62 protein-coding genes, 4 tRNA genes and 1 rRNA gene (1 of these 67 cut by a window edge) are annotated in these 56,131 nt (G+C 54.4%); 10 read left to right on the top strand and 57 right to left on the bottom strand.

Features of this window, described 5'->3' with window-relative positions; genetic code table 11:
- From EE949_RS01725 to tnpC, 6 genes are all read left to right on the top strand, one after another.
- Positions 1 to 480, top strand: the final stretch of a protein-coding gene (locus EE949_RS01725) for a response regulator (RefSeq protein ID WP_122662298.1). Its footprint begins 3,927 nt before the window's first position; only the last 480 of its 4,407 coding nucleotides appear in the window; its start codon lies beyond the left edge, outside the window; the stop codon is at positions 478 to 480.
- A gap of 40 nt (positions 481 to 520) precedes the next feature.
- Complete coding sequence (locus EE949_RS01720; RefSeq protein ID WP_122662296.1) at positions 521 to 2,053, top strand: hybrid sensor histidine kinase/response regulator; 1,533 nt, start codon at positions 521 to 523, stop codon at positions 2,051 to 2,053.
- 555 nt (positions 2,054 to 2,608) lie between these two features.
- Positions 2,609 to 3,175, top strand: a complete 567-nt coding sequence (locus tag EE949_RS01715) for a hypothetical protein (protein WP_164666679.1) — start codon at positions 2,609 to 2,611, stop codon at positions 3,173 to 3,175.
- A gap of 514 nt (positions 3,176 to 3,689) precedes the next feature.
- On the top strand, positions 3,690 to 4,001 hold the full coding sequence (gene tnpA / locus EE949_RS01710; protein WP_240350520.1) for an IS66-like element accessory protein TnpA: 312 nt from the start codon (positions 3,690 to 3,692) through the stop codon (positions 3,999 to 4,001).
- Positions 3,998 to 4,333 carry an IS66 family insertion sequence element accessory protein TnpB gene (tnpB, locus tag EE949_RS29740; protein ID WP_162874182.1) on the top strand — a complete coding sequence of 112 codons (336 nt, stop codon included), beginning with the start codon at positions 3,998 to 4,000 and terminating at the stop codon, positions 4,331 to 4,333. Before tnpA ends, tnpB begins: the two co-directional genes overlap by 4 nt.
- Positions 4,334 to 4,396: 63 nt before the next feature.
- Positions 4,397 to 5,923, top strand: coding sequence for an IS66 family transposase (gene tnpC / locus EE949_RS01700; RefSeq protein ID WP_122662595.1), 1,527 nt, complete (start codon positions 4,397 to 4,399; stop codon positions 5,921 to 5,923).
- A 129-nt stretch (positions 5,924 to 6,052) separates the two neighbouring features.
- On the opposite strand, the gene EE949_RS01695 is transcribed toward tnpC, so the two are convergent.
- Complete coding sequence (locus EE949_RS01695; protein ID WP_122662291.1) at positions 6,053 to 6,670, bottom strand: TetR/AcrR family transcriptional regulator; 618 nt, start codon at positions 6,668 to 6,670, stop codon at positions 6,053 to 6,055.
- 115 nt (positions 6,671 to 6,785) lie between these two features.
- On the opposite strand from EE949_RS01695, the gene EE949_RS01690 reads away from it, so the two are divergent.
- From EE949_RS01690 to EE949_RS01680, 3 genes are read left to right on the top strand one after another with little or no spacing between them, the layout of a single operon-like run.
- The gene (locus EE949_RS01690; protein WP_122662289.1) at positions 6,786 to 8,000 is read left to right on the top strand and encodes an MFS transporter; all 1,215 of its coding nucleotides are present in this window, start codon (positions 6,786 to 6,788) and stop codon (positions 7,998 to 8,000) included.
- Between the two features lie 36 nt (positions 8,001 to 8,036).
- Complete coding sequence (locus EE949_RS01685) at positions 8,037 to 9,029, top strand: alpha/beta fold hydrolase (RefSeq protein WP_205504870.1); 993 nt, start codon at positions 8,037 to 8,039, stop codon at positions 9,027 to 9,029.
- Positions 9,030 to 9,042: 13 nt separating this feature from the next.
- A complete protein-coding gene (locus EE949_RS01680; protein WP_122662287.1) occupies positions 9,043 to 9,555 on the top strand; it encodes a VOC family protein in 513 nt (170 codons plus the stop codon).
- Positions 9,556 to 10,112: 557 nt separating this feature from the next.
- Here EE949_RS01680 and EE949_RS01675 read toward each other — a convergent pair.
- From EE949_RS01675 to EE949_RS01650, 6 genes are all read right to left on the bottom strand, one after another.
- Positions 10,113 to 10,526 (bottom strand): hypothetical protein, encoded by a 414-nt coding sequence (locus tag EE949_RS01675; RefSeq protein WP_122662285.1) that lies wholly within the window; start codon positions 10,524 to 10,526, stop codon positions 10,113 to 10,115.
- Between the two features lie 42 nt (positions 10,527 to 10,568).
- Positions 10,569 to 12,497, bottom strand: a complete 1,929-nt coding sequence (locus tag EE949_RS01670; protein WP_122662283.1) for an integrase — start codon at positions 12,495 to 12,497, stop codon at positions 10,569 to 10,571.
- A complete protein-coding gene (locus tag EE949_RS01665; RefSeq protein ID WP_122662281.1) occupies positions 12,490 to 14,064 on the bottom strand; it encodes a site-specific integrase in 1,575 nt (524 codons plus the stop codon). Before EE949_RS01665 ends, EE949_RS01670 begins: the two co-directional genes overlap by 8 nt.
- 5 nt (positions 14,065 to 14,069) lie before the next feature.
- On the bottom strand, positions 14,070 to 15,272 hold the full coding sequence (locus EE949_RS01660; protein WP_122662279.1) for a tyrosine-type recombinase/integrase: 1,203 nt from the start codon (positions 15,270 to 15,272) through the stop codon (positions 14,070 to 14,072).
- Positions 15,273 to 15,413: 141 nt separating this feature from the next.
- Positions 15,414 to 15,947 carry a single-stranded DNA-binding protein gene (locus tag EE949_RS01655; protein WP_122662277.1) on the bottom strand — a complete coding sequence of 178 codons (534 nt, stop codon included), beginning with the start codon at positions 15,945 to 15,947 and terminating at the stop codon, positions 15,414 to 15,416.
- A gap of 9 nt (positions 15,948 to 15,956) precedes the next feature.
- Positions 15,957 to 17,351, bottom strand: a complete 1,395-nt coding sequence (locus EE949_RS01650; protein WP_122662275.1) for an MFS transporter — start codon at positions 17,349 to 17,351, stop codon at positions 15,957 to 15,959.
- Between the two features lie 190 nt (positions 17,352 to 17,541).
- On the opposite strand from EE949_RS01650, the gene uvrA reads away from it, so the two are divergent.
- Positions 17,542 to 20,376, top strand: coding sequence for an excinuclease ABC subunit UvrA (gene uvrA / locus EE949_RS01645; protein ID WP_122662273.1), 2,835 nt, complete (start codon positions 17,542 to 17,544; stop codon positions 20,374 to 20,376).
- A gap of 77 nt (positions 20,377 to 20,453) precedes the next feature.
- Here uvrA and bfr read toward each other — a convergent pair whose 3' ends face one another.
- The 50 genes from bfr to rrf form a co-directional block, all read right to left on the bottom strand.
- The gene (gene bfr / locus EE949_RS01640) at positions 20,454 to 20,918 is read right to left on the bottom strand and encodes a bacterioferritin (protein WP_122662271.1); all 465 of its coding nucleotides are present in this window, start codon (positions 20,916 to 20,918) and stop codon (positions 20,454 to 20,456) included.
- Positions 20,919 to 21,072: 154 nt separating this feature from the next.
- Positions 21,073 to 22,521, bottom strand: a complete 1,449-nt coding sequence (locus tag EE949_RS01635) for a catalase (protein WP_122662269.1) — start codon at positions 22,519 to 22,521, stop codon at positions 21,073 to 21,075.
- A 181-nt stretch (positions 22,522 to 22,702) separates the two neighbouring features.
- Positions 22,703 to 23,089, bottom strand: coding sequence for a 50S ribosomal protein L17 (gene rplQ, locus EE949_RS01630; protein WP_008145500.1), 387 nt, complete (start codon positions 23,087 to 23,089; stop codon positions 22,703 to 22,705).
- A 42-nt stretch (positions 23,090 to 23,131) separates the two neighbouring features.
- Positions 23,132 to 24,133 (bottom strand): DNA-directed RNA polymerase subunit alpha, encoded by a 1,002-nt coding sequence (locus EE949_RS01625; RefSeq protein ID WP_003176403.1) that lies wholly within the window; start codon positions 24,131 to 24,133, stop codon positions 23,132 to 23,134.
- Positions 24,134 to 24,155: 22 nt separating this feature from the next.
- Positions 24,156 to 24,776 carry a 30S ribosomal protein S4 gene (gene rpsD / locus EE949_RS01620; RefSeq protein ID WP_025262045.1) on the bottom strand — a complete coding sequence of 207 codons (621 nt, stop codon included), beginning with the start codon at positions 24,774 to 24,776 and terminating at the stop codon, positions 24,156 to 24,158.
- Between the two features lie 18 nt (positions 24,777 to 24,794).
- On the bottom strand, positions 24,795 to 25,184 hold the full coding sequence (gene rpsK, locus EE949_RS01615; RefSeq protein ID WP_002555466.1) for a 30S ribosomal protein S11: 390 nt from the start codon (positions 25,182 to 25,184) through the stop codon (positions 24,795 to 24,797).
- Between the two features lie 30 nt (positions 25,185 to 25,214).
- Complete coding sequence (gene rpsM, locus EE949_RS01610; protein WP_004883692.1) at positions 25,215 to 25,571, bottom strand: 30S ribosomal protein S13; 357 nt, start codon at positions 25,569 to 25,571, stop codon at positions 25,215 to 25,217.
- Between the two features lie 130 nt (positions 25,572 to 25,701).
- Complete coding sequence (gene rpmJ / locus EE949_RS01605) at positions 25,702 to 25,818, bottom strand: 50S ribosomal protein L36 (RefSeq protein ID WP_002555468.1); 117 nt, start codon at positions 25,816 to 25,818, stop codon at positions 25,702 to 25,704.
- Positions 25,819 to 25,846: 28 nt separating this feature from the next.
- Positions 25,847 to 27,175 (bottom strand): preprotein translocase subunit SecY, encoded by a 1,329-nt coding sequence (secY, locus tag EE949_RS01600; protein ID WP_027898309.1) that lies wholly within the window; start codon positions 27,173 to 27,175, stop codon positions 25,847 to 25,849.
- Complete coding sequence (gene rplO, locus EE949_RS01595; RefSeq protein WP_027898308.1) at positions 27,176 to 27,610, bottom strand: 50S ribosomal protein L15; 435 nt, start codon at positions 27,608 to 27,610, stop codon at positions 27,176 to 27,178.
- Between the two features lie 3 nt (positions 27,611 to 27,613).
- Positions 27,614 to 27,790, bottom strand: a complete 177-nt coding sequence (rpmD, locus tag EE949_RS01590; protein WP_003186033.1) for a 50S ribosomal protein L30 — start codon at positions 27,788 to 27,790, stop codon at positions 27,614 to 27,616.
- Positions 27,791 to 27,792: 2 nt separating this feature from the next.
- Positions 27,793 to 28,293, bottom strand: a complete 501-nt coding sequence (gene rpsE, locus EE949_RS01585; RefSeq protein ID WP_003186035.1) for a 30S ribosomal protein S5 — start codon at positions 28,291 to 28,293, stop codon at positions 27,793 to 27,795.
- Between the two features lie 3 nt (positions 28,294 to 28,296).
- Positions 28,297 to 28,647, bottom strand: coding sequence for a 50S ribosomal protein L18 (gene rplR, locus EE949_RS01580; RefSeq protein WP_087267435.1), 351 nt, complete (start codon positions 28,645 to 28,647; stop codon positions 28,297 to 28,299).
- A 10-nt stretch (positions 28,648 to 28,657) separates the two neighbouring features.
- On the bottom strand, positions 28,658 to 29,191 hold the full coding sequence (gene rplF / locus EE949_RS01575; protein WP_020290697.1) for a 50S ribosomal protein L6: 534 nt from the start codon (positions 29,189 to 29,191) through the stop codon (positions 28,658 to 28,660).
- Between the two features lie 12 nt (positions 29,192 to 29,203).
- Complete coding sequence (gene rpsH / locus EE949_RS01570) at positions 29,204 to 29,596, bottom strand: 30S ribosomal protein S8 (RefSeq protein ID WP_020290698.1); 393 nt, start codon at positions 29,594 to 29,596, stop codon at positions 29,204 to 29,206.
- 214 nt (positions 29,597 to 29,810) lie between these two features.
- Complete coding sequence (gene rpsN, locus EE949_RS01565; protein ID WP_032626507.1) at positions 29,811 to 30,116, bottom strand: 30S ribosomal protein S14; 306 nt, start codon at positions 30,114 to 30,116, stop codon at positions 29,811 to 29,813.
- Between the two features lie 13 nt (positions 30,117 to 30,129).
- Positions 30,130 to 30,669, bottom strand: a complete 540-nt coding sequence (rplE, locus tag EE949_RS01560) for a 50S ribosomal protein L5 (protein WP_003210069.1) — start codon at positions 30,667 to 30,669, stop codon at positions 30,130 to 30,132.
- Between the two features lie 20 nt (positions 30,670 to 30,689).
- Positions 30,690 to 31,004: a 50S ribosomal protein L24 gene (gene rplX, locus EE949_RS01555; protein ID WP_002555478.1), complete on the bottom strand. Its 315-nt coding sequence runs from the start codon at positions 31,002 to 31,004 to the stop codon at positions 30,690 to 30,692.
- 11 nt (positions 31,005 to 31,015) lie between these two features.
- The gene (gene rplN / locus EE949_RS01550) at positions 31,016 to 31,384 is read right to left on the bottom strand and encodes a 50S ribosomal protein L14 (protein ID WP_002555479.1); all 369 of its coding nucleotides are present in this window, start codon (positions 31,382 to 31,384) and stop codon (positions 31,016 to 31,018) included.
- Positions 31,385 to 31,407: 23 nt separating this feature from the next.
- A complete protein-coding gene (gene rpsQ, locus EE949_RS01545) occupies positions 31,408 to 31,674 on the bottom strand; it encodes a 30S ribosomal protein S17 (RefSeq protein WP_002555480.1) in 267 nt (88 codons plus the stop codon).
- Positions 31,675 to 31,676: 2 nt separating this feature from the next.
- Entirely contained in the window at positions 31,677 to 31,868 is a 192-nt protein-coding gene (gene rpmC, locus EE949_RS01540) for a 50S ribosomal protein L29 (protein ID WP_002555481.1), read from the bottom strand.
- Positions 31,868 to 32,281 (bottom strand): 50S ribosomal protein L16, encoded by a 414-nt coding sequence (gene rplP / locus EE949_RS01535; protein ID WP_003186052.1) that lies wholly within the window; start codon positions 32,279 to 32,281, stop codon positions 31,868 to 31,870. The genes rpmC and rplP overlap by 1 nt, the downstream gene beginning before the upstream one ends.
- A 12-nt stretch (positions 32,282 to 32,293) precedes the next feature.
- Complete coding sequence (gene rpsC, locus EE949_RS01530) at positions 32,294 to 32,980, bottom strand: 30S ribosomal protein S3 (RefSeq protein WP_003176422.1); 687 nt, start codon at positions 32,978 to 32,980, stop codon at positions 32,294 to 32,296.
- Positions 32,981 to 32,993: 13 nt separating this feature from the next.
- Positions 32,994 to 33,326 carry a 50S ribosomal protein L22 gene (gene rplV, locus EE949_RS01525; protein WP_027898302.1) on the bottom strand — a complete coding sequence of 111 codons (333 nt, stop codon included), beginning with the start codon at positions 33,324 to 33,326 and terminating at the stop codon, positions 32,994 to 32,996.
- A gap of 13 nt (positions 33,327 to 33,339) precedes the next feature.
- Complete coding sequence (gene rpsS, locus EE949_RS01520) at positions 33,340 to 33,615, bottom strand: 30S ribosomal protein S19 (RefSeq protein WP_002555486.1); 276 nt, start codon at positions 33,613 to 33,615, stop codon at positions 33,340 to 33,342.
- A gap of 16 nt (positions 33,616 to 33,631) precedes the next feature.
- The gene (rplB, locus tag EE949_RS01515; protein ID WP_003317104.1) at positions 33,632 to 34,456 is read right to left on the bottom strand and encodes a 50S ribosomal protein L2; all 825 of its coding nucleotides are present in this window, start codon (positions 34,454 to 34,456) and stop codon (positions 33,632 to 33,634) included.
- 14 nt (positions 34,457 to 34,470) lie between these two features.
- Positions 34,471 to 34,770: a 50S ribosomal protein L23 gene (rplW, locus tag EE949_RS01510; protein WP_002555488.1), complete on the bottom strand. Its 300-nt coding sequence runs from the start codon at positions 34,768 to 34,770 to the stop codon at positions 34,471 to 34,473.
- Positions 34,767 to 35,369, bottom strand: a complete 603-nt coding sequence (rplD, locus tag EE949_RS01505; RefSeq protein ID WP_020290705.1) for a 50S ribosomal protein L4 — start codon at positions 35,367 to 35,369, stop codon at positions 34,767 to 34,769. The genes rplW and rplD overlap by 4 nt, the downstream gene beginning before the upstream one ends.
- Positions 35,370 to 35,381: 12 nt before the next feature.
- Positions 35,382 to 36,017, bottom strand: a complete 636-nt coding sequence (gene rplC / locus EE949_RS01500) for a 50S ribosomal protein L3 (RefSeq protein WP_027898301.1) — start codon at positions 36,015 to 36,017, stop codon at positions 35,382 to 35,384.
- An 81-nt stretch (positions 36,018 to 36,098) separates the two neighbouring features.
- Positions 36,099 to 36,410, bottom strand: a complete 312-nt coding sequence (gene rpsJ, locus EE949_RS01495; protein ID WP_003186070.1) for a 30S ribosomal protein S10 — start codon at positions 36,408 to 36,410, stop codon at positions 36,099 to 36,101.
- 139 nt (positions 36,411 to 36,549) lie between these two features.
- Positions 36,550 to 37,743: an elongation factor Tu gene (gene tuf, locus EE949_RS01490; RefSeq protein ID WP_122662267.1), complete on the bottom strand. Its 1,194-nt coding sequence runs from the start codon at positions 37,741 to 37,743 to the stop codon at positions 36,550 to 36,552.
- A 32-nt stretch (positions 37,744 to 37,775) separates the two neighbouring features.
- Positions 37,776 to 39,878, bottom strand: coding sequence for an elongation factor G (gene fusA, locus EE949_RS01485; RefSeq protein ID WP_122662265.1), 2,103 nt, complete (start codon positions 39,876 to 39,878; stop codon positions 37,776 to 37,778).
- Between the two features lie 30 nt (positions 39,879 to 39,908).
- On the bottom strand, positions 39,909 to 40,379 hold the full coding sequence (rpsG, locus tag EE949_RS01480) for a 30S ribosomal protein S7 (protein ID WP_002555493.1): 471 nt from the start codon (positions 40,377 to 40,379) through the stop codon (positions 39,909 to 39,911).
- Between the two features lie 122 nt (positions 40,380 to 40,501).
- Entirely contained in the window at positions 40,502 to 40,873 is a 372-nt protein-coding gene (gene rpsL / locus EE949_RS01475; protein ID WP_002555494.1) for a 30S ribosomal protein S12, read from the bottom strand.
- Between the two features lie 201 nt (positions 40,874 to 41,074).
- Positions 41,075 to 45,274, bottom strand: coding sequence for a DNA-directed RNA polymerase subunit beta' (rpoC, locus tag EE949_RS01470; protein ID WP_122662263.1), 4,200 nt, complete (start codon positions 45,272 to 45,274; stop codon positions 41,075 to 41,077).
- A 63-nt stretch (positions 45,275 to 45,337) separates the two neighbouring features.
- On the bottom strand, positions 45,338 to 49,411 hold the full coding sequence (gene rpoB, locus EE949_RS01465) for a DNA-directed RNA polymerase subunit beta (protein ID WP_122662261.1): 4,074 nt from the start codon (positions 49,409 to 49,411) through the stop codon (positions 45,338 to 45,340).
- A 220-nt stretch (positions 49,412 to 49,631) separates the two neighbouring features.
- On the bottom strand, positions 49,632 to 49,997 hold the full coding sequence (gene rplL / locus EE949_RS01460) for a 50S ribosomal protein L7/L12 (RefSeq protein ID WP_122662259.1): 366 nt from the start codon (positions 49,995 to 49,997) through the stop codon (positions 49,632 to 49,634).
- A 78-nt stretch (positions 49,998 to 50,075) separates the two neighbouring features.
- Positions 50,076 to 50,576, bottom strand: a complete 501-nt coding sequence (rplJ, locus tag EE949_RS01455; protein WP_122662257.1) for a 50S ribosomal protein L10 — start codon at positions 50,574 to 50,576, stop codon at positions 50,076 to 50,078.
- Between the two features lie 194 nt (positions 50,577 to 50,770).
- Complete coding sequence (gene rplA, locus EE949_RS01450) at positions 50,771 to 51,466, bottom strand: 50S ribosomal protein L1 (RefSeq protein ID WP_032626524.1); 696 nt, start codon at positions 51,464 to 51,466, stop codon at positions 50,771 to 50,773.
- Positions 51,466 to 51,897 (bottom strand): 50S ribosomal protein L11, encoded by a 432-nt coding sequence (rplK, locus tag EE949_RS01445; protein WP_020290713.1) that lies wholly within the window; start codon positions 51,895 to 51,897, stop codon positions 51,466 to 51,468. Before rplK ends, rplA begins: the two co-directional genes overlap by 1 nt.
- A gap of 118 nt (positions 51,898 to 52,015) precedes the next feature.
- Positions 52,016 to 52,549, bottom strand: coding sequence for a transcription termination/antitermination protein NusG (gene nusG / locus EE949_RS01440; protein WP_020290714.1), 534 nt, complete (start codon positions 52,547 to 52,549; stop codon positions 52,016 to 52,018).
- 9 nt (positions 52,550 to 52,558) lie between these two features.
- Entirely contained in the window at positions 52,559 to 52,927 is a 369-nt protein-coding gene (gene secE, locus EE949_RS01435; protein ID WP_032626526.1) for a preprotein translocase subunit SecE, read from the bottom strand.
- A 46-nt stretch (positions 52,928 to 52,973) separates the two neighbouring features.
- Positions 52,974 to 53,049, bottom strand: a tRNA-Trp gene (locus EE949_RS01430).
- A gap of 185 nt (positions 53,050 to 53,234) precedes the next feature.
- Positions 53,235 to 53,310, bottom strand: a tRNA-Thr gene (locus EE949_RS01425).
- A 25-nt stretch (positions 53,311 to 53,335) separates the two neighbouring features.
- A tRNA-Gly gene (locus tag EE949_RS01420) sits at positions 53,336 to 53,409 on the bottom strand.
- 25 nt (positions 53,410 to 53,434) lie between these two features.
- Positions 53,435 to 53,519 (bottom strand) — tRNA-Tyr (locus EE949_RS01415).
- 143 nt (positions 53,520 to 53,662) lie between these two features.
- Positions 53,663 to 54,100: a hypothetical protein gene (locus tag EE949_RS01410; protein WP_122662255.1), complete on the bottom strand. Its 438-nt coding sequence runs from the start codon at positions 54,098 to 54,100 to the stop codon at positions 53,663 to 53,665.
- A 7-nt stretch (positions 54,101 to 54,107) separates the two neighbouring features.
- The gene (locus tag EE949_RS01405; RefSeq protein ID WP_122662253.1) at positions 54,108 to 54,857 is read right to left on the bottom strand and encodes a pantothenate kinase; all 750 of its coding nucleotides are present in this window, start codon (positions 54,855 to 54,857) and stop codon (positions 54,108 to 54,110) included.
- On the bottom strand, positions 54,847 to 55,809 hold the full coding sequence (gene birA, locus EE949_RS01400) for a bifunctional biotin--[acetyl-CoA-carboxylase] ligase/biotin operon repressor BirA (protein WP_122662251.1): 963 nt from the start codon (positions 55,807 to 55,809) through the stop codon (positions 54,847 to 54,849). The genes EE949_RS01405 and birA overlap by 11 nt, the downstream gene beginning before the upstream one ends.
- A 242-nt stretch (positions 55,810 to 56,051) precedes the next feature.
- Positions 56,052 to 56,131, bottom strand: a 5S ribosomal RNA gene (rrf, locus tag EE949_RS30075); the annotation flags it as partial.

The following is a 56,131-nucleotide window of genomic DNA, read 5'->3' as shown; positions in this document are numbered from 1 at the left end:
GTTGAGCAGTTCCAAACTGCCTTAACCGATCCGGACGCCAGCGCTGCCGGCCGACTCGCCCATAGCCTGCGGGGCACCGCCGGTAATATCGGCGCCAAGGCTGTGGCCCAAGCTGCAGGCGCGCTTGAGGGGGCCTGCCAGTCCGGCGATCAGGAGCTGACAATCCGCAATTTAGTGGCCGAGGTGCAGCGATGCCTGGCGCCAATCCTGGCGGCCTTAACTGCTCTGGGCAATGGCCCTGCGAGCCCGGAGAACGCTGCTCGGTATAACGACGCTGAGTTGGAACGGGAACTGACCTTACTAGCGCGTTTGCTGGAGGAGAGCGACACGGCTGCCGTGACAGTCCTTGAGGAGCTGCGCCGACAGCCGCTTGATCAGCTCATTGCTAAGCGCCTTGCGCTAGTGGCTCAACAGGTTGAGCGGTTTGACTTTGACCGAGCCCTGGCGTTGCTGCAGGGCGAGTCAGCAACAGGCGCCTGACTGGCGTATCCCAATCCCCCGACCTGGAGCCCTACGCATTATGATTACCGCCGATACCGTATTCTTAGTCGTCGACGATGCCGACACCATGCGCAGGGTCAATAGTAGCCAATTGGAGCGTCTTGGGGTACGACACATCCTCACTGCTGCCAATGGTGCAGAGGCCCTCGCGGTACTAAAAGCGCGTAAGGTAGATGTGATTCTTTCTGACTGGAACATGCCGGTCATGGATGGCCTCACTTTGTTGCGTAGGCTACGCAGTGACCCCAAGTTGGCCATGCTTCCCTTCATCATGATTACCGCAGAGAGCTCTCGCTCCCAAATTACCGAGGCCATCGCTGCCGGTGTCAGCAACATACTGATCAAACCCTATACCGCCAATGACCTTTCGCAGCGCGTAACGCGTGCCATGAGTCACCGTCCTCGGCTGCATTCGCCACCAGTGAATGCTCAGCCTGCCCGAGAGCCAAAAGCTGAGGAGCGTCGTCCCACGCTGCTGGTGGTCGATGACGTACCGGACAACCTAGCACTGATTGCTGGGCTGTTTCAGGACGAGTATCGCGTATTGGCTGCGCGCGACGGGCGCAATGCATTAGCCATCTGTACTTCTGAGTCCCCGCCAGACCTAATTCTTCTGGATGTGATGATGCCGAATATGGACGGTTTCGAACTGGCCCAGCACCTTCGCAGCCATCCCAGCGCTAGCCGCATCCCGGTCATCTTCATCACGGCCATGAGCGATCCGACAGCACAGTTGCGTGGGCTTGAGCTGGGCGCAGTGGATTTTGTCAGTAAGCCTGTTGATCCCACGTCGCTACATCTTCGGGTGGTCAACCTGTTGCGCCTGGTAGAGCAACGCAAAGATCTGCAACAGGAGTACGACACCATGCTGGAGCTGGAGCGCTTGCGCGAGGAGGCCAGCAGTATTTCACGTCATGATCTGAAAGCGCCTCTGTGCAATATTCTCGGCTTGGCCCGCGGCCTGCTTGAAGGTGGCAACCTGCTGCCGCGCCAGTCGCAGATGCTGCACAGCCTAGAAGCCGACGGCCAGAACCTGCTAGGAATGATCGACATGGCTGGCGACATCTACAAGATCGAGACCGGTCGTTTCGAACTGAAGCCGGTGGCGGTCGAACTGCTTCCTCTGGTAAGGCGCCTATGCGATTCGGCCAGGCTGACTTACCAAGCAAAAAAACTAACAATTGAAGTGTTGGCGGAAAACATTAATGAATCGACACCAGTGCTAGCTAGCGGAGACGAGTTACTGTGCTTTTCGCTACTAAACAATCTGCTGAAGAATGCCTGCGAGGCGGCCCCTGAGAAAAGCCGAGTGCGGCTCATATTGACACCCACCGACCATGTTGAGTTGGTAATGGAGAACCAGCCAGCAGTACCCGTGGCATTTCGGTCAAGGTTCTTCGAAAAGTACGCGAGCCATGGCAAGTCTGGCGGTACGGGGCTGGGTACCTACTCAGCAAAATTACTAGCGGAGGCCCAGCAAGGCAGCTTGGAGTTGGAAGTGGATGACGAGGCGAACCTGACACGCTTACGGTTGCAGTTGCCGCCTAGATAATTAAGTTCTGCAGTTTTTTCTAATCAGATCTAGGCCAAGCAGGGTGAGGGCACCTTAACTACTCAATGACCGCTTCTGGCCGACTGATGCCGGTGGCGACGGGCGGCTTTCGGCCCAGAGTGTGTAAAAACGTTTTTCAGCGCGATTGGTGTCCAAAGTAGAACCGCAAATCGCGTTTCTACCCAAAATCTAGTTATGCCAACCAGCCGATAAATTTCAGATTTGGCATAGAAGCGCCAACTTCAATTTTGGCTCAGCGTTTTTACACACTCTGGGCCAGAAGCGGACATGCTATCGAGCATAAATTCGCTAGTAGGAGGCTGATTCAGGTTTAATGCTTGCATCAGTAATACGGCTGACGCAGAAGTCACATGCCATGTCGTAGTGAGTTGGGCGATTCAATTCCATAAAAGGAAGAGTCTGTTCTTGCGTGGAAAACCTAACTCGGATTCTCTCACAAGCTTTAGACGACCGCTCATGGCTGGTTTCTGCCTATTCGACAGTTGCCGATCGCAGGTCATTGAGCAGAAGATTTTTTTCAAGGATGAAGCTGCCATGAATCGTATTCGCCGGTTTCTCCGTCCTTCAATCGTGTTCCTTCTGCTGGTGCTGACCTGTGGTGCGGCGGCGTGGTGGGCAGTTGAACAGCACGAGAAAGTCTTCCGGCTGAGTTTCGTTCCAGACGCACTGGGCGTCACGGCGGTGACCTACTTCAGCGAGGAGTCATGGGGCTTTGGGCCGGGAGGCAACGAGTCAGGTATCCGCGTCTATCCGTTGCCGCCGACTACGGCTATAAAGGCTGGCGCGGGGTTACCGTTCTTCAAAAAACTGCCAGCCAATCCTCCTGACCCATCTAGGCATTGGCGCGTCAGCTATCAAAACTGGCAGGAAACCCCCGTCTCTCGTACTGAAAAACGTTGGCCATCCGAAGGGAAAAACCAGCCGATGAAAACGTACGACTATCTATGCAACTACGGTTTTTGCACTGATGTCGATCCGTCAGTCATCAGTGAGGTTGACGCCATTATCAATGCACCAGGAAGCTACTACGCCTTTGGCCGGATTGGCGTGATCATTGTGAGCCCGTCCAAACGCCTGGTCGTTTATCTGTTCAATGGCTGATCCTGGCCGACTGCTGCTTTTCGCGAGGGGCTGCTATGGGTCGATAGTGTTAAAAAAGTCGCTCCGCTTACGCGTCGCGAATCTGCTACATCATTCGCAACGACGCGATTTTTTAGAGTTTCAACTAAGCTGCGGTCATCGTTGAGTTTTCATCACAACGAAGGAAGGGACGCCTCGCCTGAGGATAGCTCGACTTTTGCGATTGCGGTTGGTTAACCTCTAGCCGAGCGGTCGAAAACTTCTTGAACCCCCTACCAACAAAATCACGAGCGGGAGAGCAACCCCGAGGCCACGATCTTCAGGACTGCGCTTTCAGAAATCTGGCGTTGTGATTATGCAGCGCTACATATCGTTCCTCGCCTGCGCGGAACGCAGATGAGACGGGATTCCTGACAGTCATACGTAACCGTCCGGCAAAGTCACCTACCCGATCCCAGCAATAAGGGCGATGTTCTCCACCTAAAAATACGTGGACACCATCACTCTTATCGTCAGGATTCCCATGCGCCGAAGAATGTCTTATCCCAAACCCCTTAAAGCCCAGATAGTCCAGGAATGCCTGCAACCCGGCGTGTCGATGGCCAGCGTTGCCCTGCGCCACGGCATCAATGCCAATCTGGTTCGCAAGTGGATACCTCTTCATCAAGATTTTCAGCCACCGGCCTTGCCCGCCTTCGTTCCAATAAAACTGGAGCCCATAGCTCTGCCCGATCAGCCATTGCTGGTGAATCTGGAAATCCCCTTCGGGCAGCAGATCATCATTGTGAAATGGCCCTCAGCTGATCCTGATGGTTGCGCTCGATTCATTCGCGGGCTGACCCGGTGATTCGTATCGACGCCATCTGGCTCGCCACCGAACCTCTGGATATGCGCGCGGGCACCGATTCCGCGCTGGCTAGGGTAATCGCGGTGTTCGGTACGGCGAAGCCGCACTGTGCTTATCTTTTCGCCAATCGCCGCGCTAACCGGATGAAGGTTCTGGTGCATGACGGTGTGGGTGTCTGGCTCGCAGCGCGGCGACTCAATCAGGGTAAGTTTCACTGGCCGGGTATCCGCCATGGCCTGGAAATTGAACTTGATAACGAACAACTTCAGGCCTTGGTTTTGGGGTTGCCTTGGCAGCGGGTTGGCATAGGTGGCACCATCACATTGCTTTAAAAAAGCAGTAAATAGCATCCGGGCTTGCTGTCGCAACCGACCTGCTTTGGTAAAATCCAATTCATGACATCCTTGCCCAACCTCGACCAAATGACCACTCACCAACTACGTGCATTAGCGGCGCAGTTGATGTCGAAGGTCGACACCATGGGCAGAAAGATCCATCGCGATCAGACCATCATTGAGCAGCTGACCCACGAGATTGCCATCCTCAAGCGGCATCGGTTTGCCAAGCGCAGCAAGCAGATCAGCCCTGACCAAGGCAACTTGCTCGACGATCTGCTCAACACGGATCTGGAGGCTATCGACGCCGAGCTGAGCGCACTCCCGCCGGAGCCGGCTCCAGGGAAGACACGTCAGCAGCCCAAACGCGCGCCCCTGCCATCGCAGTTTCCACGCACCGTGATCCGCCATGAGCCGGAAAACACTAAGTGCGCCTGCGGCTGCCAACTTCAGCGTATCGGCGAAGATGTCAGCGAAAAGCTGGATTACACACCGGGCGTGTTCACGGTCGAGCAGCATGTGCGTGGAAAGTGGGCCTGCCGCCAATGCGAAGCACTGATCCAGGCGCCGGTACCGGCCCAAGTAATCGACAAAGGCATACCTACTGCAGGCCTGCTCGCGCACGTGATGGTGGCGAAGTTCGCCGACCACTTACCGCTGTACCGGCAGGAGAAAATCTTCGGCCGCGCCGGCTTGCCTATTGCGCGCTCCACGCTGGCTCAGTGGGTCGGGCAAGCTGGCGTGCAACTTCAGCCTTTGGTTGATGCCCTGCGAGAGGTCGTCCTGGCGCAGCGGGTTGTACATGCTGATGAGACGCCGGTGCAAATGCTTGCGCCCGGCCAGAAGAAAACTCACCGCGCGTATGTCTGGGCTTACTGCACCACGCCGTTCACGGCGGTTAAAGCGGTGGTCTACGACTTCAGCCCAAGCCGCGCGGGTGAACATGCCCGCAATTTCCTCGGCTCCTGGAACGGCAAACTGGTGTGCGACGACTTCGCGGGCTACAAAGCCGGGTTCGAAAAAGGCATGACCGAAATCGGCTGCATGGCTCACGCCCGCCGCAAGTTCTTTGATCTGCACGTGGCGAATAAAAGTCAGTTGGCCGAAAAGGCACTGAACTCGATTGGCGGCTTGTACGAGGTCGAACGCCAGGCGCACGATATGAGTGATGAAGATCGCTGGCGAATACGACAAGAAAAAGCGGCGCCGTTGGCAAAAGCTTTGCGCAACTGGATGTTGACCCAGCGCGATCTTGTGCCCAAAGGATCTGCGACGGCAAAAGCCTTGGATTACAGCCTTAAACGTTGGTTAGCGCTGACGCGCTACCTCGACGATGGGGCTGTGCCCATCGATAACAACCAAGTGGAGAACCAGATCCGTCCATGGGCACTGGGGCGCTCAAACTGGTTGTTTGCAGGGTCTCTTCGTAGCGGCAAAAGGGCGGCAGCGATTATGAGTTTGATCCAGTCAGCCCGCATCAATGGGCAGGATCCCTATGCGTATCTCAAAGATGTGCTGACGCGCCTGCCGACGCAGCGGGCGAGTGAAATCGATCAGTTGCTGCCGCATACGTGGCAATCGCTTTAATCGCGCAAGACACCTACATTGGGTCGACCAGGAAGCATGCAGGTGTAGGGAGAAACCAGGCAATGGTCGGACGACGCCAGCAAGGCCGCCGTCATGATTTCAGGAGTTAAATCCTCGTGCGTGGAAGTATTAGGAAGATTCTTCAGGTATATCCCTGGCGCTGCCTATTATTTGGCCTAGGCCTACCGCGGTGGTCTCCACAACTGCAATCAGCCTCTCTTCCTCCCAACCCTCCTTCGCCGCAGCCGACAGGCCAAGCATGGTCGCGGAGACATAGTCTAAGACTTGGCTAGCAGCGGAGATGCCAGATGCTTCGAGAAACGCCATCACTTTTGCACGATTCTCGTCTGCGATTTGCTTAGCAGCTATTCCCGACTCAGTGGCTCCGGCCTTCGCATGCTCCAGAATAAAACAACCTCGGCGGTTCGGGTGGGCGGCGTATGCATGCACCGCAGCCCTAAGCATGTCCCTCAGTACGGTCTGCGGTGATTTGTCTGGGATCAAAAAGGTGTCGAGTGGCACAACAGTCGCGGAGTAATGCCTCAAAGCATCGTTGAAAAACGCGCCCTTGCTGCCGAAAGCCGTATAGAAGCTCGGCGGAGTAATCCCTATCGCTTCTGTCAGCGATGCGACGCTGACGTTCTCATAGCCGTGCTCGTGGAACAGATGCTGCCCGACCTGGATGGCGTCCTCAAGGACGAATTCACGCGGTCGCCCACGGGCTCGCTTATTTACGTTAATGACCATTACATAATCCGTTTACTCTGGGGCTTATGAATACTATAGTGGGAGATAACGTAAATATCCATGCCGTCAGGTTGCGCTCTGCACGGCAGCCACTACGCCAATCGCGAGGAAAATCATGCAGCCCTCCCCATCTCAAAGCCTGTCCAACGAGGCTACTGCCAGGAACTCCGGACTACCCATCGCGGCACTGGCTGGCCTAGCCGCCGCAGGCTTTCTATGCATCGTCACTGAGACACTACCCGCCGGTTTGTTACCCAGCATCGCCTCTGGCCTTCAGATCTCTGAAGCTATTGCAGGGCAGCTTGTCGCGATATACGCACTTGGATCGCTGTTGGCGGCAATCCCACTCACCAGTCTGACCCAAGGTTTGCGCCGTAGGCCTGTCTTGCTGGCAACGATCATCTGCTTCGTTGTCGGCAACACGTTGACCGCGATGGCTGAGTCAATCGGTGTCGTGCTGATCGCACGGTTCATAGCAGGATGTGCGGCAGGATTGGCGTGGGGAATACTTGCGGGGTACGCCCGCAGCATCGTACGTCTCGAACAGACTGGGGCGGCAATGGCGGTCGCGATGGTAGGTGTGCCCCTGGCGCTATCACTGGGTGTTCCGCTGGGGACGTTCCTGGGGAGCTTGGTAGGGTGGCGTGGATCGTTCCTCATTCTATCGGCACTTGCTGTCATGTTGATCGGTTGGATCATGGTGAAGGTTCCAGATGCTCCTGGCCGAACAGGCGACAACCGCCCCTCGCTCATAGGCGTCATCAGAACTAAGGGCATCCTGCCGATCCTTCTTGTCATTCTGGCCTGGATGACTGCCCACAACATTCTCTATACCTACATCGCGCCGTTCTCGACTGCCTCGCAATCGCGGGTCGATCTAGTCCTGCTGGCGTTCGGAATAAGTTCGCTTGCTGGCATATGGGTAGTCGGGCGTTGGGTTGACCGGATGCTCCGCATGATGGTGCTTGCATCGATCGGTTCGTTCGCATTAACCGCTGTACTCTTGAGTATCGCTGGAGAGCAGAGCATCGCGGTCTATTTGAGCGCCGTCGTCTGGGGCCTAGGTTTTGGCGGAGCGGGCGCCATGATGCAGACAGCGTCAGCTGATGCCGCCGGCGATGGCGTCGACTTAGCCCAGGCCATGGTAACCACTGCATGGAACCTGGCAATCGCGGCCGGCGGAGCTGTTGGCGGAGCTCTCCTTACGCAAGGTGGTACGTCCATGCTGCCGCCCGCTGTCGCCATTCTCGCACTGCTAGCTTTTGTGATAGCACTGGCAGCACGTCGCTATGCCTTTCCTCCCGGTAGTCGCGCTCAACAAGATCGCTGATCGCCCAATCATTTATCGTCCCACTAGGTGAAAAATATGAAGCTCCACGCAATTGCACTAGCCGTTGCTGCGCTCGCTATGGGTGTAACTCAGGCCAACGCAGCACAGATCAATCCTGCACCGCCTCCAGCTGTCAGCGCCCAACAGGCAGAGTTTCCGACACCCGAAGGTTTTACCAGCGCCTACGAGACTGTTGACGGTGTGAAGTTGCATTTCGTACGTGGCGGCAAAGGCCCCCTTGTGATGCTTGTCCACGGCTTCGGCCAGACATGGTATGAGTGGAGTAGCCTCATGCCGCAACTCGCAGAACGCTATACGGTCGTAGCAGTAGACCTGCCAGGTCTTGGCCTGTCAGCGCCGCCGAAAACTACTTACACTGGAGTGGATGTTTCGGAGTATCTGCACAAGCTTGCCAAGCGGATCAGTGCGGACAAGCCCTTCTACCTTGTTGCCCACGATATTGGTATCTGGAACAGCTACCCAATGGTTGCCCGCCATCCTGGGGACATCGTGAAGGCTGCGTTCATCGAAGCGACCATTCCTGACGACACTCTCTATTCGCTGCCAGCCTTCGTCGCGACCGGGGAGGCACCTGGATGGCATCACAGTTTCTTCGCAGCCTCCGGTCAGCTGGCCGACGCAATGGTCAAAGGAAACGAGCGATTGTTTCTGACGCATTTCATTCGTCACCATGCCAGCAACCAAGCGGTGTTCACTGACGAACTGGTAGACCGTTACGTGCGGTCATACTCTAAGCCCCAGACCTTCCACCACGCATTTGAATATTATCGTGCGCTTCCCCAATCGATTAAGCAGAACGAGAAGCTGGTGGCTACTAAGCTGACAATGCCTGTACTCGCGGTTGGCGGTGGGGGTAACGGCGGGTTCGGTGCTCAGCAGCCTGAGAACATCCGCCGCTACGCCACTAACGTTGAATCGCACGTGTTGCCAGATTGCGGCCATTGGGTTCCAGAGGAGTGCGCTCCAGCGTTGAACCCTTTGATCAACTCCTTCTTGGGTCGACCATAGGTGGGAATGCTGAATGTCTAGCAATGTACGTGGCATAGATCATATAGGCATAACGGTTCCAGACATCGAGGCAGCAACCCGGTTCTTTCACGAGGCCTTCGATGCAGCTATCGTCTACGACACAGTGGTCGATGGCCAACCGCGTCGCCCCCCCGAAGAACTTGCCGCAACGGTAGCGCTGAAAGAAGAGCAAAGAATCGTGGCGACTCGCATGATTCGTCTCGGTGAAGGTGCCAACATCGAATTGTTTGAGATCGAAGGTGCAGCACCGGGCGTCGATGGAATAGGCTCCATGGGGCTTCAGCACTTCGCCGTTTACTGTGATGATCTTGCCCAGGTGCTCCATCGTGTCTTGGCTGCAGGAGGTACTCCGCTTCGCGGGCCGAACGCACTTTTTGGTATCGAAAAAGGAACAGGCAATTCTATGCATTATGTCCGAGCGCCATGGGGCTCGTTGATAGAGTTGATCTCCATCCCCACCGCTACAGGGCCGAGCTGCGAGGTAGATCGTTGGAAACCTTCTTGAGCTAGATTTCGTCCAAACAATCAGCCTGGAAGCATTTCTTGATTCAGGCTCGTGCAACTATGGCTTTGAAGCTGTTCGCCAGCTTGTACCGAGCGACAGCATGACGGTCAGCGGGAAGCCGTTGCTGTCGCAGGCGAGCTGTATTTTGGTGATCAATCTGCCTCGGCTATGGCCGAGGCAGTGGTGTTGTAGCTGTTGTCTATGGCACTGTAAGCGATGGCCGATCTCAGAGATTATCTAAAAATCAAGTTGTGACGGCGGCGGTTGAAATACTTCTAGGAATCTAGGTTGACGCTCACGGCCCCGGCACGGCTGTCGTGAACCAAACCATTACTTCGCTTGTGTCTTGACCCTTCAGACTTCCATCTCCGCGCCTGCATGCTCCGCTTGCCATAATCACCTTACGTACGAGGCGGCGATGAGCGACCCTAGGCTTACGAGGTCTCCGAGGGGAAAATGGTGTGGTCAAGGTGTATCTACCGGACGCTTACAGTCATACTAATGTTCCGGTAGTTCAATTTGCGTTTGAAAACTAACAGCGAGCAAATTCTATAATGCTAATGGTCGTCTGTTCGCTCACGATCAATGCGAGGCAGCGGAAGAGTCAATTGCGATTCTTTGAGGCCGTGTTTATAGGCGTTGTATTGGATCATCACAAACTGCTCCAACAGAAGGCTGTTCTGCATCTTCAAATCTGTTACCTCGGCCTCAAGTCGGCGGATGCGCTGGGACGCGATGGAAAGACTGGCGGGCTTAGGGTGCCTAGGCACCGTCTGGCGCAAACTCTGCTTTCTACTCCTATAGGCGGACGAGATGTCGCCATGGGCATTAAGCGTCTGTCTGGTAAACCGCTTACCAACCAAGGGAATGACCCATTCGCAGATGTTTTCCCAAGTTAGTGGTGTCAGGTCCGTGCCATAGATAAAGTTGATGATAGTTTTAATATCCGTGGAACTCAGGTGTCTAGCCATGGCCCCTCCTCACCGGATCTGGGTACGCTGAGTGCCCAGCGCTCAAGCTATGTGACTAAAATCGTTACCGCTAATACGCACCAATGCTCCGTCAGCAAGCTGGGAACTGCTCAAAAGCTCAATCAGTTCATCCAAGTGAGCTATGGTCATTCGATGGTGTTCAATCCAGCGATCGGCAGCCACCTCCCCTTCCTCAGCCGTATCCAAGGCTAGCGAAAGGACACCCTGCAACTGTTCGCGTCGTAAACGCAGCCGGGCTAACTTTGCTTGATCCCCCTTCACGCAGATTTGCTCAGTACAATTCACACAATCACGATATTTAAGGCAAGGACTGATAACAAAGTCATGAACACAAAAGCCATATTCCGTGACATGCACTGCCGGAACCCGGTTAGAAGCGAACTCATCAGCCGTCACCGGAGTGTGATCTTTGGTCATTAACGAAACCGAGGGCGGCGGCGGTGCAGCTACTAAGGCATCACGAATATCGGCAATGATCTCGGCATTGGGCATGTGGTTGTAAACCCGGTTTTGCTTTACGTCTCTTCGTCCGGACCATTTAGCGATTTCCTCTTGAGAGAGCCCTCCGCTCTGAGCAAGGGTGTTCAACAAATGCCTAGGCTGATGGGTCGTCAATTTCATCGCTTCGCCATCTGATCGCCGGTATCCATGACGTTCAAAGATACCTTTGTAGGCTACACGGCCGTTGCGAATACCCAAGTCGTTTATTAAGGTAGAAATGCCTACCCAATGGAGCTCAATGGGAATAGTGTTTTTGATAGCATGAAGCTGGTTGTTTAACATGCAACACAACGCTTGACTGTACTTGACGCCCTTCCGCTGGTCGTACCAGGGAAAATCTTTGGGTTGTCGAGCAAGCGTGTATTGCCATAGGGATCTAAGTGTGTGGGAGCCATCTCGACTATCAAGCTGGCGGCCATACAATCGAGTTCTCGCTTCTCCTGGCTCGATCTGGTCAAACCCCAATGCTCGCGCGGCTTGCACCGGTGATAACGGCTGGTCCTCGTCAACATCCGGGCATAGGGAGTGCCGGTAGAAGCGATCCGGGTGCTGCTCGATCCAAGTCGCCAAATCCCGGCCGGGCTGACTTAGCTCTTTCATCCTTGCGAAGGCCGTCTTTGCCAATTGCTCCATCGATTTGGGGATCCATTTAATGTCCCACCCAAAACCTTTACCTGCCGGAAAACGCCAGCCGTAACGCAGTACACCCTTATTATCCCTCTCTTCAATCTCTGCATCCACGGATAGAGCGAGCACCTCAGATCCTCGCGAAGGGGCGCACATGAGCAGTGCAAAGCAGCAAGAGGTAAAACGGTCCAACGGCAGTTCAGGATCATTGGCAAAGATCTCGGCAATCGCATTAAGCTCCTCTTGCCGAGGAAGCTTGTTGGCCCTTATGCGATTTGCCTGAGGCCCAATTTGGACCTGCATGTCACCTGGATGCCTGAGCGGGGTTTTCCAATCCTTTATATTAGATTTCGCCATGCATCGGCTGGCCAGAAAACTCGCAAGCTCCATCATCACTCGCGAACAAGAATACGCGGAGCCAGGGGAGTAAGTTCGCGAGGTAATCAGGGCCGCCTCATCCAGCACGGCGGCGTTGCACAACCACACGCGAGGGGACTGATGGACCTGAAGCAGCGCACCTTCCAGAACCCGAAGCGAAGCAATGATATAACCAATATTTTTGCGAGGGTTGTGAGCAAGCACGTACCACAAATAGGCCTTGGCAAAATCCATGTATTCCGCATCGAGTACCCACTGGGGATCCACTGCACCTCGTGAGCACATGGGACTACCGATTTTCACAAACCGCGCGGAAGGCCATGCTGCTGAATTCCACTCAGCGGCCGTTCCTTGATAGTGCTCTCTGACCTGAGCGATAAAGTCAATAACATTGTTCCGTGCCAGGCCTTCGCTCTTGGGTACGAAATGGAACAATTCAACCATGAGAATTCCCCCGAGAGCTTGCGATCAAGGTTTCTCTGCGTCTATTGCAAGCTTGCACGACTTCGGCCACGGCCATCATGCTACGGTCTAACACTGCAGCCATAGCTGCATCACCGGTAACTTCCAAGATTCTTTTACGTTCCTCCACCAGTTGCTGATAAACAAGCTCGTGGGGCCCCTCCAGCCAAGGCTGAAAGTGAATACAGGTGTAGCAAGGGATCGGCACATTGGCAGTACAAGAACCGCAGTGGCCACAGGTTCCCGCCACCACGCCCGAAAAATCACGAACATCACTCCCAGGCAAATCTCCACGTAGGGCTGCTGATTTACTGTCTACCAAGACACCTGCAAACGCTTGGGCGTAGGGTGCCAAATAGTGACCAACAGCCTCATCAATGCGAGCTGCGTATTCGGGAACATTCAAGGTGTAAACATGAGCGGACTGGGTATCGCTGTGGTCAAGAAGCTCAGCAATAACTAACGTACTGCAGCCTTCTCGCGCAGCACGCGTTCCCAATGTATAGCGGAAGCGTCTTGGAGAAATCTGAAGGGGTAAACCTGTACGTTCCGAAGATACGCCAGCAACTTCCACCGCTTGGGCAATCTCTCTAGCGACGTTATTCGCTAGAGCGTGCAGATAGTCGCCTTCGAGAGCCCTATGTAGCTCGGTCACTGTTTCGATAGCATTGATATGTTTAAGATTAAGGTACAGCGGGACATATGGAATATACTCTTCCGGAAGGTCACACCAAAGGGCCGACTCGACGGTGGCAATCGCAAAGCGCTTTTGGGCCTGCATCACGTCCCAGTGCTCTCGAGTCAGTGGGACTTCACGAAACTCCGTTCTGAAGCCTCCACCTCGCTGCTTGGCACGTGGCACGTTGACGAAATATATTGTGGCTCCGTCCTTCGTCACACGCTCCCGCAAATCCATGATCTTTAACGCCATCAACTGCACACCACGGCGCCCGCTGAGCGCGCTCAGTAGAGTTAGCGACAGCTCTGTGATACTTATCATGCCTTGTTCATAAGCCTGCGGCACCCTCTCCAGCACGGCCTGCAATTCAATATCAGACAGATGCCCCTGGGTCGGATCACATCGCTTAATGATATCGCCCTTGGTATTGCATTTCAGACGCCAGCTGTTAAGTAAGGCCACCACTTCTGGATCCGCACCAGGTAAGCCTAGATCCAGCCATCTGTTTAACAAAATCCTGATTACGCCCAAGTACCATTCACAGCGAACCCCCACCTCCTTTCGATATTGAATGAGCAAGGCGGTGGTGAGGGTGCGGGGACCGGCGTAGCGCAGTAACGCCAGATAACGCTGAAAAAGATTGAACACGTGACTTGCTGAACCAGTCTCGGCAAAATTAACCAACACGCCACGTAGCCCGAAATAAGCGGGCTCAGTCATTAACAAAGCGGCCTTTCCCACCGGGACCGACACATCCTTGCTCAACTTCCACGTTAGATGAGTGCTATCAAAGCTATAGCCATTATACGAGCGCCGCTCATTTGATTCGGCATACTGAGGTTGGCGGCTCACAACGTCATCGTTATCCATGCTGGTTATGAACCCTTAGTCTGGAGGATGCTTTGAAGCCGCAACCCTACCTCGTTAGCTTTTTCAACCGTGAACCGACGATTGTAGCGAGCAGCAGTACCGGAACCCGGTTTCCAACCTTGAAGCTGAGAACGCATAGCTTCCTGCCGCGCTTCAGATACAGCCGGCTTCATTGCATCCATAAATACGCTGTAATCCTTATTCCAGGTATGCCGCAGGCGGTGACCCGTTATATCTTCCAAACTTGCCATCGACTGCTGAATAACGGCCCATAACTTGTTGTAACCTGCCACGGACAAAGGTTTTCCGACGGTCAGGCCCTGTTTGTGCGTAATAAACAAATAGGGACACCGTCTGGCGTTGGATACCTGACGACGATCTCCCATTACATAGCGGTGTATCTCGGCCGCCAACCAGTCTTGAAGCGCATACTCCCGATCCCGTGTTTTTACCAAGGGTTGTCGTGGCCGCGGATCGTCAGGCTGATCAGCCCTGCGAACTATTCGGAGCTTATTAGAGGCAAAGTCGATATCTTCGAGGCGAATATTCAGTAACTCGCCCCGGCGAATACCCACCCCGTACGTAACCAAAACGATTAAGCGGTTACGCGCCTGAACCGTTTCGCAAAAAGGGTTTTGTGGCGACCCTACCTCGAGAAGCCCGAATAGTTGCTGCAAGACCGCATCGTCAACACTGCGATCTATTAGCCCGGAGTTACGACCTTTGGCTTTGGGTCGGCGATGACGTATGCCTTTGACCATCATCACCAGACCTGCTGGCTCTGCTTGTAGATGATCGAGGTACTGGCGGCTAACCCACTTCAGATAATCCGCAGCAGCTGTGAGCCGAACGTATTGGGTGGAGTTAGTTACAGAGCCGCCTGAAGACAGTGCTCTATCGACGTCGACGTTGGCGTCGTATCGGCAGGCACAAAAATCGCGCAAAGCATCCATCTCCGCATCGTTGAAAAAATGCTGGCGATGAATACGGCTAGGGAGGTCGATTTGGTAATACTGAAGAAAGCGGTATAGCACGAGAAGGTGACCCGCCTGCGCCATGAGCGTGGCGTAGGCGCGACTGGCGTTACGAACCTGCGTAGTCAGAAACAGATTAGGCGCATACACAGGGACGCCCGACTGCCGATCCATGATCAGGCAGTAACGCTCACCGGATTGCATGACAAAGGATCGAACGCACAGATCGACCATTGCATCGCCCCCTACTTTACAGTTTCGTCAGGTAACGAATACTGAAATTAGGCGCTAAATCGGCAGGCGTCAAATGTAAGTAAAAAGCCCTGAAAATCAGGGCCTTAGGTTGAAACTTTACATTACGATCTATGGTAGGCCCTAGAACGGAATATCGTCATCAAAGCTGTCGAAATCAGCGGCCGGCTGTGGCGCTTGTTGCTGTGGAGCCGGACGGGATTCGCGCTGTGGCTGTTGCTGCGGCGCGGACTGTTGTGGACGCGACTGCTGAGGACGTGGAGCGGAGTTCTGATAACCGCCACCCTGGCCCTGAGGAGCGCCGTCGTTTTGTGGACGGCCGCCCAACAGCTGCATGGTGCCTTGCATGTCGACGACGATTTCAGTCGTGTAACGCTTGATACCGTCTTTTTCCCACTCGCGGGTCTGCAGCTTGCCTTCGATGTAAACCTGGGAGCCCTTACGCAGGTACTCGCCAGCGATTTCGGCGACTTTGCCGAACATCGACACACGGTGCCATTCAGTCTTTTCGACTTTCTGACCGGTTTGTTTGTCAGTCCACTGTTCGCTGGTTGCCAGACTCAGGTTGGTCACGGCATTACCGTTAGGCAGGTAGCGAACTTCGGGATCCTGGCCGCATGTGCCGACCAATATAACTTTGTTAACCCCACGGGCCATAACGTTCTCCTAGGCTTCGCACGCTTGAGTGGCTGGGTTGACTATCCGCTCCAGAGTCGCGCGATCCAATAGTTCTGTGTCTAATTTGATGTAAATGGCTGCTTCTTCCGCAACCACCACTGCATCCGTTACGCCTTCTACGGCCTTGAGTCTGTCTGCCAGGCCCGCATCACGCAGGGCGTCAGGCGACAAGGGCAGACGCAGGCTCGTCACGTAAGGCGGTTCACGCATGGTCACTGCAACTGCCAGCCAGATGGCGGCCATCGCAGCACCACCAAGGAACACCACGTCGAGCCCGCCATGCTGGAACAACCAGCCGCCGAGTATCCCACCTGCGGCCGAACCAAGGAACTGGCTGGTGGAATAAACCCCCATCGCCGTACCTTTTCCGCCAGCCGGTGACACTTTGCTGATCAATGACGGCAAAGACGCTTCCAGCAGGTTGAACGCGATGAAGAATACCACTGTCCCGATGACCAGTGCTCGCAACGTGTCCCCAAACTCCCAGAAGAATAGTTCAGTGAGCATCAGTACGGCGACCGCACCAATGAGCACACGCTTCATCTGACGCTTTTTCTCACCATAAATGATGAATGGAATCATTGCGAAAAATGAGATCAGCAGCGCTGTGAGGTAGACCCACCAGTGCTGCTCCTTGGGCAAACCGGCTTTCTCGACCAGCGCGAGCGGCAAGGCGACGAAGCTTGACATGAGCATCGCGTGCAACACAAAGATACCCAAATCCAGACGCAGCAGATCCGGGTGGCGCAAGGTTGGGCCCAATGCCTGACGTGCTACACCGGATTCACGATGCTGCAAGGTGCCGGTATTTTTCGGCACCACGAAAGCGACGATGCCAATGCCCAGCAAGGCCATGCCTCCGGTGGCGAGAAACAGACCGGACAAACCAAAGGCGCTGGTCAGAATCGGGCCAACAACCATAGCGATGGCAAACGACAGGCCAATGGTCATGCCGATCATGGCCATGGCCTTGGTGCGGTGTTGTTCACGGGTCAGGTCCGAGAGTAGCGCCATGACCGCCGCGGATATCGCACCTGCGCCCTGCAGGATGCGCCCTGCGATGATTCCCCAGATCGAATCGGCGCTGGCTGCCAGAACGCTGCCCAAGGCAAAAATGATCAAGCCGAAATAGATCACCGGACGACGGCCGATACGATCGGAAATGATCCCGAAAGGGATTTGCAGGAAGGCTTGGGTCAGGCCGTAGGCACCGATTGCCAGGCCGATCAACGCAGGGCTCGCCCCCGCCAGATCCATGCCATAGGTCGCCAGCACGGGCAACACCATGAACATGCCGAGCATGCGAAACGCAAAAACCAGTGCAAGACCGCCTGCCGCGCGGGTCTCGCCGCCGCTCATTCGCTCGCTGTGGGGATCGTGCATGGAAAAACCTCGTGTGAACCGGCGGCGATTCTACCAGTCCCATCGATTGACGGGGTATATCGCGACGCTATGACACGCCTAGATGACACAGTCTTCATTTAAGGCTGCAAGAGCGGACTAGATAGTGTGCATCCATCCAGTATTTGTCCGTATACTCCTACGTTTTCGACGCCCGCCGTGCGAGGCCATTTTGGACAAGATCCTGATTCGTGGGGCTCGAACCCACAACCTTAAGAACATTGACCTGACTCTGCCACGCGACAAGCTGATCGTCATTACCGGGCTTTCCGGCTCTGGCAAATCGTCGCTGGCTTTCGACACGCTGTATGCCGAAGGGCAACGGCGCTATGTCGAATCACTCTCAGCGTATGCCCGGCAATTCCTTTCGATGATGGAAAAGCCTGACGTCGACACCATTGAAGGTCTGTCGCCGGCAATTTCCATCGAGCAAAAATCGACATCGCATAACCCGCGTTCGACCGTGGGCACGATCACCGAGATCTACGACTATCTGCGTCTTCTATACGCACGTGTAGGTCAACCTCGTTGCCCGGATCACGACATCCCACTGGAAGCGCAGACCGTTAGCCAGATGGTTGACCTGGTTATGGCGCAACCTGAAGGCAGCAAACTGATGCTGTTGGCCCCGGTTGTTCGTGAACGCAAGGGCGAGCACTTGTCGGTGTTCGAAGAATTACGTGCCCAGGGTTTCGTACGCGCCCGGGTTGATGGCCGTCTCTGTGAGCTCGATGAGCTGCCAAAACTGGATAAACAGAAGAAGCACTCCATCGATGTGGTGGTCGACCGCTTCAAGGTGCGAGCTGACTTGCAGCAGCGCTTGGCAGAGTCCTTTGAGACTGCGTTGAAACTGGCTGACGGTATCGCCTGGGTCGCGTCCATGGATGACGAGCCCGGCGAAGAGATGATTTTCTCTGCGCGCTTCGCCTGCCCGATCTGCGGCCACGCGATCAGCGAGCTGGAACCCAAGCTGTTCTCCTTCAACAACCCGGCTGGCGCCTGTCCGACCTGTGACGGCTTGGGCGTGAAGCAGTTCTTCGACATCAAGCGTCTGGTGAATGCCGAATTGACGCTGGCGGAAGGCGCGATACGCGGCTGGGACCGGCGCAACGTGTATTACTTCCAGATGCTCGGCTCTTTGGCCAAGCATTACGATTTCAGCCTGGAAGTACCGTTCAAGGAACTGCCTGCCGACACTCAGAAGACTTTGCTTAACGGCAGCGGCTCGCAGAATGTCGATTTCCGCTATCTGAATGATCGTGGCGACATCGTCAAACGTGCTCACCCCTTCGAAGGCATCGTGCCCAATCTGGAGCGTCGCTACCGGGAAACCGAGTCGGCGACCGTTCGCGAAGAGCTGGCCAAGTTTCTTGGCACGCAGCCTTGCCCGGATTGCCGTGGTACTCGCCTGCGTCGCGAGGCTCGTCACGTGTGGGTGGGTGAAAAGACTTTGCCCGCCGTCACCAACATGCCCATCGGCGATGCGACCGAATACTTCGGTGTACTGAAGCTGACCGGACGTCGTGGCGAAATCGCTGACAAAATCCTTAAAGAGATTCGCGAGCGCCTGCAGTTTCTGGTCAACGTAGGCCTTGATTACCTGACGCTTGATCGTAGCGCTGACACCCTGTCGGGCGGTGAGGCTCAGCGTATTCGTCTGGCCAGCCAGATTGGTGCCGGCCTCGTCGGCGTGATGTACATCCTCGATGAACCTTCGATCGGGCTGCACCAGCGAGACAACGACCGGTTGCTGGGCACACTCAAGCATCTGCGCGATATCGGCAACACGGTGATTGTGGTGGAGCATGACGAAGATGCCATTCGCCTTGCCGACTACGTTGTCGACATCGGCCCGGGCGCTGGTGTGCACGGTGGACACATCGTTGCAGAAGGTACGCCGGATGAAGTCATGTCACACCCCGACTCACTCACCGGCAAGTACCTTTCCGGGCGGGTAAAAATTGCAGTGCCTGCCAAACGCACGCCGCGTAACAAGAAGCTGTCACTGGCCCTCAAGGGTGCCCGTGGCAACAACTTGCGCAACGTTGATCTGGAAATCCCGATTGGCCTGTTGACCTGTGTGACTGGCGTTTCCGGCTCGGGCAAATCGACGCTGATCAACAACACGCTGTTTCCGCTCAGCGCCACTGCCTTGAATGGCGCAACGACGCTGGAAGCGGCGACCCACGACAGCATCAAAGGCCTGGAACATCTGGACAAGGTAGTCGATATCGATCAAAGCCCGATCGGTCGTACACCGCGCTCCAATCCGGCGACATACACCGGGCTGTTCACACCCATCCGCGAGCTGTTCTCTGGCGTACCCGAGTCACGGTCACGGGGATATGGCCCAGGACGCTTCTCCTTCAACGTCAAAGGCGGGCGCTGCGAGGCCTGCCAGGGTGATGGCCTGATCAAGGTTGAGATGCACTTCCTGCCGGACATCTATGTGCCGTGCGATGTGTGTAAGAGCAAGCGCTACAACCGCGAAACCCTTGAGATCAAATACAAGGGCAAAAGCATCCACGAGGTTCTGGAGATGACCATTGAAGAAGCACGCGAATTCTTCGATGCCGTTCCAGCCCTGGCGCGCAAGCTTCAGACTTTGATGGATGTGGGCCTTTCCTACATCAAGCTGGGTCAGTCGGCGACTACGTTGTCTGGTGGTGAAGCTCAACGGGTCAAGCTGTCCCGCGAGCTGTCCAAGCGCGATACCGGCAAGACCTTGTATATCCTCGACGAACCGACCACAGGTTTGCACTTCGCGGATATTCAGCAATTGCTGGACGTACTGCACCGTCTGCGCGACCACGGCAATACAGTGGTCGTTATCGAGCACAACCTGGATGTGATCAAAACGGCCGACTGGCTTGTGGACTTGGGTCCGGAAGGCGGCTCGAAAGGCGGACAGATCATTGCAGTGGGTACGCCAGAGCAAGTGTCTGAAATGGAGCAGTCCTACACAGGGCACTACCTCAAGCCGTTGCTGCTTAGAGATAAAGCCTGACGCTGCTTGACCGTTGGAACGAAAAAGCCCCTGTCACGTGAAGTGCAGGGGCTTTTTTATGCAGCTTGGCGAAGGAATCAGAACTGCGATTGCAGGTAGTTTTCCAGGCCTATGGTCTTGATCAGACCCAACTGCTTTTCGAGCCAGTACGTGTGATCTTCTTCGGTGTCAGCAAGCTGAACACGCAAGATGTCACGGCTGACGTAGTCCTTGTGCAGTTCGCAGAGCTCTATACCTTTGCACAGTGCAGCACGGACTTTGTATTCCAGGCGCAGATCAGCAGCGAACATCTCGGGTACCGTAGTACCAACCTCCAGGTCATCCGGACGCATCCGCGGAGTGCCTTCGAGCATCAAGATACGACGCATCAGAGCATCGGCGTGCTGTGCCTCTTCTTCCATTTCGTGATTGATACGCTCATAGAGCTTGGTAAAGCCCCAGTCTTCGTACATACGCGAATGAACGAAATATTGGTCACGCGCTGCCAATTCGCCCACCAGCAGCGTATTGAGATAATCGATTACTTCCGGGTGGCCTAGCATCGCCCACGTCTCCTGCTTGAAAGTGCATAGTCTGAACCAACCGCCTGCGAAGGTCACGGGCCAAAGCGATAAAAAGCGACAAAAAGCAGCGAAAAACCGGCGATAAGATACGAAAAACCGCCCAAATGAGGGCGGTTCCGTTTATCACTTAGACTTACATCAACGATACGCCCAGTGCTTTTGCAATACCTTCGCCGTAAGCGGCGTCAGCCTTGTAAAAATGCTGCAGCTGACGCTGCACCACATCACTGGAAACACCTGCCATCGTGCCGGCAATATTATCGATCAACAGTGCTTTTTGTTCCGCGCTCATGAGGTTGAACAACTTCCCCGCCTGGCTGTAGTAATCGCCATCCTCACGGTGATCGTAACGGTCAGCTGCTCCGTTCAGCGCAAGAGCAGGCTCGGCATAGTGTGGTGCCTGTTTAGGCGCATCTGAATAGCTGTTTGGCTCGTAGTTGGGCGCGGAACCACCGTTGCTACCGAAAGCCATTGCACCGTCACGCTGATAGCTGTGTACCGGGTTCTTTGGTGCATTGATTGGCAATTGCTGGTGATTGGTACCCACACGGTAGCGGTGCGCATCGGCGTAGGCGAAAACGCGCCCCTGGAGCATGCGATCTGGTGACAGGCCGACACCAGGGACCATGTTACTAGGGCCGAACGCCGCCTGCTCGACCTCGGCGAAGTAGTTAAGCGGGTTGCGATTGAGTTCAATCTCACCGACCTCGATCAGCGGGTACTCTTTCTGCGACCACGTCTTGGTCACGTCGAAAGGGTTCTCGTGATGGGCTGCAGCCTGGGCTTCAGTCATCAATTGAATGCAGACGGTCCACTTCGGGAAATCGCCATTTTCGATGGCCGTGAACAGGTCACGTTGAGCGTAATCCGGGTCGGTCCCGGCGATGCGGGCGGCATCGGCCGGCGTAAGGTTCTTGATGCCTTGCTGGGTCTTATAGTGCCATTTGACCCAGTGTCGCTCGCCAGCAGCGCTGATCAGGCTGTAAGTGTGGCTACCGAAGCCGTGCATATGGCGATAGCCATCCGGAATGCCGCGATCCGAGAACAGGATCGTAACCTGGTGCAGCGCCTCAGGAGAATGAGACCAGAAGTCCCACATCATTTGGGCGTTCTTCAGGTTAGTCTGCGGCTGGCGTTTTTGGGTGTGGATGAAATCAGGAAACTTCAGCGGGTCGCGGATAAAGAACACCGGCGTGTTGTTACCCACGATGTCCCAGTTGCCTTCTTCTGTGTAGAACTTCAGAGCAAACCCACGCGGATCTCGTTCGGTATCAGCCGATCCACGTTCGCCCCCGACAGTGGAAAAACGTAGGAATATGGGGGTTTGCTTACCCACCGTATTGAACAGGTTGGCACTGGTGTATTGGGTGATGTCACGGCTAACCGTGAAAGTACCGTGAGCACCCGAACCTTTTGCATGCACACGACGCTCAGGGATGTTTTCACGGTTGAAATGAGCAAGCTTCTCGATCAGGTGAAAATCGTCGAGCAACAAAGGGCCACGCGGACCGGCCGAACGGGAGTTCTGATTATCAGCTACGGGAGCGCCGCTGGCGGTGGTAAGAGTCTTGGACTGGCTCATTAATAATTTTCCTCTGGCAAAAACGACCGGCTAATCGGTATGGCAGAGATTATTGTCCAGTTTTGTTACACGACAAAATTTATTAAATCTTGATTACCGATAGGTATATCCAATCCTTGAACCCTGAGCCGAAAAGCAAAAAACCGGGCACTGGGCCCGGTTTCTTGTTCAAACTGACATCTTACTCAGCGGATACAGCTTCACCGCCAGCAGGACGATCAACCAGCTCGACGTACGCCATAGGCGCGTTGTCGCCAGTGCGGAAACCGCACTTCAGGATGCGCAGATAGCCACCCTCGCGAGTTGCATAACGCTTGCCCAGATCGTTGAACAGCTTACCAACGATTGCTTTCGAACGAGTACGGTCGAAAGCCAGACGGCGGTTAGCCAGACTGTCTGTTTTAGCCAAAGTGATCAGCGGCTCAGCAACGCGACGCAGTTCTTTAGCTTTCGGCAATGTAGTTTTGATCAGCTCGTGCTCGAACAGCGACACCGCCATGTTTTGGAACATGGCCTTACGGTGCGAGCTAGTCCGGCTCAGGTGACGACCACTTTTACGATGACGCATGGTTCATTCCTTACCAAACACAACGTTCGGTGATTACGACGATCAGGCAGTCGCCTTGTCGTCCTTCTTAAGACTTGCCGGCGGCCAGTTGTCGAGGCGCATGCCGAGGGACAGACCACGGGAGGCCAGGACGTCCTTGATCTCAGTCAAGGACTTCTTGCCAAGGTTTGGAGTCTTCAACAATTCTACTTCGGTGCGCTGAATCAGGTCGCCGATGTAGTAAATGTTCTCCGCCTTGAGGCAGTTGGCCGAACGTACAGTCAGTTCCAGATCGTCAACCGGACGGAGCAGGATCGGATCGATCTCGTCTTCCTGTTCGATTACCACTGGTTCGCTGTCACCTTTGAGGTCGACGAACGCAGCCAACTGCTGTTGCAGAATGGTTGCAGCGCGGCGAATAGCCTCTTCAGGATCCAGAGTACCGTTGGTTTCCAGATCAATAACCAGCTTGTCCAGGTTAGTACGCTGCTCGACACGGGCGTTTTCCACCACGTATGCGATACGGCGAACCGGGCTGAACGAAGAGTCAAGCTGCAAGCGACCAATGCTGCGGCTTTCGTCTTCATCGCTCTGACGCGAGTCTGCCGGTTCATAACCACGACCACGAGCTACGGTGAGCTTCATGTTCAGGGCGCCGTTAGACGCCAGGTTAGCGATTACGTGATCGGGGTTAACGATCTCGACATCATGATCCAGCTGAATATCGGCAGCGGTAACCACCCCCGAACCCTTCTTCGACAAGGTCAGCGTAACTTCGTCTCGACCGTGCAGCTTGATAGCCAGACCTTTAAGGTTCAACAGGATTTCAATTACATCTTCCTGTACACCTTCGATGGCGCTGTACTCGTGGAGTACACCGTCAATCTCGGCCTCGACTACTGCACAGCCGGGCATGGAGGACAACAGGATGCGGCGCAGCGCGTTGCCCAGGGTATGGCCGAAACCACGCTCGAGAGGCTCGAGAGTGATCTTGGCGCGGGTTGGACTGACAACCTGCACATCAATATGGCGGGGTGTCAGGAACTCATTTACCGAAATCTGCATGGATGCACCTATTTTCTAGCCCTTACTTGGAGTAGAGCTCGACAATCAGGCTTTCGTTGATGTCGGCGGACAGATCACTGCGAGCTGGAACGTTCTTGAAAACGCCCGATTTCTTCTCAGTGTCTACTTCTACCCATTCTACGCGGCCACGTTGGGCACACAGATCGAGAGCCTGGACGATGCGCAGTTGGTTCTTGGCTTTCTCGCGGATAGCAACCACGTCACCAGCACGAACCTGATACGACGGAACGTTAACGGTTTTGCCGTTTACGCTGATCGACTTGTGCGAAACCAATTGACGGGATTCGGCACGAGTCGAGCCGAAGCCCATACGGTATACAACGTTGTCCAGACGGCATTCGAGCAATTGCAGCAGGTTCTCACCAGTAGCGCCTTTCTTGCCGGCAGCTTCTTTGTAGTAACCGCTGAATTGACGCTCGAGTACGCCGTAGATACGACGAACTTTTTGTTTCTCACGCAGCTGGGTGCCGTAGTCGGACTGACGGCCACGGCGCTGGCCGTGGATACCTGGAGCTGCTTCGATGTTGCACTTGGATTCGATCGCGCGAACGCCGCTCTTCAGAAAGAGATCGGTGCCTTCACGACGAGCAAGCTTGCATTTTGGACCAATGTAACGAGCCATTTCTTACAGTCTCCTGGATTACACGCGGCGCTTCTTCGGCGGACGGCACCCGTTGTGCGGGATTGGCGTCACGTCGGTGATGCTGGCGATCTTATAGCCACAGCCGTTCAAAGCACGGACAGCAGACTCACGACCTGGGCCTGGACCTTTGACGTTAACGTCGAGGTTCTTCAGACCATATTCCAGCGCAGCTTGACCAGCACGTTCAGCAGCTACTTGAGCAGCGAACGGGGTGGACTTGCGAGAACCGCGGAAACCCGAACCGCCGGAGGTAGCCCAGGACAGCGCGTTACCTTGACGATCGGTGATGGTGACGATTGTGTTGTTAAAAGAAGCGTGGATGTGGGCGATGCCATCAACCACCGTCTTTTTAACTTTTTTACGAGGACGAGCAGCAGGTTTTGCCATGACTAAATTCCTGTCGTTGCGCTGGTGCGATTACTTGCGGATCGGCTTACGCGGACCTTTGCGAGTACGCGCGTTAGTCTTGGTACGCTGACCGCGCACTGGAAGACCACGACGATGGCGCAGACCGCGGTAGCAGCCCAAATCCATCAAGCGCTTGATTTTCATGTTGATTTCGCGACGCAGGTCACCTTCAGTGGTGAACTTCGCCACTTCGCCACGCAGCTGTTCAATCTGCTCGTCGCTCAGATCTTTGATCTTTGCCGCTGGGTTAACCCCAGTGGTTGCACAGATTTTCTGTGCAGTGGTGCGACCAACACCATAGATGTAGGTCAGCGAGATAACAGTATGCTTGTTATCTGGAATGTTAACGCCTGCAATACGGGCCATTCAGTGGGACTCCAATTGACAGCTACCTACGCCCCGGAAGCCAAGAAATAGGGCGCGAGATAATATCGCTGTAATAACAAATAATCAACCCAGCAGCGCACTAGCTGCTGGGCTTAAGCACAGATCACACTCAGCCTTGGCGCTGTTTGTGACGTGGTTCCGCGCTGCAAATTACTCGAACAACACCTTCGCGGCGAATAATCTTGCAGTTACGGCACAGCTTTTTCACCGATGCACGAACTTTCATTACCAGCTCCTCGAACCTTATGGGTACTTCAGCGCAACATGCCGCTGCCGTAGCCCTTCAGGTTGGCTTTCTTCATCAGGGATTCGTACTGGTGCGAAACGAGGTGCGATTGTACTTGGGACATGAAGTCCATCACAACCACTACCACGATCAGCAACGAGGTCCCGCCAAGGTAGAACGGTACGTTTGCTGCAACCACCAGAAACTGAGGCAGCAGGCAGACGGCCGTCATATATAGAGCACCGAACATGGTCAAGCGGGTCAGAACGCCATCAATATAGCGCGCAGACTGCTCACCTGGACGGATGCCCGGAATAAAGGCACCGGACTTCTTCAGGTTTTCCGCTACGTCTTTCGGATTGAACATCAACGCCGTATAGAAGAAGCAGAAGAAAATAATCCCTGCACTAAACAGCAGAATATTCAACGGCTGACCAGGAGCGATCGACTGCGAGATGTCTTGCAACCAGCCCATACCTTCAGACTGACCGAACCAGGCACCCAACGACGCTGGAAACAGCAAAATGCTGCTTGCGAAAATAGCTGGAATAACACCAGCCATATTCACTTTCAGCGGCAAGTGGCTAGTCTGCGCAGCAAAAACCTTACGGCCCTGCTGACGCTTGGCGTAGTGAACAGCAATACGACGCTGACCACGCTCAATGAACACCACGAAACCGATAATCGCTACTGCCAGCAAACCGATCGCAACCAGGGCAAAAATATTGATATCACCCATACGTGCAGACTCGAAAGACTGCCCGATCGCTCTCGGAAGACCGGCCACGATACCTGCGAAGATCAACATCGAGATACCGTTACCAACACCGCGCTCGGTAATCTGCTCGCCCAGCCACATCATGAACATCGCACCAGCCACAAAGGTGGTGACAGCCACGAAGTGGAAGCCGATATCTGCAGAGAACGCAACGCCCTGACCGGCCAGGCCAACGGACATGCCGATAGCTTGAACCAAGGCCAGAACGACGGTGCCGTAGCGGGTGTACTGGCTGATCTTGCGACGGCCAGCTTCCCCTTCCTTCTTCAACTGCTCCAGCTGTGGGCTGACGGCGGTCATCAATTGCATGATGATCGATGCCGAGATGTACGGCATGATCCCCAGTGCAAAAATGCTCATCCGCTCCAGCGCACCGCCGGAAAACATGTTGAACAAGCTAAGAATGGTCCCCTCATTCTGTCGAAACAGGTCTGCGAGTCGCTCCGGGTTAATACCTGGAACCGGGATGTGTGCGCCTATTCGGTAGACGATAATCGCCAGGAACAGAAAACGCAGACGAGCCCAGAGTTCAGACATACCGCCTTTGCCGAGCGCAGAGAGAGCACCTTGCTTAGCCATTTATTCCTCGAACTTGCCGCCAGCTGCTTCGATAGCCGCACGCGCACCTTTGGTGGCTGCGATACCTTTGATGGTGACAGCGCGATTAACTTCGCCGGACAGCATGATTTTCACACGCTGTACGTTTTGGTTGATCACGTTGGCATCCTTCAGGGACTGCACAGTTACAACGTCGCCTTCCACTTTAGCCAGCTCGGACAGACGCACTTCTGCGCGGTCCATGGCCTTCAGGGAAACGAAGCCGAATTTTGGCAGACGACGATGCAACGGCTGTTGGCCGCCTTCAAAGCCCGGAGCAATAGTGCCACCGGAACGGGAGGTCTGACCTTTGTGACCACGGCCACCAGTCTTACCCAAACCGCTACCGATACCACGGCCCGGACGATGCTTTTCGCGACGGGAACCCGGCGCTGGACTCAGATCATTGAGTTTCATCGATTAACCCTCGACTCGCAGCATGTAGTAAGCCTTGTTGATCATCCCGCGATTCTCGGGAGTATCCAGCACTTCTACAGTGTGACCGATGCGACGCAGACCCAGACCTTTAACACACAGTTTGTGGTTAGGAATGCGACCGGTCATGCTTTTGATCAGCGTTACTTTAACGGTAGCCATGATCAGAAGATCTCCTTGACACTTTTGCCGCGCTTGGCAGCAATGGATTCAGGAGATTGCATAGCCTTCAAACCCTTAAATGTGGCGTGAACCACGTTTACCGGGTTAGTCGAGCCATAGCACTTGGCCAATACGTTCTGAACACCAGCAACTTCCAACACTGCACGCATAGCGCCGCCAGCGATGATACCGGTACCTTCAGAGGCAGGCTGCATGTACACCTTCGAAGCGCCATGAGCGGACTTCATTGCGTACTGCAGAGTAGTGCCATTCAGATCAACCTGGATCATGTTGCGGCGAGCAGCTTCCATCGCCTTCTGGATCGCAGCAGGCACTTCACGTGACTTGCCACGGCCAAAACCAACACGCCCCTTACCATCACCAACCACGGTCAACGCGGTGAAAGTGAAGATACGGCCGCCTTTTACAGTCTTTGCAACGCGGTTAACTTGAACCAGCTTCTCAATGTAGCCTTCGTCGCGTTTTTGGTCGTTATTTGACATAACTTAGAACTCCAGCCCGCCTTCACGAGCAGCATCAGCCAGCGCCTTGACGCGGCCGTGGTACTTGAAGCCAGAACGGTCGAAAGCCACTTGCGATACACCGGCGGCTTTCGCACGCGCAGCGACCAGCTGGCCAACCTTAGTGGCCGCGTCGATGTTGCCGGTGGCACCATCACGCAGTTCTTTGTCCAAAGTCGAGGCGCTCGCCAAGACTTTGCTGCCGTCGGCCGAAATGACCTGGGCATAAATGTGCTGCGAAGAGCGGTGCACGCAGAGACGCACGACTTCTAGCTCGTGCATTTTCAGGCGTGCTTTGCGAGCGCGACGCAGTCGGGTAACTTTTTTGACGGTCATTTGCTATGCCCTACTTCTTCTTGGCTTCTTTACGGCGGACGACTTCGTCTGCGTAACGCACACCTTTGCCTTTGTATGGCTCAGGACGGCGGAAGTCGCGGATCTCAGCGGCCACTTGACCAACCAACTGCTTGTCGATACCTCGGATGAAGATATCGGTCTGGTTGGGAGTCTCAGCGGTGATGCCTTCCGGCAGTTCGTAATCCACTGGGTGCGAGAAGCCAAGAGCCAGGTTCAGCACTGTGCCTTTTGCTTGCGCTTTGTAACCAACACCGACCAGCTGGAGCTTACGCTCGAAGCCTTGGCTTACGCCTTGGACCATGTTGTTAACCAGTGCACGAGTGGTGCCGGCCATTGCGCGAGTTTGTTGATCGCCATTGCGAGCAGCGAAACGCAGCTCACCAGCTTCTTCAACGATCTCAACGGACGAATGGATGTTCAGATCTAGAGTGCCCTTGGCACCCTTCACCGAAAGCTGCTGGCCGACGAGCTTAACTTCGACGCCTGCTGGCAACTTAACGGGGTTCTTAGCTACGCGTGACATGCTTATCCCCCCTTAGAACACTGTGCAAAGCACTTCGCCGCCGACACCGGCAGCGCGCGCAGCACGATCCGTCATCACACCTTTGTTGGTGGAGACGATAGACACACCGAGACCGCCACGTACTTTTGGCAGATCATCGACGGACTTGTACTGACGCAAGCCTGGACGGCTGACGCGCTTCACTTCTTCGATGACTGGACGGCCTTCGAAGTACTTCAGCTCGATGGACAACAGCGGTTTTGTTTCGCTGCTGATCTGATAACCCGCAATGTAACCCTCGTCCTTCAGGACTTTGGCTACAGCAACCTTCAACGTGGAAGATGGCATGCTTACGACGGGCTTTTCAGCCATCTGGGCATTACGGATACGAGTTAGCATGTCCGCTAACGGGTCCTGCATACTCATGGGCTAGACGCTCCTAATACAAAATAATTAGCCTTGCGGCTACAGCTTATCGCCGAGAAATTCCGGGCAAATGAAAAACACGGGCTCAGGCGAGCCGGCAATTCTAGGCGCACCCCGGAAATGAATCAAGCCCCAATAGGGGCTTGATTCAAATTCAGGCTTGATTCCGACCAATCACCTTCGCGACCGACCGGAATCCTGCGTGAAAGGCGTATTACCAGCTGGCTTTAACCAGACCTGGTACGTCACCACGCATTGCAGCTTCACGCAGCTTGTTACGGCCAAGGCCGAACTTGCGGTAAACGCCGTGCGGACGACCAGTGATGCGGCAGCGGTTACGCATGCGCGCAGCGCTTGCGTCACGTGGCTGCTTCTGCAGAGCTACGGTAGCTTCCCAACGCGCTTCTGGACTTGCGTTCAGATCAACGATGATTGCTTTGAGCGCTGCACGCTTGGTGGCGTACTTGGCAACGGTGAGCTGACGCTTCAGCTCACGGTTCTTCATGCTCTTCTTGGCCATTTTCCTACTCCAATCAGTTGCGGAACGGGAATTTGAAAGCACGCAGCAAAGCGCGGCCTTCATCATCGTTCTTGGCAGTGGTGGTCAGGGTAATGTCCAGACCGCGGAGAGCATCGATCTTGTCGTAGTCGATTTCCGGGAAAATGATCTGCTCTTTCACGCCCATGCTGTAGTTACCACGACCATCGAAGGACTTGGCATTCAGGCCGCGGAAGTCGCGAACCCGAGGCAGGGAGATCGACAGCAGACGATCCAGGAATTCATACATACGCTCACGGCGCAGAGTCACTTTGACACCGATCGGCCAACCTTCACGGACTTTAAAGCCAGCGATGGATTTCCGAGCGTAAGTCACAACGACTTTTTGACCGGTGATCTTTTCCAGGTCAGCAACAGCGTGCTCGATGACTTTTTTGTCACCGATCGCTTCGCCCAGACCCATGTTCAGGGTGATTTTGGTAACGCGCGGAACTTCCATCACGTTCGACAGCTTAAGTTCTTCTTTAAGCTTCGGAGCGATTTCCTTCCGGTAAATCTCTTTTAGTCGTGCCATGGTCTTCTACCTAGCAGTGTTCAAGCATCAACCGCTTTTTGGGTCGACTTGAAGACACGAATTTTCTTGCCATCTTCAACTTTGAAACCAACGCGATCAGCCTTGTTGGTTGCACCATTGAAAATAGCGACGTTAGAAGCGTGCAGTGGCGCTTCTTTCTCGACGATACCGCCCTGTACGCCCGACATCGGGTTAGGCTTGGTATGACGCTTTACCAGGTTGATCCCACCAACGACCAAACGGTCGTCAGCGAGAACCTTGAGCACCTTACCGCGCTTACCTTTGTCTTTGCCGGCGATCACGATGATCTCGTCGTCACGACGAATCTTTTGCATGTCGGATCTCCTTACAGCACTTCTGGGGCGAGCGAGACGATCTTCATGAACTTCTCAGTACGAAGTTCACGGGTCACTGGCCCAAAGATACGGGTGCCGATCGGCTCTTGCTTATTGTTCAAAAGAACAGCAGCGTTGCCATCAAAGCGGATGATGGAGCCGTCAGCACGACGGACGCCATGGCGAGTGCGGACTACAACAGCAGTCATCACTTGGCCTTTTTTCACCTTACCGCGAGGAATTGCTTCCTTGACGGTAACTTTGATGATGTCACCGATACCAGCGTAACGACGATGGGAGCCACCCAGCACCTTGATGCACATAACGCGGCGTGCGCCGCTGTTATCGGCCACATCGAGCATGGATTGAGTCTGAATCATATAATTTCTCCGACCCCTAGTCCTTAGACTTCCACAGCGCGTTCGAGAATATCAACCAGTGCCCAAGACTTGGTCTTGGCTACAGGACGAGTTTCACGAATCGTGACTTTGTCGCCGATGTGGCATTGATTGGTTTCGTCGTGCGCGTGCAGCTTAGTCGAACGCTTAACGTATTTACCGTAGATCGGGTGCTTAACGCGACGCTCGATCAGAACGGTGATGGTCTTGTCCATCTTGTCGCTGACAACACGGCCAGTCAGCGTACGGACGGTTTTTTCGGCTTCAGCCATGATTACTTACCTGCCTGCTGGTTGAGCACAGTCTTCACGCGAGCGATGTCACGCTTAACTTGCGAGAGCAGGTGAGACTGCCCCAACTGGCCAGTTGCTTTCTGCATACGCAGATTGAACTGGTCGCGCAGCAGGCCGAGCAGTTGCTCGTTCAGCTGCTGTGCTGATTTTTCACGAAGTTCATTCGCTTTCATCACATCACCGTCCGTTTAACAAAGGAGGTGGCGAGCGGCAGCTTTGCAGCAGCCAGGGCGAAAGCCTCACGCGCCAGCTCTTCAGAAACACCCTCGATTTCATACAGGACTTTGCCTGGCTGAATCTGGGCAACCCAGTACTCCACGTTACCCTTACCTTTACCCATACGAACTTCGAGGGGCTTTTTGGTTACAGGCTTGTCCGGGAATACACGGATCCAGATTTTACCGCCACGCTTAACGTGACGGGTCAGTGCACGACGCGCTGACTCAATCTGACGGGCAGTGAGACGACCACGAGCAACAGACTTCAGCGCGAACTCGCCGAAGCTGACTTTGCTACCGCGCAATGCCAGACCACGGTTGTGGCCTGTCATCTGCTTGCGGAACTTCGTACGCTTTGGTTGCAACATTTGGCGTACCCCTTACTTAGCAGCTTTTTTACGAGGCGCAGGTGCTTGTGGTTTCAGTTCTTCTTGGCGACCACCAATTACTTCGCCTTTGAAGATCCAAACCTTTACACCGATCACACCGTAAGTGGTGTGAGCTTCGTAGTTGGCATAGTCGATGTCGGCACGCAGGGTGTGCAAAGGCACACGACCTTCGCGATACCATTCAGTACGTGCGATTTCAGCACCGCCGAGACGACCGCTCACTTGGATTTTGATGCCTTTGGCACCAATGCGCATTGCGTTCTGGACAGCGCGCTTCATAGCGCGACGGAACATTACACGACGCTCCAGCTGCTGAGCTACGCTCTGCGCAACCAGCATACCGTCGAGCTCCGGCTTACGGATCTCTTCGATATTGATGTGCACAGGCACACCCATTTGCTTGGTCAGGTCCTGACGCAGTTTCTCAACATCTTCACCTTTCTTCCCGATAACGATACCTGGACGAGCGGTGTGGATGGTGATGCGTGCTGTCTGAGCCGGACGATGGATATCGATACGGCTTACGGACGCGCTTTTTAGTTTGTCTTGGAGATACTCACGCACTTTCAGATCAGCGAACAAATAGTCCGCATAAGTCCGACCGTCTGCGTACCAGACGGAGGTGTGCTCCTTGACGATTCCCAGGCGAATGCCAATGGGATGTACTTTCTGACCCATCTCTTCGACTCCGTTACTTGTCAGCAACCTTGACAGTGATATGGCAAGACCGCTTGACGATGCGATCAGCACGGCCTTTGGCACGTGGCATGATGCGCTTCAGCGAACGCCCTTCGTTGACGAAAACAGTAGAGACCCGGAGGTCATCAACGTCTGCGCCTTCGTTGTGCTCGGCGTTGGCTACAGCCGACTCCAGCACTTTCTTCAGGATCTCGGCAGCTTTCTTGTTGCTGAAAGCCAACAGGTTGAGCGCTTCGCCCACCTTCTTCCCGCGGATCTGGTCGGCGACCAAGCGGGTTTTCTGGGCGGAGATTCGAGCGCCCGACAACTTAGCGGCTACTTCCATCGTTCCTTACCCCTTAACGCTTGGCTTTCTTGTCTGCCACGTGCCCACGATAAGTGCGGGTACCGGCAAACTCGCCCAGTTTATGGCCGACCATGTCTTCGTTCACGAGAACTGGGACATGTTGGCGACCGTTATGCACAGCAATGGTCAAACCGACCATTTGTGGCAGGATCATCGAACGACGCGACCAGGTTTTCACCGGTTTGCGATCGTTCTTTTCCGCCGCCACTTCGATCTTCTTCAGTAGGTGAAGATCAATAAAAGGACCTTTTTTCAGAGAACGTGGCACTGTCGTATCCCTCTATTTACTTGCGACGACGGACGATCATTTTGTCGGTACGCTTATTACCACGAGTCTTCGCGCCCTTAGTCGGGAAGCCCCACGGCGATACCGGATGACGACCACCAGAGGTACGACCTTCACCACCACCATGTGGGTGATCAACCGGGTTCATGGCAACACCACGAACGGTTGGGCGAACGCCACGCCAGCGCTTGGCACCAGCTTTACCCAAGGAACGCAGGCTGTGCTCGGAGTTCGAGACTTCGCCCAGCGTTGCACGGCACTCGGAAAGCACTTTACGCATTTCACCCGAACGCAGACGCAGGGTCACGTAGACACCTTCACGAGCGATCAGCTGAGCAGAAGCACCAGCGGAACGAGCGATCTGTGCACCTTTACCTGGCTTCAGCTCAATACCGTGAACGGTGCTACCAACTGGAATGTTGCGCAGTTGAAGAGCGTTACCCGGCTTGATTGGAGCCAAAGCGCCTGCAATCAGCTGATCGCCAGCACTAACGCCTTTAGGGGCGATGATGTAGCGACGCTCGCCATCTGCGTACAGCAGCAATGCGATGTGAGCAGTACGGTTTGGATCGTATTCGATACGCTCGACAGTGGCAGCGATGCCATCTTTGTCGTTGCGACGGAAGTCGACCAGACGATAATGCTGCTTATGACCACCACCGATATGACGGGTAGTAATACGGCCATTGTTGTTACGACCACCAGACTTCGATTTTTTCTCGAGCAGCGGTGCGTGAGGAGCGCCTTTATGCAGCTCCTGGTTGACCACCTTGACCACAAAACGGCGGCCAGGGGAAGTCGGTTTGCATTTAACGATTGCCATGATGCACCCCTTCCTTACTCAGCACTGCTGCTGAAATCGAGATCTTGGCCTGGTTGAAGGGAGATAACTGCCTTCTTCCAGTCATTACGCTTGCCCAGACCGCGAGCAGTGCGCTTGCTCTTACCCAAAACATTCAGGGTAGTAACACGCTCTACTTTCACGCTGAACAGGCTTTCGACGGCCTTCTTGATTTCCAGCTTGGTTGCGTCAGTAGCAACCTTGAAAACGAACTGACCTTTCTTGTCTGCAAGAACCGTAGCCTTTTCGGAAACGTGCGGGCCAAGCAGAACTTTAAATACGCGTTCCTGGTTCATCCCAGCAGCTCCTCGAATTTCTTCACGGCCGACACAGTGATCAACACTTTGTCGTATGCGATCAGACTAACTGGATCGGAACCTTGAACGTCACGTACATCTACGTGCGGCAGGTTGCGAGCAGCCAGGTACAGGTTCTGGTCAACAGCATCAGATACGATCAAGACGTCAGTCAGGCCCATACCAGTCAGCTTGTTCAGCAGATCTTTGGTTTTCGGTGCTTCAACAGCGAAGTCCTGAACCACGACCAGACGATCAGTACGAACCAGTTCAGCAAGGATGGAGCGCAGAGCTGCGCGATACATCTTCTTGTTGAGCTTCTGAGAGTGATCCTGTGGACGTGCTGCGAAAGTGGTACCACCGCCACGCCAGATTGGGCTACGGATTGTACCGGCACGAGCACGGCCAGTACCCTTTTGACGCCACGGGCGCTTACCGCCACCACGGACATCAGAACGGGTCTTTTGCTGCTTGGTACCCTGACGACCGCCAGCCATGTAGGCCACGACTGCCTGGTGAACCAGTGTCTCGTTGAACTCGCCGCCAAATGTCAGTTCGGAAACTTCGATTGCCTGAGCGTCATTTACATTTAATTGCATGTCAGCTTCCCCTTAACCGCGAGCCTTGGCTGCTGGACGTACAACCAGGTTGCCGCCAGTAGCGCCAGGAACAGCGCCCTTGACCAACAACAGATTGCGTTCAGCGTCCACGCGCACTACTTCCAGGGACTGCACGGTCACGCGCTCAGCGCCCATATGACCGGACATTTTTTTGCCCTTGAATACACGACCAGGAGTCTGGCACTGGCCGATAGAGCCTGGGACGCGGTGGGATACGGAGTTACCGTGGGTGTTATCTTGCCCGCGGAAATTCCAACGCTTGATCGTACCCTGGAAGCCTTTACCTTTGGACTGACCGGTTACATCAACCAGCTGACCAGCAGCGAAGATTTCAGCGTTGATCAGGTCGCCTGCTTGGTATTCGCCTTCTTCAAGACGGAACTCCATCACGGCACGACCAGCGGCAACGTTCGCTTTAGCGAAGTGGCCAGCTTGAGCAGCTGTAACACGCGAAGCGCGACGCTCGCCGACAGTGACTTGCACTGCACGATAGCCATCGGTTTCTTCAGTTTTGAACTGGGTGACGCGATTCGGCTCGATCTCAATGACCGTAACCGGAATGGAGACACCTTCTTCGGTGAAAATACGGGTCATACCGCATTTACGACCGACTACACCAATAGTCATGTTGTAAACCTCATGAGTGTACGGGGCTTTCACCCGCTATGGCCGCCCATTTCAGAGCGTTACACGACTAAGACCCAAGTCTTAGCCGAGGCTGATCTGCACTTCCACACCGGCCGCAAGATCAAGCTTCATAAGCGCATCAACGGTTTTATCCGTTGGCTGAACAATGTCCAGAACGCGTTTATGAGTACGGATCTCGTACTGGTCGCGCGCGTCTTTGTTGACGTGCGGAGAAACCAGAACGGTGAACCGCTCTTTACGGGTCGGCAGTGGAATTGGACCACGCACCTGAGCACCAGTACGTTTCGCGGTTTCCACGATTTCCTGGGTGGATTGGTCGATCAGGCGATGGTCAAAAGCCTTCAACCTGATACGGATTTGCTGGTTTTGCATTGGATTCAGACTCCAGATTGCTGTTCCCACCGAGCGCAATACGCCCGTTAAAAGGAGGCGCAATTCTATAGATGGGCTGACAGGGTGTCAACCCAATAAAAAAGCCCCCGCAAGCGGAGGCTTTTTATCAAATCATTGCTTACGCGATGATTTTGGCTACGACGCCAGCGCCGACGGTACGACCGCCTTCACGAATTGCGAAACGCAGACCATCTTCCATTGCGATTGGCTTGATCAGGGTAACGGAAACTTTAACGTTATCACCTGGCATAACCATTTCGGTGCCTTCCGGCAGTTCGCAGCTACCAGTTACGTCGGTAGTACGGAAGTAGAACTGTGGACGATAGCCCTTGAAGAAAGGAGTGTGACGACCACCCTCTTCTTTGCTCAGCACGTAGATTTCAGCTTCGAACTGAGTGTGCGGCTTAACGGTACCCGGCTTAACCAGAACCTGACCACGCTCAACGTCGTCACGCTTGGTGCCACGCAGCAGAACGCCACAGTTCTCACCAGCACGACCTTCGTCCAACAGCTTGCGGAACATCTCAACGCCAGTGCAAGTAGTTTTGGTGGTGTCACGCAGACCCACGATCTCTACTTCTTCCTGGATCTTGATGATGCCACGCTCAACACGACCAGTCACAACAGTACCGCGACCGGAGATCGAGAATACGTCTTCGATAGGCATCAGGAACGGCTTGTCGATAGCACGAACTGGTTCTGGGATGTAGCTGTCCAGAGTCTCAACCAGTTTCTTAACGGCAGTGGTTCCCATTTCGTTGTCGTCTTGGCCGTTCAAAGCCATCAGAGCAGAACCGATGATGATCGGAGTGTCGTCACCTGGGAACTCGTAAGTGCTCAGCAGATCACGAACTTCCATTTCAACCAGTTCCAGCAGCTCTGCGTCGTCAACCATGTCAGCCTTGTTCAGGAAGACAACGATGTACGGAACGCCTACCTGACGGGACAGCAGGATGTGCTCACGAGTCTGAGGCATCGGGCCGTCAGCAGCGGAACAAACCAGGATAGCGCCGTCCATCTGAGCAGCACCGGTGATCATGTTTTTTACGTAGTCGGCGTGACCTGGGCAGTCAACGTGCGCGTAGTGGCGAACGGCCGAATCGTATTCAACGTGAGCGGTGTTGATGGTGATACCGCGAGCTTTTTCTTCTGGTGCGCTATCGATTTTATCGAAGTCGACTTTAGCCGAACCGAAAACTTCGGAGCAGACGCGAGTCAGAGCAGCAGTCAGAGTGGTTTTACCGTGGTCAACGTGACCGATGGTGCCAACGTTGACGTGCGGTTTGTTACGTTCAAATTTTTCTTTAGCCACGACAGTGAACTCCTAGCCTAAAGGGGCTGAAATCAGCCTTGTTTTTTAACGATAGCTTCGACGACATTCGACGGAGCTTCGGAGTATTTGGAGAATTCCATGGAGTAGCTCGCGCGACCCTGAGACATGGAGCGAACGTCGGTCGCATAACCGAACATCTCACCCAACGGTACTTCGGCGCGAATCACTTTGCCAGAAACCGTATCTTCCATACCCTGGATCAGACCACGACGACGGTTCAGGTCACCCATCACGTCACCCATGTAGTCCTCAGGTGTAACAACTTCAACCTTCATGATCGGCTCAAGAACAACACCACCACCTTTGGTAGCGAGTTGCTTGGTCGCCATGGAGGCTGCCACCTTAAACGCCATCTCGTTGGAGTCGACGTCGTGGTAAGAACCATCGAAAACGGTAGCCTTCAGGCCGATCAGCGGATAGCCGGCAACAACACCGTTCTTCATCTGCTCTTCGATACCCTTCTGGATAGCCGGGATGTATTCCTTAGGAACAACACCACCAACCACTTCGTTCACGAACTGCAGACCTTCCTGACCTTCGTCAGCAGGAGCAAAACGAATCCAGCAATGGCCGAACTGGCCACGACCGCCGGATTGACGAACGAACTTGCCTTCGATCTCACAAGCCTTCGTGATCTTCTCACGATAGGAAACCTGTGGCTTGCCGATGTTGGCTTCGACGTTGAACTCACGGCGCATCCGGTCAACCAGGATGTCCAGGTGCAATTCGCCCATGCCAGAGATGATCGTTTGACCAGTCTCTTCATCAGTCTTGACGCGGAAAGACGGGTCTTCCTGAGCAAGTTTGCCCAGAGCGATACCCATTTTTTCCTGGTCATCCTTGGTTTTTGGCTCAACGGCAACCGAAATAACCGGCTCCGGGAAGTCCATGCGAACCAGGATGATTGGCTTGTCAGCCGAGCAGAGGGTGTCACCAGTAGTGACGTCCTTCATGCCGATCAGAGCCGCGATGTCACCAGCGCGAACTTCTTTGATCTCTTCACGGGTGTTCGCATGCATTTGCACCATACGACCAACACGCTCTTTCTTGCCTTTTACCGAGTTGATCACGCCGTCGCCGGAGCTCAACACACCCGAGTAAACACGAGCAAAGGTCAAAGTACCCACGAACGGGTCTGTAGCGATCTTGAACGCCAGAGCCGAGAACGGCTCATTGTCGTCTGCATGACGCTCCATTTCGACAGTCTCGTCATCCGGATCGGAACCCTTGATGGCAGGAATGTCCACAGGCGCAGGCAGGTACTTGATCACCGCATCGAGAACCAGGGGAACGCCCTTGTTCTTGAAGGAAGAACCGCAAACAGCGAGAACGATTTCACCAGCGATAGTACGCTGACGCAAAGCGCCTTCGATTTCCTCGTTGGTGAGCTCTTCACCCTCAAGGTACTTGTTCATCAGCTCTTCACTGGCTTCAGCAGCAGCTTCAACCATGTTGCTACGCCACTCATCAGCCAACTCTTGCAGCTCAGCAGGAATAGCTTCGCGACGAGGAGCCATGCCCTTGTCGGCGTCATCCCAGTAAACCGCTTCCATGGTCATCAGATCGATCTGACCCTGGAAGTTGTCTTCAGAGCCGATAGCCAACTGAATTGGCACCGGAGTGTGACCCAGGCGCTGCTTGATCTGACCGATCACGCGCAGGAAGTTCGCACCAGCACGGTCCATCTTGTTTACGTAAACAAGACGCGGAACACCGTACTTGTTGGCTTGACGCCATACAGTTTCGGACTGAGGCTCAACACCCGAAGTACCACAGAACACAACGACCGCACCATCGAGTACGCGCAAAGAGCGCTCTACTTCAATGGTGAAGTCAACGTGACCCGGAGTATCGATGATATTGAAGCGATGCTTCTCGAACTGCTTAACGGAGCCAGCCCAGAATGCAGTCGTTGCAGCGGAAGTAATGGTAATACCCCGCTCCTGCTCTTGCACCATCCAGTCCATGGTCGCGGCGCCATCATGCACCTCGCCCATTTTGTGGTTTACGCCAGTGTAAAAAAGGACGCGCTCGGTGGTGGTGGTTTTACCAGCATCCACGTGAGCAACGATACCGATGTTACGGTAGCGGTTAATCGGAGTAGTACGAGCCATAAAGCCCTCGCAAAATTAGTGACGCTGAAATTAGAAGCGGTAGTGCGAGAAAGCTTTGTTAGCTTCAGCCATACGGTGCACGTCTTCACGCTTCTTAACTGCAGCACCTTTACCTTCAGCGGCGTCCAGCAGTTCGCCAGCCAAACGCAGAGCCATAGACTTCTCACCGCGCTTGCGCGCGAAGTCTACCAGCCAGCGCATTGCCAATGCATTACGACGGGACGGACGAACTTCGACCGGAACCTGGTAAGTAGCACCGCCTACACGGCGCGACTTCACTTCGACCAGCGGAGCGATGGCGTCGAGAGCTTTCTCGAAGATTTCCAGGGGATCGCTGTTCTTGCGTTCTTTAACCTTTTCCAGCGCGCCATAAACGATACGCTCGGCAACGGCTTTTTTGCCGCTTTCCATCACGTGGTTCATGAACTTGGCCAGAATTTGGCTTCCGTATTTTGGATCGTCAAGCACTTCGCGCTTGGCTGCTACGCGTCTTCTTGGCATGGATAAGCCCTCAAACGGTCTTCAGGTAGCTCGGGACCACCACTCACTCTGGAGTGCGCCCGACCTTACTCTTATCGACTCAGAAAAATAGAAATCTGCAATTTGTCACAGGAAGCCAAATACTACTTAGGCTTCTTGGTACCGTACTTCGAGCGACCCTGGTTACGACCTTTAACGCCGGAAGTATCCAAAGAACCGCGAACGGTGTGATAACGAACACCTGGCAAGTCTTTTACACGACCGCCACGAATCAGTACCACGCTGTGTTCTTGCAGGTTGTGACCTTCACCACCGATGTACGAGGAAACCTCGAAACCGTTGGTCAGGCGCACACGGCATACTTTACGCAGTGCCGAGTTAGGTTTTTTCGGCGTGGTGGTATACACACGAGTGCATACGCCACGACGTTGCGGGCAGTTCTGCAGCGCAGGCACGTCGGATTTCTCGACGATACGCTTACGCGGCTGACGTACCAGCTGGTTGATAGTTGCCATCTACTAGCTCCACTGTTGTCTTGCGACGCTATTGTCTTGCAAGAAAAGCAAAATGGCAGGACGCGAGTCCCGCCAAATTTAGGGGTACAAGAGTCTAAAGAGGATCTTGCCCCCAGTCAAGACAAAGCCCCGAGCTCCTTTCGCGCCGAACAACAGGATTTACCTGTCGCTCGGTGAGAAAGGAGACCGAGGCCTTACTCTTTAGTTACCGCTTGAGTTCAACGCTTCAGTCAATGCTGCTTCGACTTCGCTAGCGCTGACACGCAACGGCTTGTCAACATCACGACGACGCTTGCGCTCGCTGTGATAAGCCAGACCGGTACCCGCGGGGATCAAACGACCTACGACCACGTTCTCTTTCAAGCCGCGCAGATAATCGCGCTTGCCGGTAACCGCTGCTTCGGTCAGTACGCGAGTTGTCTCTTGGAAAGACGCCGCGGAGATGAACGACTCAGTGGACAACGAAGCCTTGGTGATACCCAGCAGTACGCGGGTGAACTTGGCGACAAACTTCTCGTCAGTGTTCAAGCGCTCGTTTTCTACGAGAACGTGAGTCAACTCCATCTGATCACCTTTGATGAAGGTGGAATCGCCAGATTCGGAGATTTCAACTTTACGCAGCATCTGACGCAGAATGGTCTCGATGTGCTTATCGTTGATCTTCACGCCCTGCAGACGGTAAACGTCTTGAATCTCGTTCACGATGTACTTGGCCAGCGCACTCACACCCAGCAGACGCAGGATGTCGTGTGGATCGCTAGGACCGTCAGAGATAACTTCGCCGCGGTTAACCTGTTCGCCTTCGAAGACGTTCAGGTGACGCCACTTCGGAATCAGCTCTTCGTATGGATCGCTACCGTCGTTAGGCGTGATAACCAGACGACGCTTGCCTTTGGTTTCTTTACCGAAAGCAATGGTACCGCTGACCTCTGCAAGGATCGACGCCTCTTTCGGACGACGAGCTTCGAACAAGTCGGCAACACGCGGCAGACCACCGGTGATGTCGCGGGTCTTGGAAGTCTCTTGCGGGATACGAGCGATAACATCACCGATCGCGATCTGCGCACCGTCAGCCACACCAACCAAGGCGTTAGCAGGCAGGAAATACTGTGCCGGCACATCTGTACCTGGCAACAGCAGATCCTTGCCATCCAGACCTACCATCTTGACGGCTGGACGGATGTCCTTACCGGCAGCAGGACGGTCTTTGGCATCCAAGACTTCAATGTTGGTCATACCGGTCAATTCGTCTGTCTGACGCTTGATCGTGATGCCTTCTTCCATGCCCACGTAGGTCACGGTACCTTTCATTTCGGTAACGATTGGGTGAGTGTGCGGATCCCACTTGGCCACGATTGAGCCAGCGTCGACCTTATCGCCTTCCTTCACCGAAATCACTGCACCGTAAGGCAGCTTGTAACGCTCACGCTCACGACCGTAGTCATCAGCAATCGCCAGCTCACCGGAACGGGACACAGCTACCAGGTGACCGTCAACTCGCTCAACGTGCTTCAGGTTGTGCAGACGGACAGTACCGCCATTTTTCACCTGAACGCTGTCAGCAGCAGAGGTCCGGCTTGCCGCACCACCGATGTGGAACGTACGCATGGTCAGCTGGGTACCTGGCTCACCGATGGACTGGGCAGCAATAACGCCGACCGCTTCACCGATGTTTACCTGGTGACCACGAGCCAGATCACGGCCGTAGCACTTGGCGCAGATGCCGTAACGGGTTTCACAGCTGATTGGCGAGCGAACGATTACTTCGTCGATGCTGTTCAGCTCGATGAACTCAACCCACTTCTCATCTACCAGAGTACCGGCAGGCACGATGACTTCGTCGGTGCCAGGCTTGAATACGTCACGGGCGATTACTCGACCCAGTACGCGCTCACCCAATGGCTCAACAACGTCGCCGCCTTCAATGTGCGGAGTCATCAGCAGACCGTGTTCGGTACCGCAGTCGACTTCGGTAACAACCAGATCCTGAGCAACGTCAACCAGACGACGAGTCAGATAACCGGAGTTAGCTGTCTTCAACGCGGTATCCGCAAGACCCTTACGAGCACCGTGAGTCGAGATGAAGTACTGAAGTACGCTCAAACCTTCACGGAAGTTAGCGGTAATCGGCGTCTCGATGATCGAGCCGTCCGGCTTGGCCATCAGACCACGCATACCCGCCAACTGACGAATCTGTGCTGCCGAACCCCGTGCGCCGGAGTCAGCCATCATGTACATCGAGTTGAAGGATTCCTGATCAACTTCGACGCCGTGACGGTCGATAACGCGCTCTTTGGACAGGTTCGACATCATCGCTTTCGAGACTTCGTCGTTCGCCTTGGACCAAAGGTCGATTACCTTGTTGTACTTCTCGCCCTGAGTTACCAGGCCCGAGGCGTACTGACTTTCGATCTCTTTAACTTCTTCGGTAGCTGCGTCGATGATGCGAGCTTTCTCATCAGGGATAACGAAGTCGTTAACACCAATGGAAACACCCGAAATAGTCGAGTAGGCAAAACCGGTGTACATCAACTGGTCAGCGAAGATAACGGTCTCTTTCAAACCAACCACGCGGTAGCACTGGTTGATCAGCTTGGAGATCGCCTTTTTCTTCATTGGCTGGTTGACCACGTCATACGACAGGCCGGCCGGAACCACCTGGAACAGCAGCGCACGGCCGACAGTGGTGTCGACAATACGGGTGTTCTTGACGCTGCCACCATCACGATCATTGATCGTTTCGTGGATCCGGACTTTAACCTTGGCATGCAGCGCGGCTTCGCCGGCACGGAATACGCGGTCAACTTCCTGCAGATCCGCGAACACACGACCTTCGCCTTTGGCGTTGATCGCTTCACGAGTCATGTAGTACAGACCCAATACAACGTCCTGCGAAGGAACGATGATTGGCTCACCGTTGGCTGGCGACAGAATGTTGTTGGTCGACATCATCAACGCACGCGCTTCGAGCTGGGCTTCCAGCGTCAGCGGTACGTGTACGGCCATCTGGTCGCCGTCGAAGTCGGCGTTGTACGCAGCACAGACCAGAGGGTGCAGCTGAATAGCCTTACCTTCGATCAGTACCGGTTCAAAAGCCTGGATACCCAGACGGTGAAGCGTTGGCGCACGGTTCAGAAGCACTGGGTGTTCGCGAATAACTTCCGCGAGAACGTCCCAAACCTCTGGCAGTTCACGCTCAACCATTTTCTTGGCAGCTTTGATGGTCGTGGCGAGGCCACGCATTTCCAGCTTGCCAAAAATGAACGGCTTGAACAGCTCGAGAGCCATTTTCTTCGGCAGACCGCACTGGTGCAGACGCAGGGTCGGACCAACGGTAATTACCGAACGGCCCGAGTAGTCAACACGCTTACCGAGCAAGTTCTGACGGAAACGACCCTGCTTACCCTTGATCATGTCAGCCAGGGATTTCAGAGGACGCTTATTCGAACCAGTAATGGCGCGACCGCGACGGCCGTTGTCGAGCAGAGCATCGACAGCTTCCTGCAACATGCGCTTTTCGTTGCGCACGATGATGTCCGGAGCGGACAGATCAAGCAGGCGCTTCAAACGGTTGTTACGGTTGATCACTCGACGATACAGATCGTTGAGGTCAGAAGTCGCGAAGCGACCGCCGTCCAGCGGAACCAATGGACGCAGATCTGGCGGCAGAACCGGCAGAACGGTCAGAACCATCCACTCAGGCAGGTTGCCCGAGCCCTGGAAGGCTTCCATCAGTTTCAAACGCTTGGACAGCTTCTTGATCTTGGTTTCGGAGTTGGTTTGCGGAATTTCTTCGCGCAGACGACCAATCTCGTGCTCAAGATCGATAGCGTGCAGGAGCTCGCGAACAGCTTCAGCACCCATACGGGCGTCGAAGTCATCACCGAACTCTTCCAAAGCTTCGAAGTACTGCTCATCGTTCAGCAGCTGACCTTTTTCAAGGGTGGTCATGCCTGGATCGATAACGACATAGCTCTCGAAGTAGAGAACGCGTTCGATATCACGCAGGGTCATGTCCATCAGCAAGCCGATACGGGACGGCAGGGACTTCAGGAACCAGATGTGGGCGACAGGCGATGCCAGTTCGATGTGAGCCATACGCTCACGACGGACTTTGGCCAGCGCAACTTCAACGCCGCACTTCTCGCAGATCACACCACGGTGTTTCAGGCGCTTGTACTTACCGCACAGGCACTCGTAATCCTTGACCGGACCAAAGATCTTGGCGCAGAACAAGCCGTCACGCTCGGGTTTGAACGTACGGTAGTTGATGGTTTCCGGTTTTTTAACTTCACCGAACGACCACGAACGGATCATCTCAGGCGAGGCCAATCCAATACGGATGGCGTCGAACTCTTCGACTTGACCCTGGTTTTTCAGCAAATTCAGTAGGTCTTTCAAGGCCTTTCCTCCTGGCGGAGCAGAGGGCAGTCATACCGACCCACCCTCGATTCGCGTCACGTGTTATTCGGTTTCCAGATCGATATCGATGCCGAGCGAACGGATTTCTTTGATCAACACGTTGAAGGACTCGGGCATGCCCGGCTCCATACGGTGATCGCCATCCACGATGTTTTTGTACATCTTGGTACGGCCGTTCACATCGTCCGACTTCACTGTGAGCATTTCCTGCAGAGTGTAGGCCGCGCCGTATGCTTCCAGCGCCCACACCTCCATCTCCCCGAAACGCTGACCACCGAACTGAGCCTTACCACCCAGCGGCTGCTGGGTAACGAGGCTGTAAGAACCAGTGGAACGCGCATGCATCTTGTCGTCCACCAAGTGGTTCAGCTTCAGCATGTACATGTAGCCAACGGTAACCGGACGCTCGAACTTGTTGCCGGTGCGACCATCGAACAGCTGCATCTGGCCGCTCTCTGGCATATCTGCCAGTTTGAGCATTGCCTTGATTTCAACTTCCTTGGCGCCGTCGAACACAGGCGTAGCCATTGGCACACCATTACGCAGGTTCTTCGCCAGATCCAGGATTTCTTTATCGCTAAAGTCCTCCAGCTTCTCTTGACGGCCACCGATCTCGTTGTAGATCTCGGTCAGGAACTTACGCAGTTCAGCAACTTTACGCTGCTCTTCGAGCATGCGGTTGATCTTCTCGCCCAAGCCCTTGGCCGCCAAGCCCAGGTGAGTTTCGAGAATCTGACCAACGTTCATACGCGAAGGAACGCCCAACGGGTTGAGAACGATGTCGACCGGGGTGCCATTGGCATCGTGCGGCATGTCCTCAACTGGCATGATCACGGAGACCACACCTTTGTTACCGTGACGACCGGCCATCTTGTCGCCCGGCTGGATGCGACGACGGATTGCCAGGTAAACCTTGACGATTTTCAAAACGCCTGGAGCCAGGTCATCGCCCTGCTGCAGTTTGCGTTTCTTGTCTTCGAACTTGTCATCCAGAAGACGGCGACGGTCAACGATGTAAGCCTGAGCCTTCTCGAGCTGCTCGTTCAGAGCATCTTCAGCCATGCGCAGTTTGAACCACTGGCCGTGCTCAAGACCGTCGAGAACTTCGTCGGTGATGTCCTGGCCTTTCTTCAAGCCAGCGCCGCCTTCGACCTTACGGCCAACCAGGGCGGAACGCAGACGTTCAAAAGTAGCGCCTTCAACGATACGGAACTCTTCGTTCAAGTCCTTACGGATCTCGTCCAGCTGAGTTTTCTCGATGGACAGTGCGCGAGCGTCACGCTCAACGCCATCACGGGTGAAGACCTGAACGTCAATGACAGTACCCTTGGTACCGGTAGGTACGCGCAGGGATGTGTCTTTAACGTCGCTTGCCTTCTCACCGAAGATAGCGCGCAGCAGTTTTTCTTCTGGAGTGAGCTGGGTCTCGCCTTTAGGCGTGACCTTACCTACCAGAATGTCGCCAGCACCAACTTCAGCACCTACATAAACGATACCGGCTTCGTCCAGTTTATTCAGTGCAGCTTCACCCACGTTCGGGATGTCTGCAGTGATTTCTTCAGGCCCAAGCTTGGTGTCACGCGCCACACAGGTCAGTTCCTGAATGTGGATCGTGGTGAAACGATCTTCCTGAACAACACGCTCGGACAGGCAGATGGAGTCTTCGAAGTTGAAGCCGTTCCATGCCATGAACGCGATGCGCATGTTCTGACCCAGAGCCAGCTCACCCATATCGGTGGACGGACCATCAGCCATGATGTCGCTACGCTCAACACGATCACCCTTGCTAACCAGCGGACGCTGGTTGATGCAGGTGTTCTGGTTGGAGCGGGTGTACTTGGTCAGGTTGTAGATGTCGACACCAGCTTCACCGGTTTCAACTTCGTCATCAGCAACACGAACCACGATACGGCTTGCATCAACAGAGTCGATCACGCCGCCACGACGAGCTACGACGCAAACGCCGGAGTCGCGAGCCACGTTGCGCTCCATGCCAGTACCTACCAGCGGCTTGTCAGCACGCAGGGTTGGTACAGCCTGACGCTGCATGTTCGAACCCATCAACGCACGGTTGGCGTCGTCGTGCTCGAGGAACGGGATCAGAGAGGCCGCGACCGAGACTACCTGCTTCGGCGATACGTCCATCAGCGTCACGTCTTCTGGAGCCTTGACGGTGAACTCGTTCAAGTGACGTACGGCAACCAGCTCGTCGATCAGGACCTTCTTGTCGTTCATTGCCGCAGAAGCCTGAGCAATGACGTGATCGGCTTCTTCAATAGCTGAGAGGAAAACGATTTCGTCAGTTACCAGAGCGTCTTTAACAACGCGGTACGGGCTCTCGAGGAAACCGTACTGGTTGGTGCGCGCGTAAGCAGCCAAGGAGTTGATCAGACCGATGTTCGGACCTTCCGGCGTTTCAATCGGGCATACACGACCGTAGTGAGTCGGGTGCACGTCACGAACTTCAAAGCCAGCACGCTCACGAGTCAAACCACCAGGGCCGAGTGCAGACACACGACGCTTGTGAGTAATCTCGGACAGCGGGTTGTTCTGGTCCATGAACTGCGAAAGCTGGCTGGAACCGAAGAACTCTTTAACAGCAGCGGCAACTGGCTTGGCGTTGATCAGGTCCTGAGGCATCAGGCCTTCGCTTTCTGCCATCGACAGACGCTCTTTGACCGCACGCTCAACACGCACCAGGCCAACGCGGAACTGGTTTTCAGCCATCTCGCCAACACAACGAACACGACGGTTACCCAAGTGGTCGATGTCGTCGACGATGCCTTTACCGTTACGGATATCAACCAGCGTCTTGAGAACGGCAACGATATCTTCTTTGCACAGGACGCCAGAACCTTCGATCTCGGTACGACCGATACGACGGTTGAACTTCATCCGGCCAACAGCAGAGAGGTCATAGCGCTCTGGACTGAAGAACAGGTTGTTGAACAGAGTCTCTGCTGCGTCCTTGGTAGGCGGCTCGCCTGGACGCATCATGCGGTAGATCTCAACCAGCGCTTCGAGCTGGTTGCTGGTGGAATCGATCTTCAGCGTGTCGGATACGAACGGACCACAGTCGATATCGTTGGTGTACAACGTTTCGATGCGAACAACCTGAGCCTTGGCGATTTTGGCCAGGATTTCAGTGTTCAGCTCGGTGTTGCACTCGGCAATGATTTCACCAGTGGCTGGATGCACAACGACTTTGGCAGTGGTGCGACCCAGGACGTAGTCCAAAGGAACTTCCAGCTGTTTGATGCCGGCTTTTTCCAGCTGATTAATGTGACGAGCCGTGATACGGCGGCCCTGCTCAACAATAACCTTGCCCTTGTCATCCAGGATGTCCAGGACTGCAATTTCACCGCGCAGGCGCTGAGGCACCAGTTCCAGGCTAAGGTTTTCACCCTGCACATGGAAAACGTTGGTGGTGTAGAACGCATCCAGAACCTGTTCGGTCGTATAACCCAGCGCGCGCAGCAATACTGACGCAGGCAGCTTGCGACGACGGTCGATACGGACGAATACACAGTCCTTTGGATCGAACTCGAAGTCCAGCCACGAACCGCGGTAAGGAATGATACGAGCGGAGTAAAGCAGCTTGCCGGAGCTGTGCGTCTTACCGCGGTCGTGGTCAAAGAACACGCCCGGGGAACGGTGCAGCTGGGAAACGATAACGCGCTCGGTACCATTGATAACGAAGGTACCGTTTTCAGTCATCAGGGGGATTTCACCCATGTAGACTTCTTGCTCTTTGATGTCCTTGATCGCTTTGTTCGACGACTCTTTGTCGAAAATGATCAGACGGACTTTTACTCGCAGAGGTACAGCGTAAGTCACACCGCGCAGCACACACTCTTTGACATCAAATGCCGGTTCGCCCAAGCGATAACCTACATACTCCAGCGCAGCATTGCCGGAGTAGCTGATGATCGGGAAAACGGATTTGAAGGCTGCATGCAGACCGACGTCGCGGAACTGATCTTTGGTCGCTCCCGCTTGCAGGAATTCGCGATACGAATCCAGCTGGATGGCCAGGAGATACGGCACATCCATTACGTCCGGCAACTTGCTAAAGTCCTTGCGGATACGTTTTTTCTCAGTATATGAGTAAGCCATCAGCGTTCCCCAGCTTGGTCACCTGCTTGTTTGGCTCCTCCCGACGGGAACAGCCAGAAAATCGTGCAAACCCCTTGGTTTGCGCCACCATCACCGGTGGTTTTTACGCGCTATGGATACCGGCCGAGCCAGTCATCTATAACGGAAAAAGGCCGGTGGCAAGAGCCACCAGCCATCAGCCTTTCGCTTAACGCTTGGGCTGGACACTCAAAGTCGATACTTATTTCAGCTCGACTTTAGCGCCTGCTTCTTCCAGCGCAGCTTTGGCTTTGTCAGCAGCGTCTTTCGCAACTGCTTCCAGAACCAGTGCTGGGGCGCCGTCAACTACAGCCTTGGCTTCTTTCAAGCCCAGACCGGTCAGCTCACGTACAGCCTTGATGACGTTAACTTTCTTCTCGCCAGCTTCCAGCAGCATGACGTTGAATTCAGTTTGCTCTTCAACAACAGCGGCAGCAGCAGCTGGACCAGCCGAAGCAGCTGCAGCAGTTACGCCGAACTTTTCTTCGAAGGCTTTGATCAGCTCAACAACCTGCAGAACGGACATTTCGCCAACTGCGTTGAGGATATCGTCTTGAGAGATAGACATGAATCTAATTCCTGAATTGGGGGACGGCCTACGCGACCATCGAAATAAACAAAAATACGCGAAAGGAGGTACGGAGCCTTAGGCTGCGGTAGCTTCTTTTTGGTCGCGAATAGCCGCCAGAGTACGAGCCAATTTGCTGGTAGCGCCTTGAATCACGCTCATCAGCTGGGAGATTGCTTCGTCACGGGTCGGCAAGGTTGCCAGCACGTCGATCTGATTAGCTGCGAGGAACTTGCCCTCGAACGCAGCTGCCTTGATCTCGAACTTATCCTGACCCTTGGCAAACTCTTTGAACAAACGGGCAGCAGCGCCAGGATGTTCGTTGGAGAAAGCAATCAGGGTCGGGCCAGTGAACGCGTCGTTGAGGACACTGTAATCAGTACCTTCAACAGCGCGCTTGAGCAGGGTGTTACGTACAACGCGTACATAAACGCCAGCTTCACGAGCCTCTTTACGGAGTCCGGTCATTGCGCCAACTGTCACGCCACGGGCATCAGCCACGACAGCAGACAGAGCGACTTTGGCAGCCTCGTTGACTTCAGCGACGATGGCCTTCTTGTCTTCGAGTTTAATTGCCACGGGTTTAACTCCTGCTTGTTACCGTTTCATCTGACCTAAGCCGGATGTCGTTTTGGTGTCTGATTCGGTAAGGAACCGGGAGCACCATCTGCGTAGGCTTGTGTTTTAAGACTCGCGCCGCCTACGGTCTTGGATAGCCCCCGCCAGGCAGGGACCCCAATTTTTTGCTGGTGCGACAAGCGCACCAGCACGTCTTACGCGTCCAGGGAACCCTGGTCGATCACCAGGCCTGGGCCCATAGTGGTGCTCAAGGTTACGCGCTTAACGTAGATGCCTTTCGAAGAAGCTGGCTTGATACGCTTAAGATCAGCGATCAGGGCTTCAACGTTTTCTTTCAGCTTGACTGCGTCGAAACCGACCTTGCCAACTGAAGTGTGGATGATGCCGTTTTTGTCGGTGCGATAACGAACCTGACCAGCCTTGGCATTCTTGACGGCGTTAGCCACGTCAGGAGTAACAGTGCCGACTTTAGGGTTAGGCATCAGGCCGCGAGGACCGAGAATCTGACCCAACTGACCAACAACACGCATCGCGTCCGGGGAAGCGATAACTACGTCGTAGTTCAGGTCGCCGCCTTTCATTTCGGCAGCCAGATCGTCCATACCAACACGATCAGCGCCAGCAGCCAGAGCGGCTTCTGCAGCAGGACCCTGGGTGAACACAGCAACGCGAACAGTCTTGCCAGTGCCGTGCGGCAGCACAGTAGCGCTACGAACAACCTGGTCAGATTTACGCGGGTCAACACCGAGGTTTACAGCAACGTCTACAGACTCACTGAACTTAACGGTCGACAGCTCGGCCAGCAGCGTAGCTGCGTCGGTGAAGCTGTAAGATTTGCCCGGCTCGATTTTAGCCGCGATAGCTTTTTGGCGCTTAGTCAGCTTAGCCATTACACACCCTCCACGTTAAGGCCCATGCTACGAGCGGAACCGGCGATAGTACGCACGGCCGCTTCCATGTCAGCAGCAGTCAGATCCGCATTTTTTGCTTTAGCGATATCTTCCAACTGTGCACGAGTCACGGTGCCAACTTTAACGGTGTTCGGACGTGCCGAACCGCTAGTCAGACCAGCAGCTTTCTTCAGCAGAACCGAAGCAGGGGTGCTCTTTGTTTCGAAAGTGAAGCTACGGTCGCTATAGACAGTGATGATCACTGGAGTTGGCAGACCCGGCTCAAGACCCTGAGTACGGGCGTTGAAGGCCTTGCAGAATTCCATGATGTTCACGCCGTGCTGACCCAAGGCCGGACCTACTGGCGGGCTTGGGTTAGCTTGAGCAGCTTTCACTTGCAGCTTGATGTAAGCGGTAATTTTCTTGGCCATGAGGCACTCCAATTACGGGTTCAAACGCCAATTAAGGCTCCCCGGTTACTTGCACGTTTATCCCAGTGACGAAAAAACCCCACAGCCTTCGGCTACGGGGTGTGGGATTCTCGATCAGCTAGACCTTTTCGACCTGACTGAACTCCAGCTCCACCGGAGTAGAGCGACCGAAAATGAGCACTGCAACTTGAATGCGGCTCTTCTCGTAGTTAACTTCTTCGACAGTGCCATTAAAATCAGCGAATGGACCATCTGTGACGCGAACCACTTCACCCGGCTCAAACAGAGTCTTAGGCTTAGGCTTGTCGCTGCCATCAGCAACGCGACGAAGTATCGCATCAGCTTCTTTATCAGTAATCGGAGCAGGCTTGTCAGCCGTGCCACCAATGAAGCCCATAACACGAGGAGTATCCTTGACCAAGTGCCAAGTACCTTCGTTCATGTCCATCTGGACCAGCACATATCCTGGAAAGAATTTACGTTCGCTTTTGCGCTTCTGGCCATTACGCATTTCCACCACTTCTTCAGTGGGAACCAGAATTTCGCCGAAGCCATCTTCCATGCCAGCCAGCTTCACACGCTCGATCAACGAGCGCATTACATGCTTTTCGTAACCCGAATAAGCATGCACTACGTACCAACGCTTAGCCACGGGACACCCTTAGCCAACAATCAAGGAAACAAGCCAGCCGAGCAGGGAGTCAAGCCCCCACAACAGCAACGCCATAACCAGAACAACAGCCACCACAATCAAAGTGGTCTGCGTGGTTTCTTGGCGAGTCGGCCAAACGACTTTGCGAATTTCAGCACGAGCTTCCTTAGCCAAAACAAAGAAAGCCTTGCCCCGACCAGTCTGCAGACCTACAAATGCAGCAACCCCAGCCAGCACAAGCAGGACCAGGACGCGATACAAAATAGGCTGAGCTGAGTAGTATTGATTACCGACAACCCCAACCACTACCAGAGCGACCACAACCAGCCACTTGAGCAGATCGAAGCGAGATTCTTGGGCTTCAGCCTTGAGAGTCATCTACGATAATCCTGTGAAAAGAAAGCCAGATACAATCTAGTGAATCTGGCAGGTCAGGAGGGAATCGAACCCCCAACCTACGGTTTTGGAGACCGTCGCTCTGCCAATTGAGCTACTGACCTAAAAGCAAAATCAGGCCGACCAATATGCCAGCCCAACAATAATTTTTCAACTGCCTTCCCACCCGACCAACCTACGAAACCCAAGACCAGGAGACGTATAGGCAAAAAGACCAGAACCAATCATTCCAAACACACCGAAACGACTAGTAAAGCAAAGGCAGATATTTTCATATCTGCCTTTATAATGGAGCTCTTGAGCGGATTTGAACCGCTGACCTCACCCTTACCAAGGGTGTGCTCTACCAACTGAGCTACAAGAGCAAACTCTTCGGACATACAGCAAATCTGGAGCGGGTAGCGGGAATCGAACCCGCATCATCAGCTTGGAAGGCTGAGGTTCTACCACTAAACTATACCCGCCTAACTTGCTACACAGCCTTAAATATGGTGGAGGGAGAAGGATTCGAACCTTCGAAGTCGTAGACGTCAGATTTACAGTCTGATCCCTTTGGCCGCTCGGGAACCCCTCCTGAACGAGGCAGCATTCTCAACTCATGCTACCCTTCTGTCAACCTTTTTCTCATTAAAAACCTGAGGTTACAAACGTTGACCGCAGTTGCAGAGCCTTTTAAAAATTATCAAGCACTGCGAAGCGGGCGCCATTCTATGCAAACTACTGCGCGGTTGCAATGCCTTCGCACAACATTATTTTATTTTTCAGATCGGGGAAATCCTGAGCAAACCCTCTCAAAAGAGCATCTCCGACAAGACGACGGCTGGCAGGTTCTATTTTAATCCAGTACGCATTGGCACCATCAAGATGGATCTCCCGCAATTGAGTCTGCACATCAAGACTCATTAGACGCTGCTCAACCGTGCGCGCCTCCTCCTGTCGCGCAAACCCACCCAAGTAGAGACATTTGTCCGGAGCCTCGCGCTCACCCAACGACTCCGCACTACCCTCGGTCTCACTGAGGAGATGTATGTTTTGCTGCTCAGCCCGATAAAGAGACAGCGGCAAAACTTCTTTCGCCCTTAACGGAGCCTCTTGCTGATGCCACACGTAATAGAGACCATTGAGCATAAGCAGCAAAAGAAATAACCACCGCATAAAAACCTCAAGCCAAAGGACAGGCTAACGCGAGACCAACGAATACCAGATCAGGCATGTGCCTCGCACCCGGCGTGACATCCCTGATCAACTCAGCATCTCCACCCGTCACAAACACGATGAAATCATCCCCGAGATACTGCTGCGCAAGTGTTAACTGAGAAGCCGCAAACCCCCTTAGCATCAGCGTGCAACCCCGTTCCACAGCTTCCGCCGTAGAGCGGCCCGGGGCCAAGCTGGACTGAGCCTCTTCGGCAGCCGCATCGTCGTATCGAATACGCCTGGTATGAGTGCGAAGCTGGCCGCGCATCAGAGGCATGCCCGGGCATATATACCCCCCCAGATGCTCACCATCAGCGCTGACAAAATCCGAGGTAATCGCCGTACCCAAATCAAGTATGAGGCAGGCCTTGCCGACAGTTGCATAAGCGCCCACCAAAGCCAGCCAACGATCAAGCCCCAATCGCTCGAAAGCTTCGTAGCCGTTCTCTACACCCGCTAATATTTTGGCCGAACTCGCGCACCGGGTTTCGAGGCTGAACGCTTCAGCAATCATCGCCACCAGCTTCTGGGTTTCCTCAGGACTGCGCACGCTAACCATACGGCTATGACGGAGGGTCAACCCGGGAGTAGCCGCAATATCCTCAATAAGCTTTTCATCAGAGTCGACCACGCCACCCGATACTAGCCCCGGCAGCCCCTGGCGAATGACACGCCATTTTATGAAACTATTCCCACAATCCAGCTCAAGTATCATCACGCAACCTCAAGCTGAGCTCTCCACCACTAAACACTTTCTCTTCATCTCCAACCAGCAATCGCAGCGCACCTTGCGAATCAATACCCAAAACAGTGCCCTCAACCACCTGAGTGCCGGCAAGCAAACTGACAGCACAGCCCTGCCATAGGTGATTACTCTCCCATTCAGCCCTGAACTCCGCAAAACCGGATATCTGATGGGCAGATAAGTAACCCTCGATATTGCTGGTCAACTTGCCAGCTAGCGCATTGCGACTACACAGGATGCCGGTCTCCAGCCTCAATGAGGTCCACAGCTGATCGACCTCCTCTGTCGCTCGCATGTTCACGTTTATTCCAATGCCTATAATCACATGACAGACATCAGCAGGATCACCAACCAACTCCAGGAGTATTCCGGCGATCTTACGCTGCCCCACAAGGACGTCATTTGGCCACTTCAATCCGGCACCCTGTACGCCCATTTCTCGCAAAGTCTTCAGTACGGCCAATCCAATCAGAAGACTCATTCCTTCGAGCTGGCGCATCCCTCCATCGATTCGAAGGGCCAAGCTGTAGTAGATGTTCTCGCCAAATGGACTTACCCACTTTCGGCCTCTGCGACCACGCCCAGCAGTCTGGCGCTCGGCCATCACGACAAAAGGCGTAGGGACGCTCTCCGCAATCAGCTTCATCGCAGCCGCATTGGTTGACCCTATCGAATCGTAGACAATAACCGGCCAGCCACTTGCATCCCCGGCCACCGCGGATATCTCACTACCCTGCAAAAGAGATAAAGGACTCTCGAGCTTATATCCGCGGCCTCTGACCTTATGGACGCCAATATGCAGCTCAGACTCCAACAGCTGCAGCTGCTTCCACACAGAAGTACGACTTACCCCGAGAGCCTCGCCCAGAGCCTGCCCAGAATGAAATTTCCCATCCTCAAGGAGCTTCAACAACGTCAGCATTTAGAGATCGCCATGCAATAAGGCTCGCATCATAGCCACGCAGGACGAAGATGCATAGAAACGACTCATCGTTAATTCAGCGATAGCAAAAGCTACATCGTGCGCATGGAGACACGGCGACAACATAGGACCTATAGGAACTGCCGAAGACTGCGAAGCGAAGTTTCGGGGTGGCGAAGCTTTTTCTTCGCGCATAAACAAAACCCCTGAACGCGTAAGCGATCAGGGGTTCTGGAATTTAATCTTGACGATGACCTACTCTCACATGGGGAAACCCCACACTACCATCGGCGATACATCGTTTCACTACTGAGTTCGGGAT

This window comes from Pseudomonas viridiflava (assembly GCF_900602065.1).
Classification (GTDB): Bacteria; Pseudomonadota; Gammaproteobacteria; order Pseudomonadales; family Pseudomonadaceae; genus Aquipseudomonas.
Note: the sequence above shows the minus strand (reverse complement) of the source record. Positions and strands in the feature narration are given on the sequence as shown.

What these genes read in the sequence shown, in the direction of transcription:
- rplQ (WP_008145500.1), bottom strand. Translation starts at nt 23,089, where the DNA reads ATGCGTCATCGTAAAAGTGGTCGTCACCTGAGCCGGACTAGCTCGCAC.
- rplC (WP_027898301.1), bottom strand. Translation starts at nt 36,017, where the DNA reads ATGACTATTGGTGTAGTCGGTCGTAAATGCGGTATGACCCGTATTTTC.
- rpsM (WP_004883692.1), bottom strand. Translation starts at nt 25,571, where the DNA reads ATGGCCCGTATTGCAGGCGTTAACATTCCAGATAACAAGCATACTGTT.
- birA (WP_122662251.1), bottom strand. Translation starts at nt 55,809, where the DNA reads ATGCTGACGTTGTTGAAGCTCCTTGAGGATGGGAAATTTCATTCTGGG.
- secY (WP_027898309.1), bottom strand. Translation starts at nt 27,175, where the DNA reads ATGGCTAAGCAAGGTGCTCTCTCTGCGCTCGGCAAAGGCGGTATGTCT.
- fusA (WP_122662265.1), bottom strand. Translation starts at nt 39,878, where the DNA reads ATGGCTCGTACTACTCCGATTAACCGCTACCGTAACATCGGTATCGTT.
- EE949_RS01635 (WP_122662269.1), bottom strand. Translation starts at nt 22,521, where the DNA reads ATGAGCCAGTCCAAGACTCTTACCACCGCCAGCGGCGCTCCCGTAGCT.
- EE949_RS01690 (WP_122662289.1), top strand. Translation starts at nt 6,786, where the DNA reads ATGCAGCCCTCCCCATCTCAAAGCCTGTCCAACGAGGCTACTGCCAGG.
- EE949_RS01695 (WP_122662291.1), bottom strand. Translation starts at nt 6,670, where the DNA reads ATGGTCATTAACGTAAATAAGCGAGCCCGTGGGCGACCGCGTGAATTC.
- rpsD (WP_025262045.1), bottom strand. Translation starts at nt 24,776, where the DNA reads ATGGCTCGTTACATTGGTCCAAAATGCAAGCTTGCTCGTCGTGAAGGC.
- rpsH (WP_020290698.1), bottom strand. Translation starts at nt 29,596, where the DNA reads ATGAGTATGCAGGACCCGTTAGCGGACATGCTAACTCGTATCCGTAAT.
- rpmC (WP_002555481.1), bottom strand. Translation starts at nt 31,868, where the DNA reads ATGAAAGCGAATGAACTTCGTGAAAAATCAGCACAGCAGCTGAACGAG.
- rplB (WP_003317104.1), bottom strand. Translation starts at nt 34,456, where the DNA reads ATGGCAATCGTTAAATGCAAACCGACTTCCCCTGGCCGCCGTTTTGTG.
- rplW (WP_002555488.1), bottom strand. Translation starts at nt 34,770, where the DNA reads ATGAACCAGGAACGCGTATTTAAAGTTCTGCTTGGCCCGCACGTTTCC.
- rpsL (WP_002555494.1), bottom strand. Translation starts at nt 40,873, where the DNA reads ATGGCAACTATCAACCAGCTGGTACGTCAGCCGCGTAAGCGTATCGTC.
- tnpC (WP_122662595.1), top strand. Translation starts at nt 4,397, where the DNA reads ATGACATCCTTGCCCAACCTCGACCAAATGACCACTCACCAACTACGT.
- EE949_RS01660 (WP_122662279.1), bottom strand. Translation starts at nt 15,272, where the DNA reads ATGGTCGATCTGTGCGTTCGATCCTTTGTCATGCAATCCGGTGAGCGT.
- rpoB (WP_122662261.1), bottom strand. Translation starts at nt 49,411, where the DNA reads ATGGCTTACTCATATACTGAGAAAAAACGTATCCGCAAGGACTTTAGC.
- rplN (WP_002555479.1), bottom strand. Translation starts at nt 31,384, where the DNA reads ATGATTCAGACTCAATCCATGCTCGATGTGGCCGATAACAGCGGCGCA.
- EE949_RS01715 (WP_164666679.1), top strand. Translation starts at nt 2,609, where the DNA reads ATGAATCGTATTCGCCGGTTTCTCCGTCCTTCAATCGTGTTCCTTCTG.
- rpsG (WP_002555493.1), bottom strand. Translation starts at nt 40,379, where the DNA reads ATGCCAAGAAGACGCGTAGCAGCCAAGCGCGAAGTGCTTGACGATCCA.
- rpsJ (WP_003186070.1), bottom strand. Translation starts at nt 36,410, where the DNA reads ATGCAAAACCAGCAAATCCGTATCAGGTTGAAGGCTTTTGACCATCGC.
- EE949_RS01720 (WP_122662296.1), top strand. Translation starts at nt 521, where the DNA reads ATGATTACCGCCGATACCGTATTCTTAGTCGTCGACGATGCCGACACC.
- rpsE (WP_003186035.1), bottom strand. Translation starts at nt 28,293, where the DNA reads ATGTCAAATAACGACCAAAAACGCGACGAAGGCTACATTGAGAAGCTG.
- tnpA (WP_240350520.1), top strand. Translation starts at nt 3,690, where the DNA reads ATGTCTTATCCCAAACCCCTTAAAGCCCAGATAGTCCAGGAATGCCTG.
- rplE (WP_003210069.1), bottom strand. Translation starts at nt 30,669, where the DNA reads ATGGCACGACTAAAAGAGATTTACCGGAAGGAAATCGCTCCGAAGCTT.
- rplK (WP_020290713.1), bottom strand. Translation starts at nt 51,897, where the DNA reads ATGGCCAAGAAAATTACCGCTTACATCAAGCTGCAAGTGAAAGCTGCT.
- rplV (WP_027898302.1), bottom strand. Translation starts at nt 33,326, where the DNA reads ATGGAAGTAGCCGCTAAGTTGTCGGGCGCTCGAATCTCCGCCCAGAAA.
- EE949_RS01675 (WP_122662285.1), bottom strand. Translation starts at nt 10,526, where the DNA reads ATGGCTAGACACCTGAGTTCCACGGATATTAAAACTATCATCAACTTT.
- secE (WP_032626526.1), bottom strand. Translation starts at nt 52,927, where the DNA reads ATGACTCTCAAGGCTGAAGCCCAAGAATCTCGCTTCGATCTGCTCAAG.
- EE949_RS01680 (WP_122662287.1), top strand. Translation starts at nt 9,043, where the DNA reads ATGTCTAGCAATGTACGTGGCATAGATCATATAGGCATAACGGTTCCA.
- EE949_RS01625 (WP_003176403.1), bottom strand. Translation starts at nt 24,133, where the DNA reads ATGCAGATTTCGGTAAATGAGTTCCTGACACCCCGCCATATTGATGTG.
- rplL (WP_122662259.1), bottom strand. Translation starts at nt 49,997, where the DNA reads ATGTCTATCTCTCAAGACGATATCCTCAACGCAGTTGGCGAAATGTCC.
- rplF (WP_020290697.1), bottom strand. Translation starts at nt 29,191, where the DNA reads ATGTCACGCGTAGCTAAGAACCCCGTTAAGTTGCCAGCAGGCGTCGAA.
- rplX (WP_002555478.1), bottom strand. Translation starts at nt 31,004, where the DNA reads ATGCAAAAGATTCGTCGTGACGACGAGATCATCGTGATCGCCGGCAAA.
- EE949_RS01650 (WP_122662275.1), bottom strand. Translation starts at nt 17,351, where the DNA reads ATGCACGATCCCCACAGCGAGCGAATGAGCGGCGGCGAGACCCGCGCG.
- EE949_RS01685 (WP_205504870.1), top strand. Translation starts at nt 8,037, where the DNA reads ATGAAGCTCCACGCAATTGCACTAGCCGTTGCTGCGCTCGCTATGGGT.
- rplO (WP_027898308.1), bottom strand. Translation starts at nt 27,610, where the DNA reads ATGAAACTCAATGATCTGAGTCCAGCGCCGGGTTCCCGTCGCGAAAAG.
- EE949_RS01410 (WP_122662255.1), bottom strand. Translation starts at nt 54,100, where the DNA reads ATGCGGTGGTTATTTCTTTTGCTGCTTATGCTCAATGGTCTCTATTAC.
- rplP (WP_003186052.1), bottom strand. Translation starts at nt 32,281, where the DNA reads ATGTTGCAACCAAAGCGTACGAAGTTCCGCAAGCAGATGACAGGCCAC.
- rpmJ (WP_002555468.1), bottom strand. Translation starts at nt 25,818, where the DNA reads ATGAAAGTTCGTGCATCGGTGAAAAAGCTGTGCCGTAACTGCAAGATT.
- rplD (WP_020290705.1), bottom strand. Translation starts at nt 35,369, where the DNA reads ATGCAATTAAATGTAAATGACGCTCAGGCAATCGAAGTTTCCGAACTG.
- rplA (WP_032626524.1), bottom strand. Translation starts at nt 51,466, where the DNA reads ATGGCTAAGCTGACTAAGCGCCAAAAAGCTATCGCGGCTAAAATCGAG.
- rpmD (WP_003186033.1), bottom strand. Translation starts at nt 27,790, where the DNA reads ATGGCTACCGTTAAAGTAACGCTGATCAAAAGCATGACCGGTCGCATT.
- rpsN (WP_032626507.1), bottom strand. Translation starts at nt 30,116, where the DNA reads ATGGCCAAGAAGAGCATGAAGAACCGTGAGCTGAAGCGTCAGCTCACC.
- EE949_RS01665 (WP_122662281.1), bottom strand. Translation starts at nt 14,064, where the DNA reads ATGGATAACGATGACGTTGTGAGCCGCCAACCTCAGTATGCCGAATCA.
- EE949_RS01405 (WP_122662253.1), bottom strand. Translation starts at nt 54,857, where the DNA reads ATGATACTTGAGCTGGATTGTGGGAATAGTTTCATAAAATGGCGTGTC.
- rpsK (WP_002555466.1), bottom strand. Translation starts at nt 25,184, where the DNA reads ATGGCAAAACCTGCTGCTCGTCCTCGTAAAAAAGTTAAAAAGACGGTG.
- rplR (WP_087267435.1), bottom strand. Translation starts at nt 28,647, where the DNA reads ATGACCGTCAAAAAAGTTACCCGACTGCGTCGCGCTCGCAAAGCACGC.
- rpsQ (WP_002555480.1), bottom strand. Translation starts at nt 31,674, where the DNA reads ATGGCTGAAGCCGAAAAAACCGTCCGTACGCTGACTGGCCGTGTTGTC.
- EE949_RS01670 (WP_122662283.1), bottom strand. Translation starts at nt 12,497, where the DNA reads ATGGTTGAATTGTTCCATTTCGTACCCAAGAGCGAAGGCCTGGCACGG.
- EE949_RS01655 (WP_122662277.1), bottom strand. Translation starts at nt 15,947, where the DNA reads ATGGCCCGTGGGGTTAACAAAGTTATATTGGTCGGCACATGCGGCCAG.
- bfr (WP_122662271.1), bottom strand. Translation starts at nt 20,918, where the DNA reads ATGCTAGGCCACCCGGAAGTAATCGATTATCTCAATACGCTGCTGGTG.
- rpsC (WP_003176422.1), bottom strand. Translation starts at nt 32,980, where the DNA reads ATGGGTCAGAAAGTACATCCCATTGGCATTCGCCTGGGAATCGTCAAG.